At 65.2% G+C, this 57671-nt stretch carries 37 protein-coding genes (2 of these 37 running past the window's edge); 19 read left to right on the top strand and 18 right to left on the bottom strand.

Annotated elements, in window-relative coordinates:
* The 4 genes from NX775_RS02095 to NX775_RS02080 all read left to right on the top strand — a co-directional run.
* Nucleotides 1–2226, top strand: the 3' portion of a protein-coding gene (locus NX775_RS02095) for a beta-galactosidase (protein WP_258834493.1). Its footprint begins 162 nt before the window's first position; the window shows 2226 of its 2388 coding nt (coding positions 163–2388); its start codon lies beyond the left edge, outside the window; the stop codon is at nt 2224–2226.
* A 28-nt stretch (nt 2227–2254) separates the two neighbouring features.
* On the top strand, nt 2255–3517 hold the full coding sequence (locus NX775_RS02090) for a DUF2264 domain-containing protein (RefSeq protein ID WP_258834492.1): 1263 nt from the start codon (nt 2255–2257) through the stop codon (nt 3515–3517).
* A gap of 222 nt (nt 3518–3739) precedes the next feature.
* Nucleotides 3740–4186: a YbbD-related protein gene (locus tag NX775_RS02085; RefSeq protein WP_258834491.1), complete on the top strand. Its 447-nt coding sequence runs from the start codon at nt 3740–3742 to the stop codon at nt 4184–4186.
* Between the two features lie 196 nt (nt 4187–4382).
* Nucleotides 4383–5765, top strand: a complete 1383-nt coding sequence (locus NX775_RS02080) for a hypothetical protein (RefSeq protein WP_258834490.1) — start codon at nt 4383–4385, stop codon at nt 5763–5765.
* Nucleotides 5766–6854: 1089 nt separating this feature from the next.
* Here the strand turns inward: NX775_RS02080 and NX775_RS02075 are convergent.
* Nucleotides 6855–7934, bottom strand: coding sequence for a glycoside hydrolase family 43 protein (locus NX775_RS02075; protein WP_258834489.1), 1080 nt, complete (start codon nt 7932–7934; stop codon nt 6855–6857).
* The gene (locus NX775_RS02070; protein WP_258834488.1) at nt 7931–8917 is read right to left on the bottom strand and encodes a family 43 glycosylhydrolase; all 987 of its coding nucleotides are present in this window, start codon (nt 8915–8917) and stop codon (nt 7931–7933) included. The genes NX775_RS02075 and NX775_RS02070 overlap by 4 nt, the downstream gene beginning before the upstream one ends.
* A gap of 181 nt (nt 8918–9098) precedes the next feature.
* Between NX775_RS02070 and NX775_RS02065 the strand changes: the two genes are divergently transcribed.
* The 6 genes from NX775_RS02065 to NX775_RS02040 all read left to right on the top strand — a co-directional run bounded on the left by NX775_RS02065 (nt 9099) and on the right by NX775_RS02040 (nt 20265).
* Nucleotides 9099–10622, top strand: coding sequence for a family 43 glycosylhydrolase (locus NX775_RS02065; protein ID WP_258834487.1), 1524 nt, complete (start codon nt 9099–9101; stop codon nt 10620–10622).
* Nucleotides 10623–10760: 138 nt separating this feature from the next.
* Nucleotides 10761–13103 (top strand): glycoside hydrolase family 2 TIM barrel-domain containing protein, encoded by a 2343-nt coding sequence (locus tag NX775_RS02060; protein ID WP_258834486.1) that lies wholly within the window; start codon nt 10761–10763, stop codon nt 13101–13103.
* A gap of 106 nt (nt 13104–13209) precedes the next feature.
* Nucleotides 13210–15459, top strand: a complete 2250-nt coding sequence (locus NX775_RS02055) for a rhamnogalacturonan lyase family protein (protein ID WP_258834485.1) — start codon at nt 13210–13212, stop codon at nt 15457–15459.
* 37 nt (nt 15460–15496) lie between these two features.
* A complete protein-coding gene (locus NX775_RS02050; RefSeq protein WP_258834484.1) occupies nt 15497–16033 on the top strand; it encodes a VPLPA-CTERM sorting domain-containing protein in 537 nt (178 codons plus the stop codon).
* Nucleotides 16034–16159: 126 nt separating this feature from the next.
* Nucleotides 16160–18967, top strand: coding sequence for an exo-rhamnogalacturonan lyase family protein (locus NX775_RS02045; protein WP_258834483.1), 2808 nt, complete (start codon nt 16160–16162; stop codon nt 18965–18967).
* Nucleotides 18967–20265: a glycoside hydrolase family 28 protein gene (locus NX775_RS02040; protein WP_258834482.1), complete on the top strand. Its 1299-nt coding sequence runs from the start codon at nt 18967–18969 to the stop codon at nt 20263–20265. Before NX775_RS02045 ends, NX775_RS02040 begins: the two co-directional genes overlap by 1 nt.
* Here NX775_RS02040 and galK read toward each other — a convergent pair.
* The 4 genes from galK to NX775_RS02020 all read right to left on the bottom strand — a co-directional run bounded on the left by galK (nt 20240) and on the right by NX775_RS02020 (nt 25235).
* On the bottom strand, nt 20240–21439 hold the full coding sequence (gene galK / locus NX775_RS02035) for a galactokinase (RefSeq protein ID WP_258834481.1): 1200 nt from the start codon (nt 21437–21439) through the stop codon (nt 20240–20242). The genes NX775_RS02040 and galK overlap by 26 nt on opposite strands.
* A gap of 7 nt (nt 21440–21446) precedes the next feature.
* Entirely contained in the window at nt 21447–22535 is a 1089-nt protein-coding gene (locus NX775_RS02030) for a UDP-glucose--hexose-1-phosphate uridylyltransferase (protein ID WP_258834480.1), read from the bottom strand.
* 34 nt (nt 22536–22569) lie between these two features.
* Complete coding sequence (locus NX775_RS02025; RefSeq protein ID WP_258834479.1) at nt 22570–24240, bottom strand: sodium:solute symporter family transporter; 1671 nt, start codon at nt 24238–24240, stop codon at nt 22570–22572.
* 185 nt (nt 24241–24425) lie between these two features.
* Nucleotides 24426–25235 (bottom strand): NAD-dependent epimerase/dehydratase family protein, encoded by an 810-nt coding sequence (locus NX775_RS02020; protein WP_258834478.1) that lies wholly within the window; start codon nt 25233–25235, stop codon nt 24426–24428.
* Nucleotides 25236–25477: 242 nt separating this feature from the next.
* On the opposite strand from NX775_RS02020, the gene NX775_RS02015 reads away from it, so the two are divergent.
* From NX775_RS02015 to NX775_RS02005, 3 genes are all read left to right on the top strand, one after another.
* Nucleotides 25478–28633, top strand: a complete 3156-nt coding sequence (locus NX775_RS02015) for a TonB-dependent receptor (RefSeq protein WP_258834477.1) — start codon at nt 25478–25480, stop codon at nt 28631–28633.
* A 65-nt stretch (nt 28634–28698) separates the two neighbouring features.
* The gene (locus NX775_RS02010; RefSeq protein ID WP_258834476.1) at nt 28699–29724 is read left to right on the top strand and encodes a glycoside hydrolase family 43 protein; all 1026 of its coding nucleotides are present in this window, start codon (nt 28699–28701) and stop codon (nt 29722–29724) included.
* A gap of 66 nt (nt 29725–29790) precedes the next feature.
* Nucleotides 29791–33612: a beta-galactosidase gene (locus NX775_RS02005; RefSeq protein WP_258834475.1), complete on the top strand. Its 3822-nt coding sequence runs from the start codon at nt 29791–29793 to the stop codon at nt 33610–33612.
* 268 nt (nt 33613–33880) lie between these two features.
* On the opposite strand, the gene NX775_RS02000 is transcribed toward NX775_RS02005, so the two are convergent.
* From NX775_RS02000 to NX775_RS01975, 6 genes are all read right to left on the bottom strand, one after another.
* Entirely contained in the window at nt 33881–35287 is a 1407-nt protein-coding gene (locus NX775_RS02000) for an FGGY-family carbohydrate kinase (protein WP_258834474.1), read from the bottom strand.
* Nucleotides 35288–35300: 13 nt separating this feature from the next.
* Nucleotides 35301–36353, bottom strand: a complete 1053-nt coding sequence (locus NX775_RS01995) for an ABC transporter permease (protein WP_258834473.1) — start codon at nt 36351–36353, stop codon at nt 35301–35303.
* A complete protein-coding gene (locus tag NX775_RS01990; protein WP_258834472.1) occupies nt 36350–37381 on the bottom strand; it encodes an ABC transporter permease in 1032 nt (343 codons plus the stop codon). Before NX775_RS01990 ends, NX775_RS01995 begins: the two co-directional genes overlap by 4 nt.
* A complete protein-coding gene (locus NX775_RS01985) occupies nt 37378–38964 on the bottom strand; it encodes a sugar ABC transporter ATP-binding protein (protein ID WP_258834471.1) in 1587 nt (528 codons plus the stop codon). The genes NX775_RS01990 and NX775_RS01985 overlap by 4 nt, the downstream gene beginning before the upstream one ends.
* Before the next feature lie 61 nt (nt 38965–39025).
* Entirely contained in the window at nt 39026–40045 is a 1020-nt protein-coding gene (gene rhaS / locus NX775_RS01980; RefSeq protein WP_258834470.1) for a rhamnose ABC transporter substrate-binding protein, read from the bottom strand.
* A complete protein-coding gene (locus tag NX775_RS01975) occupies nt 40042–40902 on the bottom strand; it encodes a DeoR/GlpR family DNA-binding transcription regulator (protein WP_258834469.1) in 861 nt (286 codons plus the stop codon). Before NX775_RS01975 ends, rhaS begins: the two co-directional genes overlap by 4 nt.
* Before the next feature lie 375 nt (nt 40903–41277).
* On the opposite strand from NX775_RS01975, the gene NX775_RS01970 reads away from it, so the two are divergent.
* The 4 genes from NX775_RS01970 (at nt 41278) to NX775_RS01955 (ending at nt 46564) form a co-directional block, all read left to right on the top strand.
* Nucleotides 41278–43386, top strand: a complete 2109-nt coding sequence (locus NX775_RS01970) for a bifunctional rhamnulose-1-phosphate aldolase/short-chain dehydrogenase (protein ID WP_258834468.1) — start codon at nt 41278–41280, stop codon at nt 43384–43386.
* 98 nt (nt 43387–43484) lie between these two features.
* Nucleotides 43485–44780: an L-rhamnose catabolism isomerase gene (gene rhaI / locus NX775_RS01965; protein WP_258834467.1), complete on the top strand. Its 1296-nt coding sequence runs from the start codon at nt 43485–43487 to the stop codon at nt 44778–44780.
* A gap of 65 nt (nt 44781–44845) precedes the next feature.
* Complete coding sequence (locus NX775_RS01960; RefSeq protein WP_258834466.1) at nt 44846–45169, top strand: L-rhamnose mutarotase; 324 nt, start codon at nt 44846–44848, stop codon at nt 45167–45169.
* Between the two features lie 216 nt (nt 45170–45385).
* Complete coding sequence (locus NX775_RS01955) at nt 45386–46564, top strand: GGDEF domain-containing protein (RefSeq protein ID WP_258834465.1); 1179 nt, start codon at nt 45386–45388, stop codon at nt 46562–46564.
* Between the two features lie 193 nt (nt 46565–46757).
* Here the strand turns inward: NX775_RS01955 and NX775_RS01950 are convergent, their stop codons facing one another.
* The 3 genes from NX775_RS01950 to NX775_RS01940 all read right to left on the bottom strand — a co-directional run bounded on the left by NX775_RS01950 (nt 46758) and on the right by NX775_RS01940 (nt 49345).
* Nucleotides 46758–46970 carry a DUF7661 family protein gene (locus tag NX775_RS01950; protein ID WP_258834464.1) on the bottom strand — a complete coding sequence of 71 codons (213 nt, stop codon included), beginning with the start codon at nt 46968–46970 and terminating at the stop codon, nt 46758–46760.
* Nucleotides 46971–47043: 73 nt separating this feature from the next.
* Complete coding sequence (locus NX775_RS01945) at nt 47044–47979, bottom strand: alpha/beta hydrolase (RefSeq protein ID WP_258834463.1); 936 nt, start codon at nt 47977–47979, stop codon at nt 47044–47046.
* A 16-nt stretch (nt 47980–47995) separates the two neighbouring features.
* Nucleotides 47996–49345, bottom strand: coding sequence for a TolB-like translocation protein (locus NX775_RS01940; protein ID WP_258834462.1), 1350 nt, complete (start codon nt 49343–49345; stop codon nt 47996–47998).
* Nucleotides 49346–49499: 154 nt separating this feature from the next.
* On the opposite strand from NX775_RS01940, the gene NX775_RS01935 reads away from it, so the two are divergent.
* Both NX775_RS01935 and NX775_RS01930 read left to right on the top strand, forming a co-directional pair.
* Entirely contained in the window at nt 49500–51818 is a 2319-nt protein-coding gene (locus tag NX775_RS01935) for a DUF6250 domain-containing protein (RefSeq protein ID WP_258834461.1), read from the top strand.
* Between the two features lie 16 nt (nt 51819–51834).
* Nucleotides 51835–53259 (top strand): glycoside hydrolase family 88/105 protein, encoded by a 1425-nt coding sequence (locus tag NX775_RS01930; RefSeq protein ID WP_258834460.1) that lies wholly within the window; start codon nt 51835–51837, stop codon nt 53257–53259.
* A 36-nt stretch (nt 53260–53295) separates the two neighbouring features.
* On the opposite strand, the gene NX775_RS01925 is transcribed toward NX775_RS01930, so the two are convergent.
* The 3 genes in view from NX775_RS01925 to NX775_RS01915 are tightly spaced (at most 15 nt apart) and all read right to left on the bottom strand, a layout consistent with a single transcriptional unit that may run on beyond the window.
* Nucleotides 53296–54270 carry a glycoside hydrolase family 43 protein gene (locus tag NX775_RS01925; protein ID WP_258834459.1) on the bottom strand — a complete coding sequence of 325 codons (975 nt, stop codon included), beginning with the start codon at nt 54268–54270 and terminating at the stop codon, nt 53296–53298.
* Nucleotides 54267–55580, bottom strand: coding sequence for a rhamnogalacturonan acetylesterase (locus tag NX775_RS01920; protein WP_258834458.1), 1314 nt, complete (start codon nt 55578–55580; stop codon nt 54267–54269). The genes NX775_RS01925 and NX775_RS01920 overlap by 4 nt, the downstream gene beginning before the upstream one ends.
* Before the next feature lie 15 nt (nt 55581–55595).
* Nucleotides 55596–57671, bottom strand: partial view of an exo-rhamnogalacturonan lyase family protein gene (locus tag NX775_RS01915; RefSeq protein WP_258834457.1) — the 3' portion only. It continues 615 nt past the right edge of the window; the window shows 2076 of its 2691 coding nt (coding positions 616–2691); its start codon lies beyond the right edge, outside the window — the gene reads right to left on this strand; its stop codon occupies nt 55596–55598.

Below are 57671 nucleotides of genomic sequence, written 5' to 3'. Positions count from 1 at the left end.
GGCGAGATGCACTTCGCCCGCGTCCCGCGCGAGTACTGGGCACATCGCCTGCGCGCCATCCGCGCGATGGGGTTGAATACCGTCTGCGCCTACCTGTTCTGGAATTACCACGAGTGGCGCGAAGGGCGCTACGACTGGGCCGGGCAGCGGGACGCCGTCGAGTTCTGCCGGCTGGCGCAGCAGGAAGGCCTGTGGGTCATCCTGCGGCCCGGCCCGTATGCCTGCGCCGAGTGGGAGATGGGCGGGCTGCCGTGGTGGCTGCTCAAGAAAAGCCCGTCCGACAGCTTCCTGCGTTCGCGCGACCCGGCCTTTGTCGACCCGGCGCGCCGCTACCTGGCCGAAGTCGGGCGCGTGCTCGGGCCGATGCAGGTCACCCGGGGCGGGCCGATCCTGATGGTGCAGGTCGAGAACGAGTACGGCTTCTTCGGCGAGGACAAGGAATACATGCACGTGATGCGCCAGGCGCTGCTGGACGCGACATTCGACGTGCCACTGTTCCAGTGCAATCCAACCAATATGGTTGCCAAGACCCATATCCCCGGGCTGCTGTCGGTGGCCAACTTCGGCAGCGATCCCGAGCGCGGCTTCGCGGCGCTGAAGGCGGTCCAGCAGGGCCCGTTGATGTGCGGCGAATACTATTCCGGCTGGTTCGACACCTGGGGCAATCCGCACCGGCGCGGCGACAATGCGCGCGCCCTGCAGGACATCGCGTACATGTTGAAGAACAACGGCTCGTTCAGCCTGTACATGGCGCACGGCGGCACGACCTTCGGCCTGTGGGCTGGTTGCGACCGGCCATTCCGGCCCGACACCACCAGCTACGACTACGACGCCCCGATCAGCGAGGCCGGCTGGGTCGGCACCAAGTTCGAGACCTACCGCGAGGGCATGCGCCCGTTCCTCGCGCCGGGCGAAACCTTGCCCGAGCCACCGGCAAACAATCCGGTCATCACCATCGACGCCTTCGCGCTGAACGAGACCGCGCCGGTGTTCGCCAACTTGCCCGAGCGCGTCATCAAGACCGCGTCGCCGGAGCCGATCGAGCACTACGACATCAGCCGCGGGCTGGTGGCCTACCGCGTGCGCCTGCCAGCGGGTCCGGCAGGCGTGCTGGCTGCAGCCAAGGTGCGCGACCTGGCCTGGGTGCACGTGGACGGCAAGCTGGTGGGCACCATGGACACGCGCTACCGCCGCTTTTCGGTGGCGCTGCCGGCGCGCTCCAAGCCGGTCACGGTCGACATCCTGCTGTACACCATCGCGCGCGTAAACTTCGGCATGGAGGTGCATGACCGCAAGGGCTTGCATGGGCCGGTGACGTTCACGGCAGGGGAGGGCGCGCCTCAGGCGGTGGAAGGCTGGGAGATCCGCGCTATCGATTTCGATGCCGACGGCGTGCTGCCACCGCTGAAGTTTGCCAGGGGCCGGGCCAAGGGACCGGCGTTCTGGCGCGGCAGCTTCGAGGTCAAGCGCACTGGCGACACGTTCCTCGACATGTCCAGCTGGGGCCAGGGCATCGTGTGGATCAACGGGCGCTGCCTGGGCCGCTACTGGAACATCGGGCCGACCCAGACCATGTACCTGCCGGGCCCGTGGATCAACAAGGGACGCAACGAGATCGTGGTGCTGGACCTGACCGGGCCCTCCGTGGCGCGCATCGCCGGGCGCGCCGAGCCGATTCTCGATGACCTGCACCCCGAGAAAGACCTGCCGCGGCCACCGAGCACCGTCAAGCCCGCGCTGGCCAATGTCAAGCCAGCGCATGAAGGGCAATTCGCGCCCGGCGGCGCCACGCAGGAGGTGCGGTTTGCAGCGCCGGTCAGGGGCCGCCATTTCTGCCTGGAGTCGCTAAGCGCCTTTGACGGCAAGCAGTACGCGGCGGTGGGCGAGATCGCACTGTTCGGCCCTGACGGCAAGCCGCTCAACCAGCAATCCTGGACCATCCTGTATGTCAGCAGCGAAGAGCGCAAGAAAGAGGATGGCTCGGCACTCAACGCCATCAACGGCCAGGCGTCGGATCACTGGCACACGGCGTTCAGCGGTAGCGGCGCCGGCGCGGCGCACCCGCACCAGCTGATCGTGGATATGGGACAAGAGGTGGACGTGGCGGGCGCGCGCTATACCCCGCGCCAGGGCGCCGAGGGCGTGACTGGCCGGATCCGGCAGTACCGGATGTATGTGGCGGAGAAGCTGGTGACCGACAAGCAGGCAATGACATCGTCCCGGTGACAACGACGAATAACGATCAGGAGACACGATGGAACGACGCAATTTTCTCGGCTCGCTGGTAGCCGGTTCGGCCGCCACGCTGGCCGCCGCAGGCGAAGCAGGCGCTGCAAGCAAGCCGGCGGCACAGCCGGCCAGCGACCGCGCCTACATGGCCGGCCTGCTGCAAAGGATGACCGAGCCGGTATTGTCCGCCATGGCCCGGGGTGAACTGGTCAGGAAGTTCGAACTCGAAGTCAGCCCGACCTGGGACGGGCGCGACAAGCGTGTCAGCTACTTCGAATGCTTCGCCCGGCTGATCGCGGGCGCCGCGCCGTGGCTGGCGCTGCCCGATGACGGCACGCCCGAGGGGGCCACGCGCAAGCGCCTGCTGGACATGGCCCGGCAAAGCTATGTGAACTCGGTCGACCCGGCCAGTCCCGATCGGCTGATGTGGGAGGGCCCCGGGCAGGTGCTAGTGGACTCGGCGTACTACACCAACGCCCTGATGCGCGCGCCCGAAGCGCTGTGGGAACCGCTCGACGCCACCACCAAACGCCGCATTGTCGACCACATCAAATCGCTGCGACGCATCGAGCCGCCGTACATCAACTGGATGCTGTTCGCGGCCATGAACGAAGCCTGGCTGATGTCGATCGGCGAAGCCTACGATCCGATGCGCATGAACGTCGCCATCCGCAAGGTCAACGAATGGTACGTGGGCGACGGCTGGATCAAGGACGGCGAAACCTTCCACTTCGACTATTACGGGTCGTACGTGATGCACCCGATGCTGTGCGAGATTCTGGAAGTGCTGGAACAGCACAAGGGATCATTCTGGAACGGCAAGCCGGACGAGATGCGCGCACTGGCCTTCAAGCGCATGCAGCGCTTCTCGGAACACCTGGAGCGCTTCGTGTCGCCCGAAGGCACGTTCCCGATGTTCGGGCGGTCGCTGACCTACCGCACCGCGGCGTTTCAGCCGCTGGCCTTGCTGGCGCTGAGAAAGCAACTGCCAGCCAAGCTGCCGGAAGGGCAGGTCCGCAGCGCCATGCGCGCGGTGCACGAACGGATCTTCTCGGCGCCATCGAATTTCACCAGGAGCGGTTTTCTGACCATCGGTTTCGTTGGCGCCCAGCCGGAACTGGGCGACTGGTATTCGAACAACGGCAGCATGTACATCACGTCAGCCAGCTTCCTGCCGCTTGGATTGCCAGCGACCGATTCGTACTGGACTGCGGCGGCGCAGGATTGGACGCAGAAAAAAGCGTTTGCGGGCGCCAGGTTTCCTAAGGATTATCACGTTGATTATTAAAACCGGGCCGGGTGAAATGCGCGTCCTCGCGTATGTTGCGCTGGCGTGGCTTGGACTACTTATGATGCTCGCCACAGAACAATAAAGGCTGCTACAAGCCGAAGGCGACCGACTCCGCCGGGCTTGTTCCAACCGCAAAAAGCTTATAGGCTGAGGCATACTCGACAGGCCGCTTTCGGACCGTAGCGGTCATCAAACAAATCGGTACATGAGGTAGTCCACGTGATGCAAACATTTGCTAAGTGGCTCGTTCTGCTCGTTCTCAATCTGGTTGCCTTGGTCGTATTGGCCCTACTGATCATCTCCAGCAACAACGTTGACCTCGAATTCGCTACCTATGAACAGGCTATATCAACTGGCGCGATCGACCGACAAGCACCCCCTGACTACTCGCCAAAATCTGCTAAGGACATCCATTCGACTCGGAATTTGGACAATGGAGGCGAAGTGGTGACGTTCCGATATGGCTCTGATTTCGATCAGTTTATTGCCGCTCAAGTGGTAGCACCACCTTGGACAGCGAAATCGCTTGGCATCAGGCTTGGGGACAATGATTTCACTGATCCCAATGAGCTAAGCTACTTTCCAGAGGTGGCTTTGTACCGTGCACACAAAGCAGGCAAGCTCCTGATCAATCGCATTCAAAGAACTGCTTTGTACATCGATTAGCCTGTCTACTAGAACGTCATCGTCAAAACGATAACCGTCTGGTTTGGGTCGATTGCCGACGTTTGTGGCGTGCGCGAGATTTTTCATCTTGCTAGTGAGTCTCGAAAAACTATTTCAAAAACTTCACTAGACAAATGGTTGCTGAAGGAATAATCTCGCGTTTTATCTAATTTTAATAACTTGGAGTAAACAACCAATGGCCGCAACCACGTTTTCCTTGATGAGGGCCCTCACTTATGCACAAGGCTTGCAGCCGCCGCGTGGAGAGGGGATATTGCCCCGGAAAAATAAGTCATCGAAGGCTTTTTCATCGGCACAAGCGAAACCACTCTTGGATTACCTGTTATCCCCGTACGAAAATGGTTACTGGGAATTAAAAGCAAAGTGGAAAAAAGACTCTGATTTTGCCAAGCTTATACTTGATAAGCTTGGTATTTCTGATGTGCTTGCTGCCGAAGGTTTGGGGAAGGAGATGATAGCTGTTAAAAATCTTGCGGAAGAGAGGCGAGATCATCTATTGTCGGTTACTTCTCGAATTAGTTCAGTAAACGCATTATTTCGATCCATAGTTCTCACTCAAATGGGAAAGGAATCGCCTAGGTTGGCGGAATCCGATGAGTGGGTGAAAGAAATCGATGGCGGTTTGATTCAGGAAAAATATGAAGATGCCTATAAAATATTTTCCACTAAGATTTTTTATGATTCTTATCTGCACTCTGTTGGTGAGAAAAAGATTTACGCCATTCAGAGCGGTTTAGTGATTTGCATGGAAGGGCCCAACTCAAACGGGGAAATTAGTTTTGTATCAAATTCCAGGGAGCCACTGGAGAATCTGCGCGAATTTTATAGCGAACTTGGGACAATTTTTGATTCCACACTGGTGCGAGTTTTTGCACCTGATGAGGCGCTAATGAAGCCGTACTTTTCAATGGTTTCTGGTATTTTGCCTCATGTGATTAACGATTCATTCCAGAATTCAGCATTTTTGCAAGCGCTTGATTATTATGAAAATGACGACTATCAGCATTGTATTAGTACGTTAGGGCTTATTGCCGAGGACTATATGCAGCGTATATTCACCTCATTGTTAAGAGAACAGGCACCAGGAAATCTTACTCTTGGACAAATTTTCGATCTAATAAATCGCAGGGTGGATGGGATTTTTGCTCCACCCAAGCCTGTCTTGCGGCCTGCAGATAAAGTGTTTGAATTAATAAAAGAAATTAGTGCCGAGTCTGGCGCCGTTTCGTTGCAACCGGTGTTGCGTGAAATAGTAAATATCATCCAGGAAGATAGAGTTTTCAATGGCAAAAAAATAGAAGAAGTATCAAAAATTACATTTAAACGCACTCCTTTTCCACTGCGTATAAATGACAATATTAACGAACTTTTGAAATGGCGAAATGCCGCTTCTCACAAGAGCCGGGTGCCACTTGGTGCTCACGAAGCAGACAGAACTCTATATTGCTTGATTACTATAGTTACCTGGTGGCAATCCCAGACTTTAAATATAGACTGGTCTAAGTCGAAAACTGAGATACTCGAAATTCTTATCGCTAGCTCCAAGAAGACAAATTGAAGCTGCCAATTAATAAAAACACATTTTTCTTGAAATTCCAGTCGGAAACTGATCATTGGCTTATACTGTCGGCAGAGCATCTTGAAGCAATAAGCCTGCTTTCGGCAGCAGGGTTGTAGGGCATTCATCATCAATCCTTCTTATCTCTGCCCACAACTAGATCGTAAGGGGAAGATGTGTTGCGTTAGCGATTTAAGGTTCATATGCCCTAGCGAGGAGCGGACCGCTTTCAAGCTGAACTGATTTTTCGTGGCAACACATAAATCGATTGGCAAACGATCTGGCTGCAGTGCTTTCGATTGTGAATTGGCCCCTACGGATCATATGCATAAGCTCAATATCGGCATATTGACTGCGGCGTGAAACAGACGGTATCAGCACAACGATGTTGGCTTGTCCCGAAGTTTGGTGACGTAGTTTTTCGGATTGATTTTGCTTGATGGACAAATGTTGCTACATCTGCTTTGGGTCGAAACCGGCCTGACAGCGACCGCCCGATTTCGGCCACAAGCAGACGTCCGGAATCCCCAAAACTGGTCGGCTAAACTTATGGAATGCCATTGATAAGAAAAAAATCCTCACCAGTCGAGTGGGCCGGGCTCATGTATGAACTTGAAGATGCCCAGGATCCCTTGACGGCGCTAATTTCTGGGATAAACGCAGCAGATGACTTTCACGAAGTTGATCTACGCATACAACTGGACCACGTCTTCTCTCATATGAATCGCGCTTGGCATCGCCGAGATAAAGCGCACGGCCTCAATCAACAGGCGTGGCTGGGCGATGGTCGGTTTCCATCCGACCTGGATCCTATCTAGGATCTGGCTACGACAGGTTGATTCCAAGGTCGACTGCAGACTGTCGGGCAATGCACACGGCTGGCAGGCCGGGGCAGAATTTACTGTTGCAAGCTGCCAATCTTGAATGGTTCTTCGCGCAGTCGTGGCAAACCTTATTTGCGCGGACACCAGCCGAAATCGTCCTGCTTCATGGAGGAACGTGTTGCAGACTTTATTGCTCGACAACCCTCGGCGTCTGCACCGGCCTGAGCCAACCGCTCGCGCAACAGCAGATGGCGATGGCATCACGTTACCGCGGACTCGCGTGACTGTTCGAGGCAGCCGCCCACCGTGCCTGCAGACGCCGGTATTCGTCAGTCGTGATATTCAGGATGGACCCGTGGCGCTTCTTGCTCTGCCCATAATCGACGTTCGCGGCAGCGACTCGGCGAAAGCGCTCGGGCCGTGACAGGTCGTCGCTGACCAGGGCCAGGTAGCCGCCCTTTCGGGCATACTGGTCGACCCACATCCCCCATTCACCCGTCTGCGCGATCTTGAAAAGAATCGGACCTTCGACATCCTTCCCGGTCAGGCCCAGCGGTTGCAGGTCGCCCAGGATGTCCCACTTGCCCATCAGCGTCGTTGCGCCTTCGACCGTCAGCTGGCCGTCGCCCGAGGCGCGCATGTAGCGGTAGCGCGCCATGGGATCGTCGACTTTGACGATCTGGGTATCGATCAGCCCCGTTGTGCCGGGCCTGTCGATATAGAGCGCGGCCGGGGTGAAGCTGACGAAGTCGCGCGTGCGGGACGAATAGATGCGTGGCTTGGTGACGCCGTCGGCCGGCGAGATGGTCGCCCAGTAGACGAGGTAGTCGCCGCTGGCCTCATCGTAGATGGCTTCCGGCGCCCAGGCGCAGCCGGCGTCGGGAATAGCGCCGGCGACGTCCACTAGGCGCGGCGCCGACCAGGTGACCAGATCAAACGATTCCCAGATCACCAGTTTGGTGCTGCCTCGGTTCATGGCGGCGGGCCAGCCTTTGCCGTTCGCGATACGCAGGTCGGTGGCCAGAATCCAGAACCTGTCGCCGTTCTGCGAGCGGACGATCGCCGGGTCGCGCACGCCGCCGTCGCCGAGGATGCTGCGCAGCACGGGCTTCGAGCCATTCAGGTCGGTCCAGCGGTAGCCGTCCTGGCTCGTGGCGAAGTAGAGCTGTTCACCGTCGACGGTCTCGCTGGTGAAGTGCACCAGCAGGTAGTTGGGCAGGGCCGCGGCCGTGGCACGGGGGGCTGCAGTGGTACCAGGCGCGCTGCAGGCGGACAGCAAGGCAACGCTGGCGCTGAACAGGGCGCACAGCGCGATCCTGGCGGCGCTCGGGAGCATCGTCATCATGGTTTCGGCACGCCCTTGCCGCCAACGATGGGTTCACCGATGTCACCCGGCTGGAAGGCCGGCTGCATCGGGTCCATCGGCAGGATGTTCCCTTGCGCGTCGAACGTCATCTTCGCCAGCACCGTCTGGCGCCGGTAGCCATTGCCGTCCGGGATGGCATGACGATGGTAGGCGACGTACCAGCGATCCGTGCCCGGAACATTGACGACGCTGTGGTGGGCGGTGCCGACTGCCGGTCCGTTTTTCTGCAGGACGATGAAGTTGGTCTGCGCTGCCCGCACCGGTCCCAGGGGCGAGTCGGCCGTGCCCCAGCCCACCCGGTAGTTCGGGCTGCGCGCATCGTCGATCGACCACATGAAGTAGTAGGTGCCCTGGCGCTTGAACACGACCACGCCTTCGCGGAAGTCCTTCATCGGGATGCGGTGCACGGCTCCGTCGAGTGTGACCATGTCCGGTTTCAGTTTGCTGACGTTGGCTTCGTCGCCGTTGCCCCAGTAGATGTAGGCCTGGCCATCGTCGTCGATGAACGGGTAGGGGTCGATGGTGTTCGTGGTCATCGTGGCGTCGCGCACCAGCAGCGGTTTGCCGAGGGCATTGACGAAGGGCCCGATGGGGGAGGTGGCGGTCGCGACACCAATCTTGTGGTCGGCGCTGAAGTAGAAGTAATAGGTACCGTTGCGTTCGATGGCGTCCGGCGCCCAGGCCTTGATATTGGCCCATGCCAAGCCGCGGCTGACGTCGAGAATCATGCGCTCTTTCTTCCACGTGAGCAGATCCTTCGATGACCATACCGAGAAGTCGGTGGTCATCCAGTTCGGCTTGTCCGAGGTGGGGTAGAGGTAGTAGGTATCGCCGAAGACCCGGATCGCCGGGTCGGCAGTGAAGCCGTCGAGGGCAGGCGCCGGCGCCTGTGCCTGCGCGTGGGAGAACACCAGGGCGGTGGCCACTGCCACGGCGATGGTCGACAGGCGGGAACGATGCATGCGCGGATGGACTCTGCAGGGACGAAAATCCCATTATGGGCGAAGTCGCCGGCTGCATTCCGTGCCAGCGGCGAGTGCTCAGCATCTTGATTGATTCGGCGCCCCGCGTTCGCACGCCGTTCCCCGTCTTATACTGCCCGGCCAGGCACAGCCGCGCCGCCTGTCCCTACCGGAGATGTCGATGACCGAATCGTTCCGCCGTCCGCTTGCCTGCCTGGTCCTGGGCCTCGGCATCGGCCTGGCCAGCAGTCCCCTCCACGCCGCAGGGGCCGACACGACGATCCGCAATGGCGTGTTCTGGAAGGACACCGCCGGCACACCGATCTACTCGCAGGGCGGCGGTATCCTCAAGATCGGCGCCAGGTATTACTGGTATGGCGTGAAGTACGCTGAGGCGGTCGCCTATGCGCGCGCGCCGGGACCGACGACCGACCAGCCGCACTTCAGCGCGGTCACGGCGTATTCGTCGACCGATCTGGTGAACTGGACGTTCGAGGGCGACGTACTGACGCCGGCGGGCCTGGGCCAGCAGTTCGACCCGAATGCCTGGCTCGGTCGCATGGGCGTGGTGTACAACAAACAGACCCGCAAGTATGTGCTGATCACCCAGTACAGCAGCAAGGGCACGGGCGGCGGCGTGCTGTTTGCCACGAGCGACAGTCCGGCCGGCCCGTTCGTCTTCCAGCGGCTGCAGGCGCGCATCGATAACGTGGCCACGCCGACCTCGGGCGACCAGACCGTCTTCATCGACGACGACGGCAAGCCGTACCTCATCTTCAGCAATAACGGCGACCGCCGCCAGCTGTACGTGGCGGCGCTGCGCGCGAGCGACTACCTGGCGATCGAACCCGCGACGCACATCTACAGCGCGCCGGCCGGCGGGCGCGAAGGCAATGCGATGTTCAAGTACAAGGGCCTGTACTACTTCTGCTCATCCGACCTGCATGGCTGGAACGCGTCGCGCAGCTTCTACATGACGTCGCCGAACATCACTGGACCATTCACGCCGGAGAAGATCATCGAGGGCACCGAGGCTGACTTCTCGCACGTGTCGCAGAACGGTTTCTTCATCCCCGTGCACGGCAGCGCCGGCACCACGGTGCTGTATGCGGGCGACCGCTGGAGCAATTTTGCCGGGAACGGCCACGGCTACAACATCTGGGCGCCGCTGTCCTTCGATGGCGCGGCTCCGAGGTTCAATTCGCTCAGCGAATTTGTCCTCGACGCGCCCAGGGGCACGTGGGCGGTCGGCAAGGGCAACAACTATGTGCGCAACCCCGGCTTCGAGGCAGACCGCGTGCGCCAGACAAGCGTGGCCGCGTGGGTCAGCAGCTGGACGAGCCTGAAGGGTGACGCACCGTTCATGAACACCGCGGGCGGCCGCGCCAGCAAGTGGGCCTTGACGCTGCGCCATCCGGGCCAGACGATGGGCAGCGCGATCCAGAACGTGACGCTGCCCGATGGCAGCTACACCCTGAAAGCGTGGATCAGGAGCAGCGGCGGCCAGCGCGTCGCGCGCCTGTACGCGGCCGGTCACGGCGGCGCCACGATCGCGCTGGCCCTGCCGGACCAGCTGGCGCAGTGGACCGAAGTCACGCTGCCGGGCATCCGGGTCACTACCGGCAGCGTTCAAGTCGGCGTCTACTCGGAAGGCAAGGAAGGCGATTGGCTCAGCCTGGACGATGTCAGCTTGACGCGCGACTGAGCACGCCCGGCTTTCAGGCGTCGCGGTCGAAAATATCAAAACCGTGAGTGTTTCAATCGGCGCGACGATATCGCTTGCGACGCCTGCCGGGATCTACATAGACTGGCAATCCGCTCCAGTCGCTTCAACAACACCAACATGACCTTCTTCGATTTCGCCGGCGCAGCGCGCCTGCGCAAGGCCGCCGTGCGCCTGCTGCCGCTGTGGTTCGGATTGCTCGCCCACGCGCATGCCGCCGACATGAACCTAAACGCGGGCTGGCAGTTCTACCGCGTCGATGAGCGCCAGATCGCCAGCGCCGACCAGGTGCCGGCCGGGGCCTGGACCCGGGTCGACCTTCCGCACGCAGCACGGCTCGAGCCGCGCGTGCCGACGTCGCCCTGGCAGGGTACGGCGTTCTACAAGAAGCGGCTCGACGTGACGCTGCGCCCGGGCGAGCGCGCGATCCTGCGCTTCGAGGGCGTCATGAACGTGGCAGACGTCTGGTTGAATGGCACCTACCTGGGCCAGCACCTGGGCGGCTACCTGCCGTTCGCGTTCGACATCACCGCGGCCCTGAATTCCAGTGGCGCCAATGAACTCGTCGTGCGCGCCAATAACGAGGACAACCCGGTCACCGGTCCCAAGCCGCTCAAGGACCTCGACTACATCCAGCACGGCGGCATCTACCGCGACGTGCACCTCGTGATCAAGCCGGCGGTGCACATCACGGACGAAATGCTGTCGAACACCCCGGGCGGTGGCGGCGTGTTCGTCACGTATCCGAAAGCAGGCAAGACGGCGGCCGTGGTGCAGGTCAAGACCGAGGTCGCGAACACGTCCGGCGCTGCGCAGCTGGTCACGCTGCGCCACGCACTGGCGTGGCAAGGTAAGGCGGTGGGCCAGGTGCAGGAACAGGTGCGCCTTGCGGCCGGCGAACGCCGCCACGTCACGCTGTCGATCGCGCTGGACCGGCCGAAACTGTGGTCGCCCAAAGAACCCAATCTGTACGCGCTCGCATCGACGGTCGTCTCGGCCGCCGGCACCCACGCGGTAACGCACCGAATCGGGGTGCGCCGCCTCGCCTTCGAGGGCGCGCGGCTGCTGCTCAATGGCGCGCCGCTGCAGCTGCGCGGCGTCAACCGGCACCAGGAATACCCGTACGTCGGCTATGCGCTTTCGCCCCAGGCCGATGCGCGCGACGCGCTGCTGATCAAGCGCTACGGCTTCGACTTCGTGCGCCTGTCGCACTACCCGCAGTCGCCGGCCTTCATGCGTGCTGCCGACGAACTTGGACTCATGGTACTGCCGGCGATCCCCGGCTGGCAGTTTCACAACCCGGACCCGGCGTTTGCGCGCCAGGTGGTGCAGACCTGCGCCGACATGGTCCGGCGCGACCGCAACCACCCGAGCGTCGTGGCCTGGGAATGTTCGCTCAACGAAACGCAGATGCCGGACCCGTTGATCAAGGCGCTGCACGCGACCGTGCACGAAGAATACCCGGGCGACCAGGCCCACTCGGCCGGCTGGGTGCCGCAGACCTATGACCTGTACCTGCAGGCGCGCCAGCACCGCATTGGCAGCAAGCATCCGCTGCCGGCCAAGCCGCTGATCGTCTCCGAATATGGCGACTGGGAGTACTACGCGATGAACGCGGGCTTCAATCAAACCGCCTGGGCCGACCTGAAGCCGGTCGACCGCTCCAGCCGCCAGGGCCTGGGGCAGGGCGAAACGCGCCTGCTGCAGCAGGCCCGCAACGTGGCCGAGGCCCGCGACGACAATGCCGCCACGCCGGCCTTCGCCGACGGCTACTGGGTCATGTTCGATTACGCGCGCGGCTATGCGCCCGATCTGGAAGAGTCGGGCGCGCTGAGCATCGAGCGCCTGCCCAAATTCGCGGCCCAGTTCTTCCGGTCGCAGCGCAGCGCAATGGAGCGCGGGCCGCAGTGGGGCGGCGGCCCGATGGTCTTCATCGCCAGTTACTGGCAAGCCGGTTCGGCGCCGCGCGTGCGGGTGTTCTCGAATGCCGACGAAGTCGAATTGCTTTTGGACGGCAAGCCGGTGGGCCGCCAGAAGAGCGGGCCTTCGACAGCGCACCCGCACCTGGCGCATCCTCCGCTGGAATTCGAGACGGGCAGCTTCGTCCCAGGCGAACTGGTGGCGCGCGCGTACACCAAAGGGCGACTCGTGGCCGAGCACCGCGTGCGCACGCCGGAAGCACCGGCAGCGCTGGCGCTGGCGCTCGACGACATGGGCGTGCCGGTGGGAGAGGGCGACCTGGTGTTCCTGCGCGCACGCGTGCTCGACGCCTGCGGCACGACGGTGCCCGCGAGCGGCCGCGACGTCGCGTTCTCGGACGTCGAGGGCGCGCAGATCGTCGGCGGCGCCGTCGCGCCGCTCGAAGCAGGCGTCGCCAGTGTGCTGGTGCGCGTGACGGGGCCACGCGCCGGTGTCGCTGCGCAGGCCCAACTGGGCGCGCTGACAGGCAGCCTCGAACGCTGACCAGCGACGCACCCCCTCGACCCCTTGTTTCAACGGGCCGTCCTGACCCGGGCAGTGCAATTCAGGCATACGCAGGCATCACCAATCGTTAGCTAACGGAGACAAAATGATCCATAACAAAGCTAGAGCCTCGTACTTCCTGCTCGCAGTGCTGGCCGCAGCAGCCGGCAGTGCGAGCGCCGTCATCACCACCCCGGGCAAGCAGATCGAACGGCTGGACCGGGGCGCCGTCGCCATCAGCACCGGCGCCGGTGTCGGTGGCGGCGTGTTCATCAGCTGGCGCCAGCTCGCCCTCGACGCGCCCGGCACGCGTTTCAATGTGTATCGCGGGGCCATGCGCCTGAACGCCGCGCCGCTCGATGCGCTGAACTACACCGATCCGACCGGAACGACAGCGCAGGCCTACACGGTACGCGCCGTCGTCGGCGGCGTGGAGCAGGCGGGCGTCGCTGCAGGTGCCACCTGGAACAAGCCCTACCTGGCGATCCCGGTGCAGGCGCCGGCAGCGGGCACCACGCCAGACGGCGTGGCCTACACCTATGAACTCAACGACGGTTCGCCGGCCGATCTCGATGGCGACGGCGCCTACGAAATCATCGTCAAGTGGCAACCGACCAACGCCAAGGACAATTCGCAGTCCGGCTACACGGGCAACACCTACCTGGACGCCTACAAGCTCGATGGCACCCGCATGTGGCGCATCGACCTGGGCAAGAATATCCGTGCCGGCGCCCACTACACCACCTTCGTGGCCTACGACTTCGATGGCGATGGCCAGGCCGAGGTGATGGCCAAGACGGCCGATGGCACCGTCGATGGCAAGGGCGTGGTCATCGGCTCGGCCACGGCCGACCACCGCAGCCCGAATGGCTACATCCTCACGGGGCCGGAATTCCTGACCGTATTCAACGGCCTGAGCGGCGCGGCCATGAAGACGGCAAATTACCTGCCGGCGCGCGGCAGCGTGGCCGCCTGGGGCGACAACTACGGCAACCGGGTCGACCGCTTCCTGGGCGGCGTGGCCAATCTCGACGGCAACCGCCCGAGCGCCGTCTTCTCGCGCGGCTACTATACGCGCGCGGTGATCGCGGCCTGGGACTGGCGCGACGGCGCCTTGACCAGCCGCTGGGTGTTCGATACCGACGTCGCCGGTGCGGCCGCGCGCGGCCAGGGCGCCCACTGGTTCGCAACCGGCGACGCCAATGGCGACGGCCGCGACGACATCGTGTACGGCGCAGCCACCATCGACAGCTACGGCCAGCTGCTCTACACGACGGGCCTCGGCCACGGCGACGCGCTCCACTTCGGCAAGTTCGACCCGAACCGCGCGGGCCAGCAGGTCTACATGATCCACGAAAGCCCGTCATCCTACGGCGCCAGCGGCTCCGGTATGCACGACGCGGCCACGGGTGCGCTGATCTGGGGCGCGAGTGGCGCCAACGCGGACGTGGGCCGCGGCGTGTGCTTCGATATCGACCCGGCCTACGCTGGCGCCGAGTGCTGGGCGTCGCGCGGTGGCCTGCGCAGCGCCACCGGGGAACTGATCCAGGCAACGCCGCCCAATTCCATGAACTTCGGCGCATGGTGGGACGGCGACCTGCTGCGCGAAGTGGTCAGCGGCGCTGCAGTCCAGAAGTGGGACCCGGCCACCCGGACCCTGGCGACGCTCATCGACGGCGCAGCCAACGGCGCCACGACCAACAACGGCACCAAGGCGACGCCGGTGCTGAGCGCAGATCTGTTCGGCGACTGGCGCGAAGAAATCGTGCTGCGCAACAGCAGCAACACGGAACTGCAGATCTACAGCACCACGATCCCGACTAGCACCCGCATCACGACCCTGATGCACGACCCGCAGTACCGCAGCCAGGTGGCGGGCCAGAACGCCGGCTACAACCAGCCGCCACATCCGAGTTTTTACCTGGGACACGGCGCGACGGCGTTCCCGCAGGCGCCGGTACACGTACCGTATGACGGCAGTGGCGCGGTGCAGGCCGAAACCGCGATCGTCGGTGGCAATGTGCAGGTCATGGCCGACCGCCCGGGCTTCCGGCACATCGGCTTTCTCAACTTTCCATTGAACGGCGGCAGCGCGCAGTTCCAGCGCATCCATGGCGGTGCCGGCGGCGTGAAAACCATCACGATCCGCTACGCCAACGGCAATCCGACCCCACGCACGGGCGTGCTACGCGTGAACGGGACAGCGCAGCCGATCACGTTCCGCCCGAGCGGCGCCTGGAACAACTGGATGACGATGAGCGCGAGCGTGAACCTGGCCACTGGCCAGGAGAACACGCTGCGCTTCGAATCGACCGGCCAGGGCCTGGGCAATCTCGATGAACTGACGGTGCCGTAAGCCGTTCTCTTTCCTCTTTTGATGACAAGGTAATCTTATGAAAAAGCTTCACATGCTGTTCGCGATGGTGCTGTACATGCTTGCCCAATCTGCCTGGGCGGCGCCAATTGGCTGGTACGACCTGAAGGCGACCTGGCGCGACGGCGCGTTTGACGGGCAGTTCTACTACGACAGCAGCGCGCCCACGCCCGTCACGGCGGTCCAGGGCACGCTGGTCGATCTGGTGCGCACCGTCGCTATCGACCGTGTCTGGAATCTGGGCCAGGACGAACCCCAGCCATGGATCTTTCTGAGCAATACCAATCCCGCCGATCCGGGTGGCCATGACGCCGGCTTTTACCTGACCCTGATCGACCTGGGCACGTCGCTCACGCTCGACCTGGCCGGGATGAATGGCCTGTACGACTGGAGCGATTGGGATGCCTACAATCCCGGCCAGCTCGATGATTCGCCGCTGGTCTCGTTCAGCATCGCGCAGGCGAACGAAGTGCCGGAGCCGGCCAGTGCGCTGTTGCTGCTGGGTGGGCTGGCGGGGCTGGTGGCACTGCGCCGCCAGCGCGCCGTCAACAGTTGACGCACAGGGCCTCGGTTGGCTCGGGCGCGAATCGATCGGCCGGATGATTATTGTCGACCGGGCGACGACCTGCAGGGGGCAGGGTTGCATAATCCATCGCACTGACAGTGATGATGGAGACACGATTTGCCAACCTTTCTCCCGGCCCGGCGCCGCTTCGTGCAGCTCGCGGCCGCCCTGGCCGCCGTGCCGGGCGCGCCGGCCGTCTCCTCGGCCGCCACCGTCAATCTCCCCGGCAAGGGCAAGCCAGTGGCCGGCACCGCGCTGCACTGGCTCGACGGCCAGCCGCCCGCCCGCTTCGAAGGCGCCACGCTCGGTGTCCCCTGGCCGCGCGGCACGCTGCGCCTGCCGGCCAACAAGCCACTCCAGTTCACGCTTGGCGCGGGGGCGCCGGCGGTTCAATCCTGGCCCCTGGCCTACTGGCCGGACGGTTCGCTCAAGTGGACGGCGCATGCGGTTGCTGCCGGCGCCACCGCCCCCGGCTGGGACCTGAAGGCCGGCGCCGGCACTGCGCTCACGACCGGCGTATCGGTCACGCAGTCGGCGGCGGCGATCGTCGTCAGTGCGGGCGAATTGGCCTGGACCGTGCCGACGAGCGGCGAATACCTGATCGACAGCGCAACGCGCGCCGACCGCGTAACGATGCAGCACCTGCGACTGGTGGCGTTGCGCCAGGACGGCGCCGAGCCCGAAGGGGCGGGCAGCGTGCGGCGCGAGGCCTTCACCAGCAAGGTCACGCGCGTCGCGCTCGAGCAAAGCGGCCCGGTGCGCGCGGTGCTCAAACTCGATGGCGTGCACGCTGCGGGCGCGGGGAGTAGCCGCACCTGGCTGCCGTTCTCGGTACGCCTGTACTTTTATGCCGGCGCGGACAGCGTGCGCATTGTTCACTCGTTCATGTTTGACGGCGACCCGGCCACCGATTTCATCGGCGCTCTGGGCGTGACGGCGCAGGTACCGATGCGCGACGCAACCTACGACCGCCACATCCGCTTCGCCGGCGAAGGCATTGGCGTGTGGGGCGAAGCCGTGCGGCCCGTCACGGGACTGCGGCGCGATCCCGGCCAGGCATTCAAGGATGCGCAGGTGGCCGGCAAGACGCTGCCGCCGCTGGCCGGCATGGCCAAGCCGGTCCAGGAAGGCATGCGCTGGATCCCCGAGTGGGGCGACTTCACACTGGCGCAGCCCACGCCCGATGGCTTCGCGCTGCGCAAGCGCACCCGCAGTGGCCATGCCTGGATCGATGCGAATGCCGGCACCCGCAGCAAAGGCCTGGTCTATGCGGGCGGCGCGTCGGGCGGGATCGCACTCGGCTTCAAGGATTTCTGGCAGCGCGCGCCGAGCCAGCTGGATGTGCGGGGCGCTGCGACCGACCTTGCCGACGTCACCGCCTGGCTTTGGTCGCCGTCGGCCCCGGCGATGGACATGCGCTCGTACCGTTCGGCCGACGGCATGGACACGTTCGAGAAGCAGATCGCGGGCCTGAACATCACCTATGAGGATTATGAGCCAGGCTGGGACGCGTCGACCGGCGTGGCGCGCACCACCGAGCTGCAGCTATGGGTGCTGGGCGGCACGCCGTCACACCAGGCGTTCTCGGACATGGCCGAACAGGTGGCCAATCCGGCCCGGCTGGTGCTCGACCCGGGCCGGATCCACGCCTGCGGGGTGTTCGGCGACTGGGACCCGGCAGAGCGCAGCACGCCGGCGCGTGCGGTGATCGAGGATCATCTGGCGTTCCGGCTCGACCAGTACCTGCGCGAAGTCGAGCAGCACCGCTGGTATGGCTTCTGGTCGTACGGCGACGTGATGCACAGCTACGACAACGACCGCCACATGTGGCGCTACGATATCGGCGGGTACGCCTGGGACAACTCGGAGCTCTCGACCGACCTGTGGCTCTGGTACAGCTACCTGCGCACCGGGCGCGCCGACATCTTCAGGCTGGCCGAGGCGATGACGCGGCACACGGGCGAGGTTGACGTCTACCATGCGGGCCCGTTCAAGGGCTTCGGTACGCGCCACGGCGTGCAGCACTGGTCCGACTCGTCCAAGCAGCCGCGCGTCTCGAATGCGGCCTACCGGCGCATCTATTATTTTCTGACCGCCGACGAGCGCACGGGTGACCTGATGCGCGAGCTGCTCGAGTCTGACGCCGACCTGCACAAGGTCGACATCGGCCGCAAGTTACGTCCTGGGTCCACTCCCGGTGCGCTGCCCACCAGCGCGCCGTCGCCCAGGCCCTATCCGCCCGTGGAAGCGTCGTTCGGCACCGTCTGGGGTTCACTGGTAGCGGCCTGGCTGGCCGAGTGGGAACGCACGGGCGAGGCGCGCTGGCGCGACAAGATCGTAAATGGCATGCGCACGATCGGCGCGCTCGAGCGGCGCTGGTTTGCCTCCAGCGCGCCGTACGATCCGAACACCGGCACATTCAGTGGACCGGGCGACACCGTGCGTCTCTCGCAGCTCAATGGCGTGTTCGGCGTGGTCGAGATGAGTTCGGAGTTGCTGACCCTCGTCGACGAGCCGGGCTACCGCAAGGCCTGGCTCGAATACTGCCGCAACTACAACGGGTCGACGGAGGAACTGGTTGCGCTGCTGGGCAGCGCGCCACGCGGGCGCGCCCAGCCCGATTCGCATTCGCGCCTGACCGCCTATGCGGCCCACCACGAGCGCGACCGGGCGCTGGCCCTGCGCGCCTGGCGCGAGCTGTTCGCATCGGGCTTCATGAAGTCGCATGCGGGGGCGCGCAAGGTCGGCGGCGTGGCGGTGCTGCGCGCGCTGGACGAACTGCCCGATATCAGCACCAACAGTTCGGCGCAGTGGAGTCTGGCGGCGATCCAGAACCTGGCGCTCGTTGGCGACACGTTGGACGAGGCGGCGCGCGCCGCATCCATCATTTTCTACAACACGTCCCCGCAAAAGGAGCCCAAGTGATGCCCACTTCCTGTTTCAGCCGACGCCGCACCACCATGTCGCTCCTCACCGCGCCCTTGTACTTGGGTACTTGGCCAGCCCTGGCCGCGCAGGCCAGACAGGCCGACATCACGGCTCACGGCGCCGTGCCCGACGACAGGACGGTCAACACCGGCGCGATCCAGAAGGCCATCGATACCCTGGCCTCTGGCGGCGGCGGCACGGTCGTCGTGCCGCGCGGCGTGTTCGTCAGCGGCGCCCTGTTCTTCAAGCCGAAGGTCAACCTGCATCTGGCCAAAGGGGCAGTCCTGAAATGCTCGACGGACCTGACGCATTTTCCGGCCGGGCGCACGCGGATCGAGGGCCACTTCGCCCTGCACTTCAATCCGGCCCTGATCAATGCCAATGGTTGTGACGACTTCCATATCAGCGGCGAAGGCACGCTCGATGGCGCCGGACGCCCGATCTGGGACCAGTTCTGGAAGCTGCGCAACGCGGCCAGCGACCCGGGCAACTTCCCGAACATCAGCGTCCCGCGCGCTCGCCTCGCGCTGATCGAGCGCTCGCGCGGCGTCGTCGTCGAAGGCGTGACGTTCAAGGATTCGCAGTTCTGGAACCTGCACCTGTACCGCTGCCAGGATGTACTGGTGAGGAATGCGCGCTTCGTGGTGCCGGACGACTATCAGCAGGCGCCCAGCACCGACGGGATCGACATCGACAGCAGTCAGCACGTGACGATCGACGGCTGCTACTTCTCGGTGACCGACGACTGCATCGCCGCCAAGGGCTCGAAAGGCCCGTTCGCCCTGGACGACAAGGACAGCCCGCCCGTGGTCGGCATCCGCGTGCGCAACTGCGAATTCCGGCGCGGCCACAGCGTCATGACGCTCGGCAGCGAAGCGACGCTGGTGCGCGACGTGCTGGTCGAGGATTGCCGTGTGACCGGCCACGTGCTGAACGTGGCAGTGCTCAAGCTGCGGCCGGACACGCCCCAGCACTACGAGAACATCCACCTGCGCAACCTGACGCTGGACTCGCCACGCGGCGCGATCGTGTCAGTGCAGCCATGGACGCAATATGTCGACCTGAAAGGTGCGCCGCCGCCCAGGTCCATCGTGCGTAATCTCAGCCTGGTGGGGATCAAGGGCCGTTACGGCGGCTTCGGCAAGATCGCCCCGAATCCCGGCCAGACCGCGATCAGCGACATCGTGTTCAGGGATATCGCGCTGACCCTGGCCGACGCGCGGCCGGACATCACCGGCGCGAGCGGGGTGCGCCTGGAGAATGTCGTCGTCAATGGACAGCAGGTGACGCTGTAGATGCCGCTTTGAGCCGGCCCGCGCCCGCAGCGGCGCGGCACACGTGCACGGTGGCCTGCTCGCCATTGGGCGCACGGTAGTCGCGCGCCACGGCCAGGCGGGCCGCCTCCACCAGGCGTTCCGGCACCAGCGCCACGACACAGCCGCCGAAGCCGCCGCCCGTCATGCGCACGCCGCCAGCCTCGCCGATCGCCGACTTGATGATCTCGACCAGCTGGTCGATGGCAGGCACGGTGATTTCGAAGTCGTCGCGCATCGAGACGTGCGACTCGGCCATCAGCACGCCCATGCGCGTCAGGTCGCCGGCGGCGAGCGCCAGCGCTGCCGCTTCCACGCGCGCGTTCTCGCTCACCACATGGCGCGCGCGCTGCAGCACGACCGGATCGAGGCCGGTGCCCAGCGCCTGCAGGGCGGCCAGGTCGACGTCGCGCAGGGCCGGCACGCCGAAGTAGCGCGCGGCTTCTTCGCACTGCGCGCGGCGCGTGTTGTAGGCGCTGTCGACCAGGCCGCGGGTGATGTGCGACTCGACGATCATGATCGCCGCCCCCTCAGGGATCGGCACCGGCCGCACGTCGAGCGAACGGCAGTCGATCATCAACGCATGGTCCGCGACGCCGCAGGCGGAGCTGATCTGGTCCATATTGCCGCATTTGCAGCCGACGAAGTCGTTCTCGGCGCGCTGGGCGAGCAGCGCGCCTTCGATCGGCGTCAGGTCCTGAAACGCCGGCTGGGTGGCGAACAGGGTGCACACGGCCACCGACAGCGAGGCCGACGACGACAGGCCGGCGCCCTGCGGGACGTCGCCCGCGATCACGAGGTCCATCCCGCGCGCAACGCCGTGCGCCGATTCGCGTTCCAGCAGTTCACGCACCACGCCGCGCACGTAGTTGGCCCACATCGGCGCGGCCAGGCGTTCGATCGGCGCGTCCAGCGAATACGTGTCCACGGGGTCGTCGTAGTCGGCCGCCACCACGCGCAGCAGGCGGTCGTCGCGCTCGCGCGCCACGATCACCGTGCGGTAGCCGATCGCGCAGGGCAGCACCAGGCCGTCGTTGTAATCGGTATGCTCGCCGATCAGATTGACGCGGCCCGGTGCCTGGACCTCGATCGTTGGTGGCTGGCCAAACGCGGCCAGGAAGACATCGGCCGCGCGGGCCGTCAGGAAATCGCTCATCGTATTTTCAAATGGTGGGTTCGGCCGCAAGGGCGTCGAGATAGTGCACGTCATCGGACACGGCGCGCAGCATGGCGGCTGCCTGCTCCGGCGTCAGGTCGCGCTGCGCTTCGGCCAGCATCTCGAAGCCCACCATGAACTTGCGCACGGAGGCCGAACGCAGCAGCGGTGGATAGAAATGGGCGTGCAGCTGCCAGCCGTCAGCGTTGTCACCCCGGTCACCCCGGTCATCCTCGTCAGCCTGTCCATACGGCGCGCCGTGCCAGCCCATCGAGTACGGGAACGAGGTCTGGAACAGGTTGTCGTAGCGCGTGGTCAGGCGCTTGAGCGCGAGCGCCAGGTCGGTGCGCTGGGCAGCCGTCAGGTCGTCGAGGCGGCGCACCGCAAAGCGGGGCAGCAGCAGGGTCTCGAACGGCCACGCGGCCCAGTAGGGCACGATGGCCAGCCAGTGTTCGGTGGCGACCACGATCCGTTCCTGCGCTTGGGCTTCGCGCTCGACGACGTCGAGCAGGAGCGTGCGGCCATGCTCGGCCCTGTAGGCGCGCTGCTGCCGGTCTTCGCGCGCCGGCAGGTCGGGCAGGAAGCTTGTCGCCCACACCTGGCCGTGCGGGTGGGGATTGGAGCACCCCATCGCCGCGCCCTTGTTCTCGAAGACCTGGACCCAGCGGTAGCGCTCGCCCAGCTCGGCCGACTGCGCGCACCAGGTATCGATCACTTCGCGCAGCGCCGGCAGCGCCAGCTGCGGCAGTGACTTCGAATGGTCGGGCGAGAAGCAGATCACGCGGCTGGTGCCGCGCGCGCTCATGCTCTGGAACAGCGGGTCGGCAGCAGGCGGCGCGTCGGGCGTGTCGGGCGTCAGTGCGGCGAAGTCATTCTCGAAGACATAGCTGCCCTGGTAGTCGGGATTGCGCTCGCCGTTGACGCGCGTGTTCCCTGCGCACAGGTAGCAGCCGGGGTCGTGGGCCGGCCGCGCGGCGCGGTCGACGGCCTCCTGCTGCCCCTGCCAGGGGCGCTTGGCGCGGTGGGGCGATACCAGCACCCAGTCGCCGCCGAGCGGATCGTAGCGGCGGTGCGGATGGTCGGAAGGATTGAACATGATCGGGCCTTGTCTGGTTCGGATAGGCGGCAGACTACCATCCCAGCCCGTAAATGGCGACCAGCAGCACGCAAATCACGGCCGAACCCAGGGCGAAGCCGCCGTCGACCCGGAACAGCGTGCGGTCGATCTGCATGCGCTTGAGCGAACCGTCCTGCCGGGCCATCGTGCTCATCACGACCATGCCGATGACGACCATGATGAACACGATCAGCATCCGGTCGAGGAACGGGATTTCGTAGACGCCGGCGCTATTCCGGACGGCGAAGCCGATCGGCGCCAGGAAGCCCAGGTCCATCGCGAGCGGCAAGAACTTCAGGAAGATCGAGAACACCAAGCCGCCGATGGTGGCGAACATCGCCGCCGCGGCGGTGGTCTTGCGCCAGTAGAAGCCGAGCAGGAACATGGCCAGGATGCCGGGCGAGACGAAGCCCGTGTATTCCTGGATGTACTGGAAGCCGCCTTTCTTGTCGATGCCCATCAGCGGCGCCAGCATGACCGCCAGCGCCATCGAGACGACCACCGACACGCGGCCGATCCACACCATGCGCTGCTCGCTGGCTTCGCGGTTGAAGTGCTTGTTGTAGACGTCGAGCGTGAAGATCGTGGCGATGCTGTTGGCTTTGCCGGCCAGCGAGGCGACCACCGCCGCCGTCAGGGCCGCGAACGCCAGGCCCTTGATGCCGGCCGGGAGCAGGGCGAGCAGGGTCGGGTAGGCGCGGTCGGGATTGAGTTCGCCATTCACGCGCATCGCGTCGCCCAGCGTACCCGACTTGTCGAGCGCATACGCGGCGATGCCGGGCAGGACGACGATCACCGGCATCAGGAGCTTCAGGAACGCCGCGAACAGCAGGCCCTTGCGGGCGGTGTGCAGGTTGGCGCCGAGCGCGCGCTGGATGATGTACTGGTTGCAGCCCCAGTAGTTCAGATTCACGATCAGCATGCCGCCGATGATGGTCGACATGCCTGGTAGGTCCATGTAGTGCGGATCGTCGCGCGAGAGGATCATGTCGAAGTGCTCGCCCGCACGCAGATACAGTTCGCTCATGCCGCGGATGGCGCCCTGGCCGCCGGCCAGCGCCGCCACCAGGTCGAGCGCGATCCAGGTCGTCACCAGGCCGCCGATCACGAGACACAGCACCTGGATCACGTCGGTGTAGCCGATGACCTTCATGCCGCCGAGGGTAATGATGGTGGCGAACACCGCCAGGAACAGCATGCAGGCCATCACGTCCAGACCCGCGATGCTGCTGATCGCCAGCGCGCCGAGATACAGGATGGCGGTCAGGTTGACCACCACGTACAGGCCGAGCCAGAAGATCGCCATCGTCGTGGCCACCGCCTTGCCGTAGCGCTGCTCGAGGAACTGCGGCATCGTGTAGATGCGGTTCTTCAGGTAGACCGGCATGAAGAAGATGGCGACGATCACCAGCGTCAGCGCCGCCATCAGCTCGTACACGGCGATCGCCATGCCGATGCGGTAACCGGAGCCGCTCATGCCGATGAATTGCTCGGCCGAGATGTTCGAGGCGATCAGCGAAGCGCCGATGGCCCACCAGGTCAGCGATCCTTCCGCCAGAAAGAAGTCGTGCGTGGCCTTGCCGGTGGTGCGCTTCTTGCGCCAGTAGATCCAGATGCCGTAGGCCGAGATGGCCACGAAGTAGACCAGAAAGACGAAGGTGTCGAGGGTGGTAAATGGGGTCATTGAATTCGCTGTCTCTGTGCGGCCGGGTACGAGCGTCCCGCCTGCTGTTATGTGCCTGACGCGGCGCGCGGCCTTCGCCCCCCGGCGCACTGTGTCGGTAGGCCGGCAGACGAATAGTACTCTGCGGCACGGCTACTGCTGCGGGCAGGACTACTCAATCTGGTGATTGATTGACAGCGCAATGATCAAGCCGGATACCTGGGGCCCGTGGTCACGAACATTCCGCCCTGCAGGAAGGTACTCAGGTCGTCCTGCGGCGGGTAGGCAAACGGCTGGCCCGCGTCCACGGTGAACTGGGCCGCGCTGTCCTTCGCCTGGAACGCCAGGTGGCGTGCGGCGCGGTCGTCCCACCAGCTACCGGGATTGTCGGGCACGCCGAAGGCGATCGTGTGGCCCACGCGCGGCGTTACCAGCGCGCGGCGCAGCAGTTCGACCAGGTCGTCGAGGCTCAGCCAGGTCACCATCTGGCGGTGCGTGACCGGCTCCGGGAAGCAGTAGCCGATGCGGATGCACACCGTCTCCACCTTGAACCGGTCCCAGTAATAGCGCGACAGATTCTCGCCCCACACCTTCGACAGGCCGTAATACCCATCGGCGCGCGGCAGCATGCCGGCATCGACACGCTCGCTCGTCTCGTACATGCCCATCGTGTGGTTGCTGCTGGCGAATACGACGCGCCGGATGCCCAGCTTGTGCACCGCTTCATACAGGTTGACCAGTCCCAGGATATTGGCCTGCATGATCGGTGCGAATTCGACCTCGGTCGACACACCGCCGAAGTGCAGGACGGCGTCCACGCCGTCGCACATCTGCAGCACCTGGTCGCGGTTGGCCAGGTCGCATTGCACGACCTCTTCCCCGGGGCCAGCGGGGCCGATGTCGGCCACGTCGGCCAGGCGCACGATGTCGGCAAAGGCGTGCAGGCGTTCGCGCAGGCGGCGGCCCAGGTTGCCGCCTGCGCCGGTGAGGAGGATGCGTCGGAATGGTTTGCTCATGGTGTGGGTCATCAGGAAGAACGTCGGAGCGCCATTACCGGGCGATTTCGCGCGAGCGTCAATGCGGCCCAGGCGATTGCTCAAGATGTTGAGCGAAACCACCCCACGCACGCGCATATCGCTCAGGTACATGATTCTTTCTAGGCTTCATGGAATGTCGCAACGGTCCACACATAGAATGTTTTCAAGGCCGAGCAGTACACCGATAACAGAGCCCATGGAGACGATTGATGAATCATGTAATGACACGCACGCAAGTGCTTCACCCGACCCGCTGCGCGCGAGCGGTAGCCACAGTGATTGCCGTCCTGGCTGCGCACGGCGCGCTGGCACAGGAAGCCGGGCAGGCCGCAGCGGCGGCAGCAGCGCCCGCGGCCAGTACGGCGCCATCCACGATCAGCGACGCGCAGACCGCACCTGCCGTAGTCTATATCGCCGGCACGCGCCGCTCGGTGGCTTCGGCCATCGACCGCAAGCTGCGCGCCAGCACCGTCTCTGACTCGATCGTGGCCGAAGACATTGGCCAGTTCCCGGACAAGAACGTCGGTGAAGCGCTGTCGCGCGTGACCGGTGTGCAGCTCTCGCGCGACTTCGGAGAAGGGTCGCAAGTGTCGATCCGCGGCGTCGAGCCGGACCTGAACCGCATCGAGATCAACGGCATGTCGGTGCTCAGTACCGGTGGCAACGCAGGCCGCGGCGCCGAACTGCGCGAACTGGCCTCGGAGCTGATTGGCTCGATCGACGTCTACAAAGGCATCACCGCCGACATGACCGAAGGTGGCGTGGGCGGCTCGGTATCGATCAAGACGCGCAAGCCGCTCGACTTCAAGGAGCCGACGATCGGCACCAGCATTTCGGCCGAACACTCGACCTCGCGCGGCGGCGTCCAGCCGCGCGCCAACCTGTACATGGCCGACAAATACCTGAACGGCAAACTGGGCCTGATGGCCAACTTCGTCTACGACAAGGTCCACACGCGCAACGACTACGCCCGCAATACGTCGTGGCGCTTCATCCAGGACTGGGACCGCTCGCCGGAGAAAACGGTGGTCAGCCGCGACGCGGCGCTGGCGGCGATTGGCAACCAGGCCAGCTGCTCGACGGCCGGCCTCACCACCGCGCAGCGCACTGCGTGCCTCAGCCAGTGGTATGACTACTCGCCCGGCATCGCGCGCTACGGCATCTGGACGCGCGATCACAAGCGCTCGTCGGGCGAGGTCACTGCGCAGTACGAATTCAGCAAGGACTTCAATGCGTGGGTCAGCTACCAGGCCAATACGCAGCGCCAGAGCCTGAACGACCGCAACTTCGGTACCGACTTCCCGAATGCCTCGCGCCTGGCCAACACCGGCGCGGCGCCGGTCTACAATCCCGCCACCGGCGTGCCGTCGACCGTTGGCCGCTGCGATGCTCCGACCACGACGCCATCGGACATGGTGATCACGAACCACCATGTCACGTCCTACACGGTCGGCAACTGCCTGTTTGCCGCCGGCCAGGGCGGGCAGGGCGCGTTCGGCACCTCGTCGCGCGACTTCCAGCTCGATATCGATTCGCGCTATACCACCTCGGGCTTCAACTTCAAGCGCGACCGCCTGGAGATCGATGGCCTGTTCGGTACCTCGAAGTCGCTGTACGACAGCGACAGCAATAACATCTCGCTGACCCAGAACGCGCCGGGCCTGAAAGTGACGCTGGACGAGCAAGGCTTGCCGCGCTTTACCTTCCCGGCCGGCTACAGCCCGGATGATCCGGCTTCCTACGTCCAGGCGCAGCTGCAATACCGCCCGAGCGAAACGAAGAACAGCGAAGACCAGGCCAAGATCGACCTGCGCTACCGCCTGTCCACGCCATTCTTCACCAGGGTGCACTTCGGCGCGCAGGCACGGCGTGCCGAATCGACGCAGTACAACGGCGGCGGCTACCTGGCCAGCAATGGCGCCAACCTGGCCTCGACGGCGGACGACATCAATGTGCGCGGCGCGAACGTCAACCAGACCGCGATCTACGATCCGCTCTATCGGGGCAGCGCGCAGCGTCCGAACGACGCGCAGTCGTTCATCAATTCGGGCTACGCCACGAGTTATCTGAATGCGGCGCAGATGGCGAACCTGATCAGCGCCGTCAGCGGCCGCTCGCCGGGCACCTTCTTTGGCGGTCTGGGCGACGTCAAGGGCCTGCCGAAGGACTGGATGTCGCCGGTGTACGCGAACGGGGTGCCGTTCTTCGACACCTCGGCCTTCAACCACGACTACCTGTACAACGCGCCGGGCAGCGATGGCAAGACGTATGCGCAGATCCCGGCATTCGGCGTGAAGGAAAAGATCGCCGCGACCTACCTGCGCCTGGATTACGCGACCCAGCTGTTTGGTTATGAGGTCGACGGCAACTTCGGCATGCGCTACACCCGTACCGACAACAGCTCGTCGGGCCTGTCGCGCTATGCCGTGCGCACCGCCACCTCGCCCGGCTCGGCCACCTTCACCGACGTCGTCGTGAGCAATGCGGTGTCGACGGTCGATAACACCTACCACGACTGGCTGCCGAGCTTCAATGGCGCCTTCTGGTTCATCGATAACAAGTTCCTGGCGCGTGTCGGCTGGGCCAAGGCGATGGCGCGGCCGCGCATGGATCTGCTGGCGCCGAACGCCACCTGCGTTTTGAACAGCGGTAATCCGCAGTTCGGCGGCGAAGGCGTCGACACCTGCACGGCCGGCAATCCAGACCTGAAGCCGTACCGTTCGACCAACACCGACTTCAGTCTCGAGTACTACCCGACCCGTGACAGCCAGCTGTCGCTGGCGCTGTTCCAGAAGGACATCTCGAGCTACGTGATCGAGCGCGTGCTGACCCGTGACGTGGACCTGTTTAAAAATGGCCAGCGCTTCAACGTCACCCAGGCCGTCAACGGCGAGGGCGCGACCACCAGGGGCATCGAGCTCGCGGGCCGCACGGCGCTGACCTTCCTGCCAGGCTGGCTGGGCGGCTTCGGCGTGGACGCGAACTACACCCGCATGGACTTCAAGTATGCAGCGGGTGCCGAGCGCCTGAATATCCTCGATGGCACCGTGCTGCCTTACCCGGGCATGTCCAAGAGTGCGTACAACCTCTCGCTGTGGTACGACCAGGGCCCGATCAATGCGCGCCTGGCCTATACCTGGCGTGACCGCTTCTTCACCGGTAGCAACGATGTCTCGGGCAACCCGGTGTTCCAGGAAAAGACCGGCTTCCTCGATGCGAAGATCCAGTACCGCTTCAACGACCGCGTGTCGCTCTCGCTGGAAGGCAAGAACCTGACCGACGAATCGCAGCGCACCGACGCGGGCGACCCGTTCCGGATCAACGAACTGGCCTGGTCGGGACGCCGCTACTTCCTGACCCTGGGCGTCAAGATCTGATTCCTGCCCGTCTGTCTGCAGCCAGTCACCTCAGAGTGACTGGCTTTTTCGTTTGAGAGGACACGATGCATATTGCTTACCTTGCCGTGCCAGGCATGCTGCTGGCGCTGGCCGGCTGCCAGGTGGCGCCCACCGAGCCGGCTGAGATTCGGGTTGAGACTCGTATCGCCAATCCGCTGGTGCAGCAGCGCGCCGATCCCCATGTCACGTTGCAGCCGGATGGCTGGTACTACTTCACGGCCACGGTACCCGAATACGACCGCATCGAGGTGCGCCGCGCGCGCAGCCTGAATGACCTGGGCAAGGCCGGGGCGAACGTCGTCTGGCGCAAGCACGCCAGTGGCGAGATGGGCGCCCATATCTGGGCGCCGGAACTGCACCGCATCGACGGCAAGTGGTACCTGTACTTCAGCGCCGGCCGCGCCGACAAGGTGTGGGAGATCCGCCTGTATGTGCTGGAAAACAGCGCCGACAATCCGCTGGAAGGTGAGTGGATCGAACGCGGCCAGCTCAAGACTGGCTGGGAAAGTTTTGCCCTCGACGCCACCACCTTCGCGCACCGCGGCCAGCGCTACCTGGCCTGGACCCAGGGCGCGCCCGACGGCAGCAAGGGCACCAATATCTATCTGGCGCAGATGGACGGACCGCTGGCGATCCGTCAGCCCGCAGTGCTGCTCACGCGGCCCGATCTGCCCTGGGAGCAGATCGGCCACCACGTCAACGAGGCGCCGGCGGTGCTGGTTAAACATGGCCGCGTGCTGCTGACGTATTCAGCCAGCGCCACTGACGCCAACTACGCGCTGGGCCTCGTCAGCGCGCGCGACGACGCGAACCTGCTCGATGCCGCGGCCTGGACCAAGTCGCAGGTCCCGGTGCTGCGCAGCAGCGAAAAGAACGGCCAGTATGGGCCCGGCCACAACAGCTTCACCACCAGCCCGGACGGCAAGACCGACATCCTGGTCTACCATGCGCGCAACTACCGCGACATCGTCGGCGAGCCGCTGCGCGACCCGAACCGGCATACGCGCGCGCAGCCGATCACGTGGCGCGCCGATGGCATGCCGGACTTCGGCGAGCCGGTTGCGGACTGATGGCTTTTTCGGCGCGGTGAGACAACTCGCCCGTCTTGACGACGATTTGCAGCAAAGGAGTGCGGTATGAAGTGGCTTCACACGATGGACGAATATACGAAGCGCGGCGTGGCCGCAGTGGCCGCAGTGGCCGCCGTGGCCGCATTGGCCACGGCGAGCGCCGCGGCGCAGGAACTGGGTATTCCCCAGGGTTCGGGGCTGGAGGCCGCGGCCGATGCCGCCAAGGCCAGGGAGATGGCAGGCCAGGTCACCCTGATGCCGGCGCTGAGCGCCGGTGCCGCCAACGCCCTGAGCATCCTGGCGTCAAACAACGGCGTCGACTTCACGTCGCTGGCATCGGAAACCTGGACCCCGCCTGGCGGCGTGCTGCGCGACCCGGCGCTGGTGCGCCACGCCGATGGCCGCTACTACCTGGCCTATGCAAACGGCGCCGGTGGCGTCGGCCTGGCGCGTTCAAGCAATTTGCGGCAGTGGGAATTCGTGCGCGACGTGCCCGCGGGCGGCGCGGTCAGGCCGGGCTGGGTGCGCGACCGCGACGGGCGGCTGCACCTGGTGCTGACGTCGGACCGAGGCGCGCAGGTCGTTACGCCCGATGCGGCGTTCAAGGACTGGCCGGCGGCGCAGCCGTTGGAGGGACTGGCCGGCCATGCCGGCGCCATGGTGCTGGCCGATGGTGACGGCTATCTGGGGCTCGCGCGCGCGCCGCAGGGCGGTCAGCTGGTGCTGGCGCGGGCCCCGGCGCTGGCCGGACCGTGGCGCGTCGAGGCGACACTGGCTGGCTTCGGCAAGGACGTGACGCCGTACGCCCTCGTGCGCCATGGATCGGCGCTGCGCCTGTATGGCAGCGACGCGCAGGCGCGTGCCTGGCATGCCGACAGCAGCGATGGCGGGCGCACCTGGGGCGAACGGCGCGCGCTGAAAGGCACGGCGGCGATGGTGGCCGGGTTCGGGGCGATGCAGGACGAGGCCAGGCTGTTCTCGGCCGCCACCGCGCCCACGGGAACACCGAAGCAGGTGGCCTGGGACCAGTACTCGCTCAAGATCGACGGCAAGCGGGTGGTCGTGTGGTCGGGTGAGATCCATCCGTTTCGCCTGCCCAATCCGTCACTGTGGCGCGACGTGATGCAGAAGATGAAGGCGCTGGGCTTCAATGGCGTGGCGTTCTATTTTGACTGGGGCTATCATTCGCCGGCGCCGGGCGTGTACGATTTCTCGGGCGTGCGCAACGTCGAACGCGCGCTGGAAATCGCGAAAGAAGAGAGCATGTACATCATCGCGCGTACCGGCCCGTACATCAATTCCGAGCTGACGGGCGGTGGTTATCCGGGCTGGATGTTCCGCAACCGCGGCGAGGCGCGTACCGACGATCCGGTCTATCTGGCCGCGGTCGACGAGTGGATGACGCAGGTGAACGCGATCATCGCGCGCCACCAGGTGACCGATGGCGGCGGCACCGTGATTGCGTACCAGCTCGAAAATGAGCTGGGCAAGGTCGAGCCGAAGCACGTGCGCCAGATGGCGCACCTGGCGCAGAAGGCCCGTCAGGACGGGATCACGGTCCCGTTCTTCCACAATTCAGCCGGGCGCCTGCCCGACTGGACGCCGAAGAATTCGACGGCGCCCTGGGCCAACCCCGGCCCGACCGACATGTATGCCTTCGACGGCTATCCGGGCGGCAGCTGTGACGTGCACGCCAACCCGGCGGGCGCGAACAAGGCCCCTGACTGGGGCATCTATGCCACGCCAGGCCCGCGCGCCGGCGCGCTGTCCTCGCCCGGCACACCGGGCTTCGCGGCGGAATTGGGTGGCGGCTGGTTCGACTATTGGGGCTCGAACGGCACCTATGCCTGCACGGCCGAGCGCCAGGGCAAGGGCTATCAGCGGGTGTTCTACGGCACCAACCTGATCAACCGGATCACGATCCACAACGTCTACATGACCTTCGGTGGGACGTCCTGGGGCTGGCTGGCCGGGCCGGTCGTGTACACCTCGTACGACTACGGCGCAGCGATCTCGGAAGACCGCGGCCTGCGCGAGAAGGCCTACGCCCTCAAGCAGCAGGGCATGTTCGTCCAGGCCGCCGAAGCCGTGCTGGCCGAGATGGACAAGGGGCCACCGCTGGCTGCCCAGGGTGGCAAGGTCAAAATCTACCACAACATCAACCGGCGCCTGGGCACGCATATCGTGTTCGCGGCCCACAATCCGGCCGACGGCCAGGGCGAGGAGCGCTTCAGCGTCAGGCTGGCCACGCGCGATGGCGACTACACGGTCGCCTCGAGCATACGCGGCCAGGATGCGCGCATGTTGCTGGCGTCCTACGACATGGAGCGCCAGCGCCTGGTGTACTCGACGTCCGAACTGCAGACGCACCTGCGCGACGGCGCGCGCGATATCGCGCTGCTGCACGGGCGCGACGGCATGAACGGCGAGACGGTGCTGCGTTACGCGAGCGCGCCGAAGGTCGAGGTCCTGGCCGGGACCGTGCAGTCACGCTGGGATGCGACCAGGGGCGACCTGGTGCTGAGCTATGTGCACAACGGCCTGGCACGGGTACGCGTCTCGGGCGGTGGCCGCGCGCCGCTGCTGCTTCTGCTGGCCGACGAGAAGACCAGCATGCGCTTCTGGACGCAGGACACCGGCGCCGGCCGCGCGTTGCAGTTCACGCCAGCGCTGGTGCGTTCGGCCACGCTGGCCGGTGGCACACTGGCGCTGCGAGGCGATATCGACGCGGATGCGGGCATCGAGATCTGGGGGCCGGCATTCGAGAGCGCCAGCTTCAATGGCCAGGATCTGGCGTTCACGCGCCAGCCCGATGGCAGCGTGCACGCTGCGGGCCTGAAGGGGCCGGACGCGGTGCGCCTGCCGGACCTGGCCCGTACTGGCTGGACTCGGCGCATGGACAGCGTGGAAGCGGCGCCCCGTTTTGACGACAGCGCCTGGGTGCAGGCTGACCGCCGTCCATCGGCGGCGCAGACCTGGACCATGCCCGAACGGGGCCAGCCGACGCTGGCAATGAGCGACTACGGCTTCCACCACGGCGACGTGTGGTACCGCGGCCGCTTCACGACGACCGATCCGAAAGCCAACCAGCTCGAACTGTTCTATGGCGCGGGCGGCGCCGGCATGATCCAGGTATGGGTCGACGGCCGCTTCGTCGGCCAGCATGAGCTGGACGTGGGCCGCGCCTTCCCGGAAACCACGGACAGCGTCAAGCTGTCACTGGGCGACCTGACGCCGGGCGAACACGTGGTTGCGGTCATGGTGCGTAACAATGCCCATAACTGGAACCTGATGGCGGACGACTTCCACCGCGAAGCGCGCGGGGTGATTTCGGCCTCGCTGACAAGCCGCGGCGGCCAGCGCTTCGCCACCCCGATCGCCTGGCGCATCCAGGGCCGCCAGGGCGGCGAAACGCTGGTCGACCGTGTACGCGGCCCGATGAACAACGGCGGCCTGTACGGCGAACGCACCGGCTGGCACCTGCCATCCACCCCGTCCCAGGGCTGGACCAACGCACGCCCGACCGACGCACCCCCGGCCGCCGGCACCTACTGGCTGCGTACGCAATTCAAGCTCGACCTCCCGCGCAACCACGACATCCAGCTTGGCCTGGCCTTCGGCGACACGACAACCCCTCGCTCCGAGCGCGACAACCGCGCGCTGATCTTCGTCAACGGCTGGAACATGGGCCAGTTCATTGCTCACATCGGCCCCCAGCGCACCTTCGTGATCCCGCCCGGCATCCTGAACCCAAACGGCGACAACACGATCGCACTTGCCGTCACGACAAACGGCCGCCCCGAAAACGCCCTCGAACCCGTGCAACTCATCAACCTGCGCGCCACCCGCGGCGGCGTCCCCCTCGAACTGATGCAAGGAGCCGACTAATAAAACAATGAGGGTCAGCGTCAGATTGTTTGCCAACCTCAGTAAATCAATTGGCCAATAATTCCACTCTGACCCTAATTGGTATTGGGGTGAGTAGTTGAACAATAAGGGTCAGCGTCAGATTGTTTGCCAACTTCTGTAAATCAATTGGCGAATAATTCGACTCTGACCCTCATTGTTGTTGGCGTGAGTAGTTGAACAATCAGGGTCAGAGTCAGATTGTTTGCCAACTTCTGTAAATCAATTGGCAAATAATTCGACTCTGACCCTAATTGCAGGCGAGTTGCGCTGTGGGGACGTGCAGGTTGAGGGTGCTGCGCCAGGTGGTGCGGTAGGCGGAGAGGCCCCCGATGGTGCATGGTGGAGTGGGGTGGTGCTGGCCGGGTGGGGTGGCGGCGCGGTAGCGCAGGAGCCAGCCGCCGCAGGTGGTGCCGCTGGCGTCGTCGGAGTAGCTTACTGCTTGCTGCGGGCGCAGGCTGGCCAGCAAAGGGCCGAACCAGGGGTTGGCGGTGAAGCTGCCTTCGACGGTGATCGGGCCGCGCGCGCCGAGCGCGTCGAGGCAGTAGTCGGTCATCAGCACGCAGTACAGCGTCGCCAGCGCGAAGCGCTCACCGGCGTCGACGGGCGCGGGGCCGTCGATGCGGCCTGCCTTGCCGGCGAAAGGCCCGCCGCCATCGGCGAAGCATGGGATGGCCATCGTGTCGCGGGAGACCATCTGTTCGAGCTGTTCGAAGGAGCAGGTGGCTGGCTGGTCGCCTGCCAGGGCGCCGAATTCTCGGCCGCCCATGAAGCGCATGCAGGCCACCGGCTGGCCGTGGGCGCTGGTGTTGGCCAGCATGTCGGCGTCTTCGCGCAGGCCGGCCAGGTCGGCGCCGAAAGCGGCGGCGATCAGCCAGGTGCCGGTCGAGAGCACCGTGCGCGGCGTGGTGGCGCTGTCGCCGCCGAGGTAGCGCATCAGCGACGCGTTGCTGTCGTGGATGCCGCACAGGACTTCGCAGTCGGCAGGCAATCCCGTGGCCTGGGCCACGTCCGGGCGCAGCACGCCGAGCGTCGCCCAGGGCGGCGCCAGCGGCGGCAGCCGGTCTTCCCAGCCCATGCGCGCAACGAGCGGTGAGTAATCCTGGCGCACCGGGTCCCACAGATCGGTGTGGCAGCCGAGCGAGGTAGCCTCGCCGGCGGCCACGCCGCACAGGCGCCAGGCCCAGTACTGCGGGTACATCAGGATATGGCGTGCGCGCGCGAACGCGTCGGGATGCTCCTGCTGGAGCCAGGCAAGCTGGCGGCCCAGGTTCAGGCCTGCCGGCAGCAGCGGCGAACAGGTCTGCGCATAGGCCGGCCGCAACGCCGCGTAGTCCAAGCCCGGCAGCGCCGCCTCGTAGTCGAGCACCGGCAGCACCAGGCCGTCGTCGTCGACCAGGGCCGCCGTGGCGCCATGGGTCACCGGGACGATGGCCGAGATGCGGGCGCGGCCCGCGAACGCGCGGCAGGTCGCCAGCATCCAGGTCCAGATGCCCTCGGTGTCATGGTGCGGATAAGGGCCGTCGTGCAGGATCGCGTTGGGCCGGCGCTGTTCGGCGACCAGCCGTCCATCGGCGTCGACCAGGGCCAGCTTGACATTGGTCTTGCCGATATCGAGGACGATCAGGGCGTCGCCCGGGTTTGCATGCATGTGCATCCGTTCTTTCCTGCTAGTGGCGCGTTGACTTGCCGCGCATCAGGCGCGACAGCGAGATCGTGGCCAGCAGCAGCACGCCGACCACGATCGTCATGTAGATGCCGGGAACATTGGCCAGTGCCAGGCCGTAGGTCACCGCGCCCATCGTCAGCACCGCCAGCAGCACGCCGCCGATGGTGCCGGCGCCGCCGGCGATGCTGACACCGCCCAGGATCACCATCGTGATGATCTCCAGTTCCCAGCCGGTGGCGATATTCGGCCGCGTGCTGCCGATGCGGCCCGTCAGTAAAAAGGCCGCCAGCCCCGCCATGGCGCCGGTGAGCATGAACAGGCCAAGGCGGTAGCGGTCGACCGCGATGCCCGAGAAGCGCGCCGCGTCCGGGTTGTTCCCGATGGCGAAGATGCGCCGGCCCGGTGTCGTGGCGTGCAGCACCACCGCGAACAGCAGCGCGAAGCCGAGCAGGATCACAAAGGCGCGCGGCACCACGCCGAAGAAGGTGCCCTGGCCCCAGTCGGCCATCAGCTGCGGGTAGTTGGTGAAGGCCTGGTCGCCCAGCGCGACGCTGGCCAGGCCCCGGTACAGCGCGATGGTGCCGATGGTGACGACGATCGAGGGCAGCATGAAGCGCGTGACCAGGAAGCCATTGAGCCAGCCGCAGGCCAGGCCCGTGCCAACCGCCACGAACACCAGGGCCTCGGGCGGCGCGCCGGCCTGGTGCGCCATGCCCATTGCCACCGACGACAGGGCCAGCGTGCCGGCCACCGAGATGTCGATCTCGCGGCAGATGATCAATAGCGCCATCGGCAGCGCGATCAGGGCCTTCTCGCTGAAATTGACGGTCCCGTCGAGCAGGTTGTACGGGTCGAGGAAATGCTCGAGCGAGACGCCGCCGATGACGAATACCGCCAGCAGCAAGAGCGCAAGAAGCGTCTCCCAGCGTGCCAGCACGTGGCGCAGGGTTGGCTTCTGGCGGTCCAGGATCGTATAGCGGGACGTGGTCACGGGCCTGGCGCCAGGCGTTACGGGTGGTGGAACATCGACCGGGACGATGGTTCGCGCATTCATGCGGCGCTCCTTGCGGCAGGAAGTTGGGACTGGTGCAGCGGCAGGATCTGGCGGCTGCGCTTGCGGTTGCCGCGGGCGTTGAGCAGGACGGCGACCAGGATCACGGTGCCGGTCAGCGCGCTTTGCCAGAACGGCGAGACCTGCAGCACTGGCAGCGCGTTGCCGATCACTGACAGGAACAGCGCCCCGAGCAGCGTGCCGAGCACCGAGCCGACGCCGCCGGCGATGCTGGCCCCGCCGATGACGCAGGCAGCGATCACGGTGAACTCGAAACCGTAGGCGATCTCGGTATACGCTACGGCGTAGCGCGCTACCCACAGGTAGCCGCACAGCCCCGCGACGGTGCCCGACAGGCCGTAGGTCCACAGCAGCCGGCGCGCGGTCGGGATGCCGATATAGGCGGCGCATTGCGGTGCGTTGCCGATCGCGTACAGGTCGCGTCCGAAGCGCGTGTAGCGCGCCACGAAGGCCATCGCCAGCACGGCGCCCAGCGCGATCCACACCAGGTGCGGCAGGCCGAGAAGGCGCTGCAGCGGAAAGGCGACGAAGTTCGCAGGCATCTGGTGCGCCGAGACCCAGGCGCCGCCCGAGATCACGAACACCAGCCCGCGATACACGCTCATGGTGCCCAGCGTGACGACGATCGGCGGCAGCGCCAGGTAGCCGACGAGATAGCCGTTGACGAGGCCCAGGGCCAGGCCGGTGGCGGCCGCCGCCAGCATCACGAAGGCCAGCGGCAGGCCGGGATGGGCGGCAGCGAGCATCGCCGCGACCATGCCCGCCAGCGCCAGCGTCGACGCCACCGAGAGGTCGATGCCGCGCGTGACGATCACCAGCATCTGGGTCAGCGCCAGCATCACGAGCAGGGTGCTGTCGGTGAGCAGGTTGGACAGCGAACCGACGCTCAGGAACACGGGGGAGCGCAGGCCAACCAGCAGCACCAGCGCGACCACCATCAGGGCCAGCAGCGCCTCGCGCTGCCGGAACAGTTCCGGGATACTCATGCGCGTTTTCAGATGTTTGTTCATGCTGCTGCCTCCAGCCCCAGGTCGACCCCGGACGCCGCAGCGACCACGGTTTCAGGCGTGGCCTCGGCGCGCGTGAATTCGCGCACCACGCGGCCCTGGCGCATCACGACCACGCGGTCGGCCAGTCCAAGCACTTCGGGCAGTTCGGACGAGACCAGAATCACGGACAGGCCGCGTTCGACCAGTTCGCTCACGAAGCGGTGAACGGCGGCCTTGGAGCCGATGTCGATGCCCTTGGTGGGCTCGTCCAGGATGATGACCTTGGGGTCGGTGGCCAGCCATTTGCCGAGCACCACTTTCTGCTGGTTGCCGCCCGAGAGTTCGGCGACGTGCTGGGTCAGGAAGGCGGCCTTCAGTTCGAGCTGTTCGGCAAAGCGCCGGGCCAGCGCCGCCTCGGCGCGGGCGCGCGGGAAGAAGCCGAATGTCGACAGGATCGGCAGGGTGATGTTATGCATGATCGGCAGCGTCAGATGCGCGCCATGGTGCTGGCGGTCTTCCGGCACATAGGCCAGGCCGCTGGCAATCGCTTCGCCGGGCGTGCGAAACACGGCCGGCTTGCCCTCCAGGCGCACGGCGCCGCTCACCTGCGTGGTCAAGCCGAACAGCGCCTGCATCACTTCCGAGCGGCCGGCGCCCACCAGACCATAGAAGCCCAGGATCTCGCCCTTGCGCAAGGTGAAGCCCACGTCGCGAAATTCGGTCGGATGGCACAGGCCTTCCACTTCCAGCAGCGGCGCGCCGATGGCCACGTCGGCCTTCGGATACGCCTGGTGCACGGCGCGGCCTACCATCAGCGCCACCAGTTCGGGTTCGCTGATGTCGGCAAGGCGCCCTTCGGCGACGAACTGGCCGTCGCGCAGCACCGTATAGCAGTCGGCCACTTCGAAGATCTCGTCGAACTTGTGCGAGATGAAGATGACGGCGGTGCCGCTGGCGCGCAGCTGCCCGATGATGCGGTACAGCTCGCGTATCTCGCGCTGTGACAGCGCAGCGGTCGGCTCGTCCATGATCACCACGCGCGCATCCTGCGACAGCGCGCGCGCGATCTCGACGAAGTGGCGCTGGGCCACCGACAGGTCGCGCACGCGGGCGCGCACCGGCAGCGCTACTTCCAGGCGTGCGAACAGCTGTTCGGCGTCGGCCTCGATGCCGGCCCAGTCGATGCGTCCGCTGATGCCGCGCGTCGGATGGCGCCCGACATAGATGTTCTCGGCGACGGTCAGTTCGTCGAACATGACGGTCTCCTGGTGCACGGCGGTGATCCCGGCCGCCATCGCTTCCTGCGGGCTGCCGAAGGTCACGGCCTTCCCGTCGAGCAGGATGGCGCCTTCGTCGGGCCGGTGGATGCCGGTCAGCGTCTTGACCAGGGTCGACTTGCCGGCCCCGTTCTCGCCGATCAGGGCCATGACTTCGCCGGGCCGGATGGACAGGCGCACGCCATTGAGCGCGCACACGCCGTTAAAGCGCTTGGTGATGCCGGTCAGTTGCAGGACCGGCGTGGTGGACGCGCCAGGGCGTGCTGCTGCATCGTGTGCGCCGTCAGTCGGGCGCAGGGGAGGGCTTGTCAGTTGGGTCACTGGCATTCGGTGTCGCAAAACAGATGAGGGGCGCCGCGCGCGATATGCGCGCGGCGGACGGGCCGGGTCAGAACAGCTTGGCGAACTTGTCGACGTTGCCGGCGTTGTACGTGAACGGCGGGCCGAGAGCGGCTTCGCCATTGGCGTCCAGCGTCACGCTGCCAAGGCGGCCAACCGACACGCTGGCGCCCGCGCCGGACGTGGCCTTGCCCGTCACGAACTGGTGCGCCGCATACGTGGCGGCATATCCGAGGTCGATCGGATTCCAGATCGCGAACTCGCGCACCGCGCCGCTCTTGACGTGGCCGGCCATCTCGGACGGCAGGCCCAGGCCCGTGACGAACACCTTGCCGACCATGCCTTCATCGGCGACGGCCTTGCTGGCCGCGACAATGCCGACCGTGGTCGGGGCGATGATCGCCTTCAGGTTTGGGTGGCTGCGCAGCAGGCCGATGGCTTCGCGGTAGCTCTTGTCCGACTGGTCGTCGCCATACACGGTGGCCACGAGCTTCAGGCCGGCGTACTCGGGCTTGCCGAGCGTTTTCTTCATCACGCCGATCCAGATGTTCTGGTTGGTCGCCTGGGCCGACGCCGACAGGATCGCGAGCTCGCCCTTGCCTTGCAGTTCGGCCGAGGCCATCTCGATCTGCTTCTCGCCGATCAGCTGCGCGTTGGACGGGTTCAGCTGCATCTGGCGGCCGCCCGCGGCCACCGCGCTGTCGAACGAGATCACCTTGATCCCGCGCTGCATCGCCTTTTTGGTGATCGGCATCAGGGCGTTCGGGTCGTTGGCCGAAATCACGATCGCGTCGACTTTCTGGCTGATGAGCGAATTGATGATCTCGATCTGGCCTTCGGCGCTGGGCGTCGTCGGGCCGGTGTAGATGATTTCGACGCCGCCAATTTCGGTGGCGGCGTCCTTCGCGCCCTGGTGGGCGGCGTCGAAGAAGCCATTGCCGAGACTCTTCACGACCATCGCGATGCGGGTCTTTTCAGGCTGCTTGTCGGTTTTCTTGTCGGCGCAGCCGGCCAGGCCGGCAAACACGCCGACCGCTGCCGCGGCGAGCAGGAGCTGTTTGATCTTCAATGGGAAATCTCCATCAGGGCGGCGGACTGCATGTCGTATTGGGGATTGAAGCGCGAGGCGCGCAGCGCCAGCGATTCGCCGTCCGGTTCGACCGTGACCACCTTCACGCCATACTGCTCGAGCAGCTGCACGGCCTTGTCGGAAGCATCGGTATCGGTGATGACGGTGGACACGCGGTCCAGTCCGCACAGGATCAGGCCGGCCTTGCGCGCGAACTTCGAGCTGTCTGCCAGCACGATCAGTTCCTCGGTCTGGCTGATCAGGCGCTTCTCGGCCTGGATCAGCATCGGGTCGGCTTCCATCAGGCCCAGCAGCGACAGGCCATACACGCTCATGAACATCTTGCCGGCGTAGTGGTGCTGGGTGATGTCATTGTCGAACGGCGAGAGGATGACGTTCTGTTCGCGGTACACACGCCCGCCGGGGACGATGATCTCGTTCTCGCTGGACACCAGCAGGCGCTCGGCCATCAGGAACGAGTTGGTGAGGATCTTGAGCTGCTTATCGGTGAGGAACTCGGCCATCATAAAGGTGGTGGTGCCACCGTTGATGATGATCGTCTCGCCATCGGTGCACATGCCGGCCGCATGGCGGGCGATGGCGCGCTTGCGCGATGCGAAGCACTGGATATTGTTCTGGAACGTTTCGCTCGTGAGCGGGAACTGGCGTGTCCTGGGCAGCAGGTTCTCGGCCCCGCCGCGACTGCGCGTGAGCAGATTGCGGCCAGCCAGCCAGCTGATATCGCGCCGGACCGTTGCCGGGGACGCATTGAGCCATTCAACAAGCTGCTGGACCGTTACCGTCTGATGCTCGGCAAGCAGTTTCAGCAAACGCTTGCGGCGTTTGTGATTCACCATATTTGTCTCCTCCTTATGCCGTCTGTATTTTTGCGGCGTGGAATCCGTCGTTCGGGCCTCTTTTTCAGCCCGAATCGCGGTTTGTTGGAAAAGAGTAATTTCAAGATGCAATAAGGTCAATCACCCAATGATCAATTGGTTGATTATTTGCGCACGTTGCGTTGCACAAACGCGCAATCCAATCACGTTAATGATTGATTGGAACTTGCTCAGCAAGTTGATTGCTTCCTCGTTGACACCCCGGTGGCCGCTGATTTCTACTGTCTGCCGACGCCGTATTGCGCAAGGCAGGCCGGCCGCAGTACTGGAATGCAGGACATGGAAGAGACGCATCGATCATCGGTCGATGACAAAACAATCAACTAGGAGAAATTGATGGGCGCTTTGAGCGAAATGAACCAGCGTGAACCGATCACCTCGCGCTGGGATGCCAGCGTCGCTGCTACGCTGAGCGAGCCGGAACTATTGCTGTACCGGTCCAACCTGCTGGGTTCCGACCTGCGGATTACCAATTTTGGCGGCGGCAACACGTCGGCCAAGATCGACATGGTCGATCCGCTGTCGGGCGAGCAGGTCGAGGTGCTGTGGGTGAAGGGCTCGGGAGGCGACCTGGGCAGCATCAAGCTCGACGGCTTCTCGACGCTCTACATGAGCAAGCTGCACGCGCTCAAGAACCGTTATCGGGGTCTCGAGAACGAAGATGAAATGGTCGCCTACCTGCCGCACTGCACGTTCAACCTGAACCCGCGCGCAGCCAGCATCGACACCCCGCTGCACGCCTATATCGCGCACCGCCACGTCGATCACATGCACCCGGACGCGTGCATCGCCATCGCCGCCTGCAAGAACAGCAAGGAGCTGACCGCCAAAATCTTCGAAGGTGAACTGGGCTGGCTGCCATGGCAGCGCCCGGGTTACGACCTGGGCCTCAAGCTCGAAGCCGTGTCGCAGGCAAACCCGCAGTTGAAGGGCCTGATCCTGGAAGGCCACGGCCTGTTCACCTGGGGCGATACTTCCGAATCGTGCTACGAGACGACCCTTGCGGTCATCAAGCGTGCCGAGGACTGGCTGGCGGCGAACATCCAGCAGCCGGTGTTCGGCGGCCAGGCCAAGCAGGTCTTGCCGCCAGCCGAGCGCGCTGCACTGGCCGCCCGCCTGATGCCGCTCCTGCGCGGCAAGATCAGCAAGGACGAATTCAAGCTCGGCCATTTCGACGACAGCGACGCGGTGCTCGAATTCGTCACCAGTGCCGACCTGGCGCCACTGGCGGCCCTGGGCACCTCATGCCCCGACCACTTCCTGCGCACCAAGATCCGCCCACTGGTGCTGGACTTCGATCCGGCCGCGCCCGACTTCGACCGCCTGGCAGCGAGCCTGGACCAGGCGCTGGTCGACTACCGCGCCGACTACACCGCCTATTACGAGCGCTGCAAGCGCAGCACCAGCCCGAAGGTCCGCGATGCCAACCCGATCATCTACCTGATCCCGGGCGTGGGCATGCTGGCCTTCGCGAAGGACAAGGCCACCGCGCGCATCGCCGGCGAATTCTATGTCAACGCGATCAACGTAATGCGCGGCGCGAATGGCGTCGACACCTACGTCGGCCTGCCGGAACAGGAAGCGTTCGACATCGAATACTGGCTGCTCGAGGAAGCCAAGCTGCAGCGCATGCCCAAGCCGAAAAGCCTGGCCGGGCGCATCGCGCTGGTCACCGGTGGCGCCGGTGGCATCGGCCAGGCGGTCGCCCGCCAGCTGCTGCAGGAAGGCGCTTGCGTGATGCTGACCGATATCGATCCGGAGGCGCTCGAGCAGGCGGGCCGCGACCTGGTCAAGGTCGGCGGCAAGGACAGCGTCGGCATCGTGCGCGCCAACATCACGAGTGAAGACGACGTGGCCGGCATCCTCGAAGCAGCGTCGCTGCGCTTCGGCGGCGTCGACCTTCTGGTCTCGAACGCCGGCATCGCCTCGGCCGCGCCACTGGACGAAACGACGCTCGAGATCTGGAAGCGCAACCAGGACATCCTCGTCACCGGTTATTTCCTGGCCAGCCGCGCCGCCTTCCGCATCATGAAGCAGCAGGGCCTGGGTGGCAGCATGGTCTTCGTCGGCAGCAAGAACGGCCTGGTGGCATCGGCCGGCGCCTCGGCCTATTGCACCGCCAAGGCCGCCGAGCTGCATCTGGCGCGCTGCGTGGCGCTGGAAGGCGCCGAATACGGCATCCGCGTCAACGTGGTCAATCCGGATGCCGTGATCCGCGGCTCGCGCATCTGGGACGGCAAGTGGAAGGAAGAACGCGCCGCCTCCAACAAGATCGACGCTGACGACGTCGAGGAGTTCTACCGCAAGCGCAGCATGCTGAAACTGGCCGTGCTGCCGGAGGATATCGCGGAAGCCGTCTACTTCTTCGCCAGCGACAAATCGGGCAAGAGCACCGGCAACATCCTGAATGTGGACGCCGGAAACGCCGCTGCGTTTACCCGATAAGTTAAGATAGATAAAATCACAACATGCCGGGGTGCGGCCCTTGACGGGCACATCACCGGCAATCGGCGGGTTCGCCCGCCGGCCTCAAGGAGACAAGTATGACGAGCGTAATCGACGCCGGCCTGGTCGCGGACCAGAATGCGAAACACCACGCACAACTGCAGGCCGACTATGACGCATTGGGCGGCATGCTGGATCGCCGCGGCCTGGACATCGAACAACTGACGGCGCTGGCGCAGACCTTCGCCGTGGCGGTGCCCAGCTGGGGCGCCGGCACCGGCGGCACGCGCTTTGCCCGCTTCCCGGGCCGGGGCGAGCCACGCAACGTGTTCGAAAAGCTCGAAGACTGCGCCGTGATCCACCAGTTGACCCGCGCCACGCCGAGCGTGTCGCCGCACTTCCCATGGGACAAGCCGACCGACACCGCCGAACTGCGCGAGACGGCTCGCGCGCTGGGCCTCGTGTTCGACGCGGTCAATTCCAACACCTTCCAGGACCAGCAGGGCCAGGACCAGACCTATAAATTCGGCAGCCTGACGTCCAACAGCGCCGCCGTGCGCGCCCAGGCCATTGCCCACAATATCGACTGCATCGAGGTCGGCCAGGCCATCGGCTCGAAGGCGCTGACCGTCTGGGTCGGCGACGGCGCCAACTTCCCGGGCCAGCACAATCTGCGCGGCGCGCTCGAGCGCTACCTGGACAGCATGCGCGAGATCTACGCCGCGCTGCCATCGGACTGGAACGTCTTCATCGAGCACAAGCTGTTCGAGCCGGCGTTCTATGCGACCACCATCGCCGACTGGGGCACGAGCTTCGCCTGCGCCACCGAGCTGGGGCCAAAAGCCAAGTGCCTGGTCGACCTGGGCCATCACGCGCCGAACACGAACATCGAGATGATCGTGGCGCGCCTGGCGCAATTCGGCAAGCTGGGGGGCTTCCACTTCAACGACAGCAAGTACGGCGACGACGACCTCGATTCCGGTTCGATCAACCCGTTCCAGCTGTTCCTGGTGTTTAACGAGCTGGCTGACGCTGCCAAACGCGAGGGCGACGCCTTCAATCCGGCCTATATGCTGGACCAGTCGCACAACGTGACCGATCCGATCGAAAGCCTGATGAGCAGCGCGGTCGAAGTGCAGCGCGCCTTCGTGCAGTCAGCCCTGGTCGACCGCGTGGCACTGGCCGGCCTGCAGGAGCAGAACGACGTGCTCGAAGCAGCGCAGACGCTCAAGCGCGCGTTCCGCACCGACGTCAGCCCGATCCTGGCGATGGCACGCGTGCGCCTGGGCGCCGCCGCCGACCCGGTGGCGTGCTACCGCGCCAGCGGCTACCGCGACCGCGTCGCGGGCCTGCGGCCCGTCAAGCCGGGCGCCAGCAGCAGCGGCATCGTCTGATCCACCCATCGGCGCCTGCGGGCGCCGATAACCATTTCGACCTACCAGCAGGAGCAGCAAGACCCATGAGCAGCCACGCCACGCGCGCCTTCCGCATGAAACTCAAGGCCGGCAACGAAGCCGAATACCGCCGCCGGCACGATGCGATCTGGCCCGAGTTGGCCGAACTGCTGGGCGGCGCAGGTATTCACGACTATGCGATCTTCCTCGACGAGGCGACGCTCGACCTGTTCGCCGTGATGAAGCTGCACCCGGGCCACGACCTGGGCCCGCTGGCGCAGCATCCGGTGATGCGCAAATGGTGGGACTACATGGCCGACCTGATGGAAGTCGAGCCGGGCAACCGGCCGAAGGAATGGCCACTGACCCAAGTGTTTCATCTGGCGTGAATTTCTGAAACAGATCGGTCGGGATGTCACGCCATCGACGGCGTCGGGCTTCTTGAACGAACCGGCTGCTTCCGACCCAACGCTGGTATTCGCCACTGCCGTAAAATTTTCTCAAGTAACTTGCTTTACTTGCAAGAAAGATTCGGCTACATTATCGGACTCCTAATACAGCGACAGTCACCATGACGTTCCGTCTGCGCATTTCGGACACCCGTCATGTCCTTTGATATCGCTTCAATACTGGTCGCCATGACGCTCACGATGGTGACCATGGCGTTAGCGCTGTTTGCCGTTATGGATGGGGCTGACAGGGCGGCCAGGTTTGCGCAAGTCAGCGCAGGCTCCCAAGCTTGCGGATGGTCGCTATTGCTTGCATCAGGCTCGGCTACGCCGTACAGCATTCCCGACGTCTTATTGTCGACCCTGTCGATGGCATGCATTTCCGGTAGTTTCGCCTGTAGCGCTGCCGCGTTCGAACTGTGGGCGGGTCGTAAGGCCATCGACAAAACCCCTGCGGTTCTGGCGATATTTTTGACAGTCGGCTATGCAGTCGGATTTGCCGACTATGCCTTCCGGGTAGGTTGGGCCAACGGACTGCTCGCCCTGCAGATGGGATTCATCGTTGTCACCTTGCTGAAAAAGCCGCATGGCACCAGTGCGCGCTGGCGCTGGCTCCCGATCGTTGGACTTACTGTCCAGGGCTTGGTCACCGCTTGCCGCGCGGTGCTCGGAGCGTTTTATCCTGCTGATTTTCCGGCTTTCCTGACACCGCATCCCATCAACGTCGCGTTCGCGTTCGCGGGCAACTGCACGGTCGTGTTGCTCATGATCGGCATGCTGCTGGCCTATCGCGAGCAGGCGGCGCAGGCACTTGAGCGGCTGGCGACGACGGATGGTTTGACTGGTGTTCTCAACAGGCGAGCGTGGCTTGCATTGGCGAACGCGAAGCTCGCAAGTACCGATGTCGACAATCGACCACTCAGTGTTTTGATCATGGATATTGATCACTTCAAGCAAATCAACGACACGCGCGGACATGATGCCGGCGATCGCGCACTTCAGTTGTTTGCGAAACTGATGCAGGAGGTTAGCCTTTCCGGTGACCTCGTCTGCCGGTACGGTGGAGAAGAGTTCTGCGTGCTCATGGCAGGAGAGCACAACGCCGTGCCGAACTTCGATCAACGACTGCGAGCTCGTCTGGCTGATACGGTATTCGAGGCGCTCGGGCATCCGATGACGTACAGCGCCGGCATGGTAACGCGCATTTCGGCCGACAAGCAGATTTCGGAGTTGCTGTTACGTGCTGACCAGGCGCTTTACCATGCTAAAACGACCGGAAGAAACCGCACCATTGACGCTGTGGATTTGCGTTGTCTGGGTGACGTGGCGGCTTAGACGGCGGTCGCGCAGCGGGCGTTGTGATCCGCACGCTGCGAGCACGAGACATGCTGTCGGTTGAGCTAGGATCCTCATGTGCTCACATTAGCGGGGTCACGCATTTGCGGGGTCAGATACCGTCTGACCTCATCAGGTGCTTTGCGACCAGCAGACGTCGACCCATTGCAGACAGACCAGCACTGCTTGACGCTTAGTCAGGCATGACCTCTACGTGTTCCCCGATTTTGGCGAACTCATGAAAGACGTCATCCAGGTAGGTAGCCAGGTCTTGCGCTGCCAGGTTCGGCGGGATCACCACATCGTTCAGCCGTGTTCGCTTTCCAAGCTCTGAGCGATACACAACCCAAGAGTCGTTCTCACGTCGGACGTCTACCTGAAAGCGACCGTAAATGTTGAACTTCATTGTGCGATTCCTCGTGGTGATAGATGGCAACGCGTTACGAAAACGATCGAACGTTTTTGGCCGGAAGCGCCAGTCACCCGGCGCGATCCAACAACCCCCGCGCCCGCAGCCATTCCTCGGCCCGGCGCGGCCACAGCGAGGCGGTGCCCAGTCCATCGCGCATGCCCATCCCGTGCGAACCTTGCTCGAACAGCAGCATCTCGGCCGGCACCTTCGCGCGCGTGAGCGCCTGGTAGAACAGGATGCTGTTCTCGACCGGCACCGCCTGGTCGGCCTGGGTGTGGATCAGCAGGGTGGGCGGGGTGCGCGCCGTCACCTGGCGTTCGAGCGACATCAGCGCGATGTCGGCAGGGCTGGGCGTGGCGCCCAGCAGCGCCTTGCGCGAGCCCGCGTGTACGGCGGGGCCGTCCATCGTGATCACCGGATACATCAGCATCAGAAAATCGGGCCGCGCGCTGACGCCGTCGAGCACCGCGCCGGTGCGGCCCAGTCGATGGTCGAACAGCGTGCCGGCGCTCGCGGCCAGGTGGCCGCCAGCCGAACTGCCCATCACGCCGATCCGGTCCGGCCGCACGCCGAAGCGCGTCGCTTCCGAGCGCACCAGGCGCACGGCGCGCAGTACGTCCTGCAGCGGCGCCGGGTGGCCGAAGTCGCGCATGCGGTACTTGAGCACGAAGGCGGTGACGCCGAGCGTGGTGAGCCAGCGCGCGGTCTGCTCGCCCTCGCGGTCCATCGACAGGCGCTCGTAGCCGCCGCCTGGGCACACGATCACGGCCGTGCCGTTCGGGCGGTCGACTGCCGGCAGGTAGACCGTGAGGTCCGGATCGACCACCTGGCTGACACGGCCGTTCTCTGTCTGTTCGGGCCCGAGGCCGGCGCGCATGCCCGGCACGCCCTCGGGCCACAGGGGCAGCACGGTGGACGCGGCCGCGCGGCCGTGCAGCGGGATGGCGGCCGCCAGCATGCCGGCGCCGATTGCGTGCAGGGTGGTTCTTCTGGATGCATGCATCGCGTCGTCCTTTCGATCAGCGCGCCAGCGCGCCGCGTTTGAGCCAAGCATCCGGTACCGGCACCACCACGATGTTCATCGAGCGGCCGTCTTCGGCCAGCATGGCGGACTGGATCTGGATGCGGGTGCCGTCGGCATTGAAGGTCGGGTGCGGATGGTCGGCAGCCGTCGTCTTGTGGCCGGTGGTCAGCATCATCATCTCGCGGGTGCGGCGGTCGATCAGGTAGACGCTGCGGCTGAAATCGTCGCCGACGGCAAAGCGCCCATCGCTCGAGCCATGCACGTGCCACAGGCCGCTGCCCGATTCGGTCTGGCCGACGATCTGCATCTGGCGCGTGCGCAGGTTGACGATCGCCAGGCCCGTCGGCTTCTCGCGGGTACCGGTGACGCCCCAGCCATCGTCCTGGCCGGGGTTGGCGCCGCCGACGCTGGTGGCGGGGCCGGCGACCGCGGCCGCCGCGCCGGGAATGGCGCGGTGGCCCATGATCGCCATCGCCGCTTCGTCCTTCGAGATCACTGCTTCGTGCGTGACCCATTCATACGACGCTTCCGGGTACAGCGGACGCAGGCCGGTGCCGTCGGCGCGCACGGTCCAGGTGCGCTGCGGCGACTTGCCGCCGGTCTCCCAGCAGAACACGATCTCGCCCGGGTTCCACAGGTTGGCCTGGATGTGGCCAACCTGGAACGGCACCGAGACCACGTGTTTGACTTCGCCGGTGCGCACGTTCAGGCGCGCGATGCCCTGCGGGCCGGCGCCCATCTGGCGCGGGCCGAACGCTGCTTCGATCTTCGTGCCCGGCGCGAGGTGCTTGGCGGCCTGGCCGGGGCCAACCTTGAAGTAGACCCACTCTTCGTCGGCGTCGAGCGCGAGGTCGCCGCCTGCTTCCAGTTCGGCTGGCAGATTCGAGACCACGCGCTGGTACGTGCCCGCCGGCTGCATGCGCTTGGCGGCGCTGTCGGCCAGCACCCGCGCCAGGTCGGTCTCGACGATCTGCAGGCCGGTATCGGCCTTGCGCATGTAATACAGCTTCATCGATTTGCGCGCCAGGTTCAGCATGCCGGTGTAGCCGCCTTCGGTCACCTGGACCAGGTCGCCCGTCTGCTCATTGACCGCCAGCGCCTCGCTGCCGGCCAGGGTCGAGCGGAACACGAGCCACTTGCCGTCCGACGTCCATTGCGGGTGGGTCGGGTAGATCTTCGAGTCGCCGTGCGGTTTGCTGGTCAGGAAGGTGAGCATCGTGCCGGTGACCGGGTCCTTGACGAGCTTGCGCTCGGACGGGAAGCGTTTGCCGATATGGGCCGACGCATCGGTGCACAGCAGCAGCGCGACGGCCAGGCCGATCGCGGACGTGAAAAGAGGGCGCATGGGAGTGTCTCCGTATTGTGGATGTTGTCCGCTCATTGTTGCAGTACGTATTGCTCAATTCCAATCAGTTTGTTGATTCTTTCTGCGGTTTGACTGCTGCTGCCAGCAGCGCCGCATAAAATCTGCCTACAACAAGACCATGGAGACCCTGACGATGACATCCGTGCGCGCCCCGCATCGCATACTGGCCCCGGTGCTTGCCTTCGTGCTTGCCTGGCTCCTGCTGGCCGGCGCCGCGGCGCGTGTGCAGGCGCCGGCGGCGGCCGCGGCCGTCAATACGGACCCTGCGCGCGCCCAGGTCGTGCTGCCCGAGCCGGCCAATCCGGCGCTGCCATCGATCATCCTGATTGGCGACTCCACCGCGCGCAACGGCCACGACGACGGCCAGGGCAAGGGCGCGCAAGGGCAGTGGGGGTGGGGCAATCCGCTGGCGGCCCATGTCGATGCGTCGAAGGTCAACCTGGTCAACCGCGCGGTGGGCGGGCTGTCGAGCCGCACCTACATCAGCAGCGGGCACTGGGCGCGCACGCTGGCCCTGGTCAAGCCGGGCGACATCGTGATCATGCAGTTCGGGCACAACGACGCGTCGCCCGTCAACGACGACAAGCGCGCGCGGGGCTCGATCCGCGGCGTGGGCGACGATGTGCAGGAGATCGACAACCTCCTGACCGGCAAGCGCGAAACGGTGCACAGCTACGGCTGGTACCTGCGCAAGTTCATCGCCGATACGCGCGCGAAGGGCGCAACGCCGGTCGTTGCCTCGCTCATCCCGCGCAAGGCCTGGATCGACGAAGGCCCGGAGCAGGGCACCGTGCGCCGCAACCGCGCCGACTATGCCGGCTGGGCGAGGGAAGTGGCGCGCAGCGAACAGGTCGGCTTCATCGACCTGAACGAACTGGTGGCGCGGCGCTACGACGCGCTGGGCCGCGAGGGCGTGATGGCGATGTTCCCGGCCACCGTGCCCGAGGAGCGCATCCACACCAACTGGGCCGGCGCGTCGCTCAATGCGCAGGTGGTGGCTTCCGAACTGAAAGCCCTGGGCGATGCGCGCATGGCGGTGTTCCTCAAGCCCGTGGACGACGTACGGCCTGTGGTCGACGCGCGCACCGTGCGCGACGAGGCAGCGCGCGACCCGGCGCTGCCAACCCTGTTTTTGGTGGGCGACTCCACCGTCAAGAGCGGCGGCCAGAATGGCGCGATCGGCTGGGGTGAGCGCATCACGCCGTGGTTTGACACGCGCCGGATCAATGTGGTCAATGCCGCCATCGGCGGGCGCAGCAGCCGTACATTCTTTACCGAAGGGCGCTGGGACCGGGTCGTGGCTCAGCTCAAGCGCGGAGACGTGGTGCTGATCCAGTTCGGCCACAATGACGGCGGGCGCATTGGCGACCCGGCCTCGAAGAATCGCGCATCGGCGCCCGGCACCGGGCCCGACACGGTCGAGGACACCCGTCCCGACGGCAGCAAGGAACAGGTGCACAGCTTCGGCTGGTACCTGGCGCGCTACGTGGCCGACGCCAAAGCAAAAGGCGCGACCGTTGTCATTGCCTCGCCGATCCCGCACCGCGACAAGTGGCAGGACGAGCGCGACTTCGCCAATTTTGCCGACTGGGGCCGGGAGGTCGCGCGCAGCAGCGGCGCCCATTTCATGGACCTGACGCTGCTGGTGTCGGACGCCTACCGCGCCATTGGGGCGGCAAAGGTCGATACCTTCTTTTCCGACGCGCGCACCCACACGAACGCCGCCGGCGCCGAATTCAATGCGCGCCAGGTTGTCGCCGGCCTGGCCGCACTGCCGGGCGAACCGCTGCGCCCGTACTTCGCGGCGCAGGGGGTTGGCCAGCAGTGCGACACCTGGGGCGAGCGCGGCGCGCTGCTGCACCGGGACGATTTCGACGGCCCGCTGACGGGCTACATCAGCGAGTACGCACGCAAGCCAGGCAACAAGGTCGCCAACGTCGACGGCCGCCTGCTGCTCGACGTCGATTCGGGCGCCACCGTCTGGCTCGACAAACCGCTGTCGGGCAATCTGTTGATCGCCTACACGCGCAGGGTGGTGGTGGAGGGCGGGCCGAACGACCGGCTGTCGGACCTGAACCACTTCTGGATGGCGCAGGATCCCCATCGCGCCAGCCTGTTTACCCGGTCCGGCGTATTCGAGGAGTACGACGACCTGGACCTGTACTACGCCGGCATCGGCGGCAACGACAACACGACCACCCGCATGCGCCGCTACGGCGCCGGCAAGCGCGAACTGGTCGGCGAGCGCCTGGCGCCGACCGACCTGCTCGAGGCGAACCGCGACTACCGGATCGAGATCCTCGTGCGCGACGGCTGTACGCGCATGCGCGTGGACGGCCGTGACCTGTTCACCTATCACGACCCGCGGCCCCTCACGCGCGGGTATTTCGGTTTTCGTACCACATGGTCGCGCCAGACGATCGACGGACTGACCATCCATCACATCAAATAACAAGGAGACTTCACCCATGCATTTCCTCAAGCCGCGCCAGACCCTGATGGCCATTCTCGTCGCGGGCCTGTTCCCGTTGTCCCTGAACGCGAGCGCGCAGCACGCGCCGCCACCGCAGGAAAAGGGACCGGCACCAGCCGACGCCATGCTGCATGCGCTGGAGGTGAAGTATCCGACGCCGTACCGCGCGATGGACGCGGCCGAGATCAAGACCGTGCTGGACCGCGTGTTCACGTACCTCGAGCGCACCACGCCCGCTGAACTGATCGACAAGACCACGGGCGCCGCCATTACCGATGCCGCGACGGCCAATCCGAACGCGGTGCTCAAGCCGGGCGACTTCCGCCTGAACAGCTATGAGTGGGGCGTGACCTATATCGGCATGCTGGCCGCGGCCCAGGCCACGGGCGACGCGCGTTACCAGGACTACGTCACCAGACGCCACACGCTGTTGTCGCAGCTGACCAAGGCCTACCTGCCGGTCGTACGCGCCGATACGGCGAACTCGCATGCACCGATCAAGGGCTTTTTGAATCCGCACGCGCTGGACGATGTCGGCGCGCTGTGCCACAGCTTCATGAAGTCGAAGGTCGCCGGATCAAAGGTCGACTACAGCCAGATGATCGGCATCTGCGGCGACTTCGTGACCAACAAGGAGTATCGCCTGAAGGATGGCACGCTCGCGCGCGGTGGGCCGGATGGCAAGGGTGGCCGCAAGATGCGACCGCTGCCCGACACCCTTTGGCTGGACGACATGTTCATGGGCGTGCCGACCATGGCGTATCTGGGCAAGACGACGGGCGACACCAAGTACTACGATGACGCAGTGCGCCAGGTGCAGCAGTTCTCAAAACGCATGTTCAATCCGAAGCTCGGTATCTACATGCATGGCTACGTCGAAGGCATGCGCGATCATCCCGAACTGCGCTGGGCGCGCGCAAATGGCTGGGCCGTGATGTCGATGGTCGAGGTGCTGGAAGTGCTGCCGAAGACCCACAAGGGCTACAACGTCGTGCTCGAGCAGCTGCGCGCGCACATCCGTGGCCTGGCCAGCTACCAGAGCCGCGACGGATTCTGGCACCAGCTGATCGACCGCAACGACACCTACCAGGAGACCTCGGCCACCGCGATCTATTCATACGCCATCGCGCGCGCGGTCAACCGCGGCTACGTCGATGCGGCGATGTACGGGCCGATGGCCAACCTGGCCTGGAATGCGGTGGCCAGCAAGGTCAAGCAGAATGGCGAGATCGAGGGGATCTGCGTTGGCACCGGCATGGCGTTCGATCCGGCCTTCTATGCCTACCGCCCGACCAGCGTGAAGGCAGCGCACGGCTATGGCCCGACGCTGCTGGCAGGCGCCGAGATCATCGAGATGAACAAGAAGTTCAAGTTCGGGCTGAACGACAGCGGCCTGATGTTCCAGGGCGGCCGCGACTGATTTCGCGAGGGCTGCGCGCTTTCGCAGCTTTCGTATTCAGGGCGCCAGCGCCCTGAGGCGTTCGACCAGGCTGACCGGCGCCGCGAACGCGGTCCCGTGCCGCATCTTGTGCGGAAAGCGCATGCGCGCGCTGACGTCTTCCCACTGGCGCATGTCGCGCGAACGCAGCGCGCCGTAATGCCCGGCGGTGTAGGCGTCGAAATACAGGATCACTTCGTCGCCCACCTGCAAGCCGCTTGGCCCTTCGGCCCACAGCCCCGGCGGCGTGATCGGCGCGCCCAGCAGGCCGAATGGCCCCTGCAGGCTGTCGGCGGCGGCGACCTGCAGGTACTTCTTTGGCGGATACCGCGTCTCGTCCTTCACCACCAGCCAGTCGCGGCCCAGTGCCTGCACGAAGGTGGCATCGATGACCGAGAAGCCCGGTTCGTAGAACAGCGTCGTTGGCGTGAAGCTGATGAAGTCCTTCGTGGTGGTAGCGTAGATGCGGTGGTTGTACTTCTTGTCGCCGGCGGCGTCGCCTTCGGCCTCGGTCTGCGGGAAGCGGCCGGGAATCGTCGACGCCCACAGGATCAAAAAGTGGCCGCGCGCCGCGTCGTGAATGATCTCGGGCGCCCAGGCGTTGAGCGCCTGCGGCTCGTGCCCCATCACCGGCAGGTCGCGCTGGGTCGACCACTGCACGAGGTCCGGCGAGGACGCGTAGCCGATGCCGGTATCGTTCCAGCCGCTGGTCCACACCATGTGGAACATGCCGTCCGGGCCGCGCGCGATGCACGGGTCGCGCATCAGCCGGGTCTTGCCGACGGTCGGCGTCAGAAAGCTGGCGCCGCCGCGCAGCGCGTCCCATTGATAACCATCGCGGCTGGCGGCAAAGTGCAGGCCATCGGCGCCGTTGCCCAGGAAGTAGGAGAACAGATAGGCCTGCTCTTCGCCCGGACGGGCACTGCCCTGCATCGCGCTGCAACCGCCGAGCAGGCCGCCGGCCAGCAGGCCCAGTGCACGACGGCGCTTCATTGCGTGCTCCCGTTGGCTGCCGTGCCGCCGACGAGCGGATTGCCCTCGTCGCCGAGGGGCCGCTGCTCCGTGCGGCGCGGGCTGGGTGGCACTGTGAAACGGGCCACCGGATCGGGATGGGCCGGGTCAAAGCGGAACTCCGGCACCAGGTGAACCGCGAGTGGGATGCCAGCCTGGCGCATGCCCAGCGCAATCGCCTTGGCCATCAGGTAACTGCCGTAGCTGTTGTGGTGAGTGTTGTCCAGGTTGCCTGGTGCCGGCGACGCGAAGGCCGCTGTCGATCCTTCGACGCCCAGCGCCCCATAGATCGTCTTGCTGTACGTGTTCAGGTCGATGAACGGCACGCCCAGTTCACGTGCGCTCTGGCGCGCCGCTTCGGCGTAGTCGGTCAGCGAGGGCTTGACCTGGCCGGCCTCGTCGAAGGCGCGCCGTTCCACCGGCGAGACCAGCACCGGCAGGCCGCCGCGCGCCCGCACCGCGTCGATGTGGGTCTTGATTTCCGCCTTATAGGTGGTGAACGGGCCGCTGCGGCCATCCTTGATCTGCTTCTGGTCGTTGTGGCCGAACTGCATCAGCAGCGTGTCGCCCGGCTGCATCATGCTCAGGATCTTGTCGATGCGGCGGCGCGCCAGCGAATCGCGGTAGGTTTCGCCCGATTGCGCATGGTTCGAGATGGCGACGCCTGGCCCGAAAAAGCGCGGCAGCATCTGGCCCCAGCTGTTGAACGGTTCGCCCGGCTGGTCGCTGACGGTGGAGTCGCCCAGCAGGAACAGCGTCGGTACGGTAACTGGCACGATCTCCAGGTGCTGCACGGCGGTTGGGCTGCCATTGAATTCAAGGGTGAGACGGCCGTCCCAGTTCCAGGCTTCGGTCTCGGTCTCGCGTGGGGCCTTCAGGTCGACGACGCCTGCGGCGACACCCGGCACTGCGGCGATGCGCGGCGTGCGCACGTTCACGACAAAGGTGCGCACGACGCTCTGGCCGGGGGCAGTAAACACGTTCTCGAGCATCAGGCGGCGCAGTTCCGACTTGACGGTCGTCGCCGTTGCGCGTCCATCGTCGCCCAGCACGACGGTGACGGCGTAGTTGCCCTCGGGGAGGTCCACTGAAAAATAGCGGGCGTTGCCCTCGGCGCCGGGCTCGAAGCCGTAGCCGCGCGCGGCGTCGTAGAGCGTGCCGGGGGCGACCCGGGTGTGGCCCGCGGGTGCGGCCGCGGCGCCGAACACGAACCGGGTCGGCGCGGCAGCATGCGCCTGCGTGGCCAGCAGCGTGGCCACAGTGAGAGCGAGAGCAAGTGAACGGATGGTCATGGCGGTGACATCGGATCAGGTGGGTGGCAGCGCGTCGCCGATCAGCGCCAGGTTCTGGATCGCCGCCAGGCCCCATTGCGCGGTGTCGTTGGTCGTGACCCACGGTACCTCGGTGATGGGATTGAGCGTGGCGGGGCCATCGACCTTGCGCGCCACGAATGGCGGGTAGGGCCGTGCGGCACTGGCAAATTCGCTCCAGGCGCGGCGCGCCAGTGCCGGGTCGTTGCGCTTCCAGGCGGCGTACGCCGTCAGGCGCGAGTGGCCGATCACGAGGACGTCCGACCCGCCATGCGGCTTGCCCAGGCGGCGCGCCTGTTCTTCTTTCGGCGCGCTGTACAGGGCGCAGTAGTCGACCCAGGCGCGCTCGAAGTCCTTGTCGCCCGTGAGGGCAATCAGCTCGTCGAACACTTCGACCGCTCCGAACACGGCATTGAGGTGCGACGCCTTGACGTTCTCGCCCGCCATATTGTGCAGGCGGCCGGTCTCCGGTTCGTAGCCCATGCGCTCGGCGCTGAAGAAGCCGTGCGGCATGGCGGCGATGTCGCGCATGCCGGTCACGATTTTGTCGCGGTAGCGGGTGTCGCCGCTGCGTTCCCATTCAGTGAGCCAGTTGGCGGCCAGCGACGCCCAGTCGGTACCGAAGCTGGCGCGCACGGGATACGGTCCCTTGGGTGGCTGGTTGGCGAGCTTGCGTACCGGGTCGACTGCGTCGAGCCGGCGGTCGGCGTCGAGCACCTCGCGCATCACGTCGCCCGTGCGCTCGTCGGCCGTCAGGTAATAGTACATGCGGCGGTAGACCGCGGTGCTGATGCGTACCTGCTTGGCGCTGCAGCCCCAGTGCTGGACATTGTGGCGGGTGCCCAGGCCCGCGAACCGGCCCAAGTGGTAGGTGTCGACGTCGCTCGTGTGGCGCACCATCGCTTCGCCCATCCGGAAAATGTCGGCGCGGCCGGTGCGTAAAAACGCGTACCACAGCCACAGGTCGGGCGAGAGTTCCGAGTTGGCCCAGGCATAGCCGCCGACGTCGTAGCGCCACTCGTGGCGGTCGGTGTCGTAGGTGTGGCGCACGTCGCCGTGGTCCCAGAAGCCATACCAGCTGCGCTGCTCGACCTCGTCGCGGTAGAACGCGAAATGGGCGTCCAGCCGGTCTTCGATGTGCGCCCTGGCGGGTGTGGAGCGGTCAGGGAGCGCGATCAGGTTGCCGAACACGCGCGTGGCCAGGATGTGGGCGGGCGCCGCGACCAGCTGCGGCGGGGTCTGGACGGCGGCGGCCATGCGTACCATCGTCTCGCGCGCCGGCGTGGCATCCAGCGCCCACAGGGTAAATTCGCTGCTGCGCGCCACGCCCACCGGCGTGCCGAAGCCTTTTTCGTAATCCTCGTAGGTCACGTCCAGCGCCTGCAGCTCGTCGGCGTGCGACTGCATGCCCATGCCGTCGTGGTAGAAGCGCAGGTCCATCGCCGGCGCGTCGGGTGACCAGATCCACAAGGTCACCTGCGCCGCCTCGGTGTGGGCGTTGCGCACGTCGAGCTGGGTCGGATGGCGCTGCCAAAAGTCACGCATGCCGAAGGCCAGGCCGCCGCTGGCGCCGCCGATGTAGCCCAGCCCTGGCGCGCGCCGGCCCCAGGCCGCATCGATCCAGCCGTGGCCGGCCTTGGTCCGTTTGCGGATGCGGAAGCTGTCCGGCGAGAGCTGCGCCAGGCTGTAGTCGCCCCAGGCCGGGATCAGGTGCAGCGATTTGCTGACGCGCTCAGCCATCGGCGGCGTGGCCAGGCCCGCAAGCTGCGCCTTGCGCACCGCGTCGCCCGGATCGCGCCGCAGACCCGTAAGGTTGCGCACGCCCTCGGCCCACAGGCCGCCCGCGTCGCCGGCGAAGCGCACGTGGCGGTCGTGTGGCGCATCCGTGAGCGGCACGTCGAAACGCAGCCCCAGGCCGCGCACGAAGTCCTTCTGTTCGTCGCCATCGAACACGAAGGTGTGCATGATGCGCACCGATTCGGCGCCGGCGTAAAAGTACAGGCGCACCGTGAATGGCAGCCAGGCCCGCTTGCCATCAACGGCGCGGTGCATGCCTTCGAGCTTGACCACGCT

Origin of the sequence: Massilia aurea, assembly GCF_024753205.1 — a bacterium.
Lineage (GTDB): Bacteria > Pseudomonadota > Gammaproteobacteria > Burkholderiales > Burkholderiaceae_D > Telluria > Telluria aurea.
This window is presented reverse-complemented; position numbering and strand designations above follow the sequence as displayed.

What these genes read in the sequence shown, in the direction of transcription:
- NX775_RS01920 (WP_258834458.1), bottom strand. Translation starts at nt 55,580, where the DNA reads ATGACCATCCGTTCACTTGCTCTCGCTCTCACTGTGGCCACGCTGCTG.
- NX775_RS01940 (WP_258834462.1), bottom strand. Translation starts at nt 49,345, where the DNA reads ATGCGCCCTCTTTTCACGTCCGCGATCGGCCTGGCCGTCGCGCTGCTG.
- NX775_RS02025 (WP_258834479.1), bottom strand. Translation starts at nt 24,240, where the DNA reads ATGACCCCATTTACCACCCTCGACACCTTCGTCTTTCTGGTCTACTTC.
- NX775_RS02000 (WP_258834474.1), bottom strand. Translation starts at nt 35,287, where the DNA reads ATGCACATGCATGCAAACCCGGGCGACGCCCTGATCGTCCTCGATATC.
- NX775_RS01930 (WP_258834460.1), top strand. Translation starts at nt 51,835, where the DNA reads ATGCATTTCCTCAAGCCGCGCCAGACCCTGATGGCCATTCTCGTCGCG.
- NX775_RS02030 (WP_258834480.1), bottom strand. Translation starts at nt 22,535, where the DNA reads ATGTTCAATCCTTCCGACCATCCGCACCGCCGCTACGATCCGCTCGGC.
- NX775_RS01960 (WP_258834466.1), top strand. Translation starts at nt 44,846, where the DNA reads ATGAGCAGCCACGCCACGCGCGCCTTCCGCATGAAACTCAAGGCCGGC.
- NX775_RS01945 (WP_258834463.1), bottom strand. Translation starts at nt 47,979, where the DNA reads ATGCATGCATCCAGAAGAACCACCCTGCACGCAATCGGCGCCGGCATG.
- NX775_RS01990 (WP_258834472.1), bottom strand. Translation starts at nt 37,381, where the DNA reads ATGAACAAACATCTGAAAACGCGCATGAGTATCCCGGAACTGTTCCGG.
- NX775_RS02040 (WP_258834482.1), top strand. Translation starts at nt 18,967, where the DNA reads ATGCCCACTTCCTGTTTCAGCCGACGCCGCACCACCATGTCGCTCCTC.
- NX775_RS01970 (WP_258834468.1), top strand. Translation starts at nt 41,278, where the DNA reads ATGGGCGCTTTGAGCGAAATGAACCAGCGTGAACCGATCACCTCGCGC.
- NX775_RS01950 (WP_258834464.1), bottom strand. Translation starts at nt 46,970, where the DNA reads ATGAAGTTCAACATTTACGGTCGCTTTCAGGTAGACGTCCGACGTGAG.
- NX775_RS01985 (WP_258834471.1), bottom strand. Translation starts at nt 38,964, where the DNA reads ATGCCAGTGACCCAACTGACAAGCCCTCCCCTGCGCCCGACTGACGGC.
- NX775_RS01955 (WP_258834465.1), top strand. Translation starts at nt 45,386, where the DNA reads ATGTCCTTTGATATCGCTTCAATACTGGTCGCCATGACGCTCACGATG.
- NX775_RS02050 (WP_258834484.1), top strand. Translation starts at nt 15,497, where the DNA reads ATGAAAAAGCTTCACATGCTGTTCGCGATGGTGCTGTACATGCTTGCC.
- NX775_RS01975 (WP_258834469.1), bottom strand. Translation starts at nt 40,902, where the DNA reads ATGGTGAATCACAAACGCCGCAAGCGTTTGCTGAAACTGCTTGCCGAG.
- NX775_RS02090 (WP_258834492.1), top strand. Translation starts at nt 2,255, where the DNA reads ATGGAACGACGCAATTTTCTCGGCTCGCTGGTAGCCGGTTCGGCCGCC.
- galK (WP_258834481.1), bottom strand. Translation starts at nt 21,439, where the DNA reads ATGAGCGATTTCCTGACGGCCCGCGCGGCCGATGTCTTCCTGGCCGCG.
- NX775_RS02055 (WP_258834485.1), top strand. Translation starts at nt 13,210, where the DNA reads ATGATCCATAACAAAGCTAGAGCCTCGTACTTCCTGCTCGCAGTGCTG.
- NX775_RS02060 (WP_258834486.1), top strand. Translation starts at nt 10,761, where the DNA reads ATGACCTTCTTCGATTTCGCCGGCGCAGCGCGCCTGCGCAAGGCCGCC.
- NX775_RS02020 (WP_258834478.1), bottom strand. Translation starts at nt 25,235, where the DNA reads ATGAGCAAACCATTCCGACGCATCCTCCTCACCGGCGCAGGCGGCAAC.
- NX775_RS01995 (WP_258834473.1), bottom strand. Translation starts at nt 36,353, where the DNA reads ATGAATGCGCGAACCATCGTCCCGGTCGATGTTCCACCACCCGTAACG.
- NX775_RS01925 (WP_258834459.1), bottom strand. Translation starts at nt 54,270, where the DNA reads ATGAAGCGCCGTCGTGCACTGGGCCTGCTGGCCGGCGGCCTGCTCGGC.
- NX775_RS02080 (WP_258834490.1), top strand. Translation starts at nt 4,383, where the DNA reads ATGGCCGCAACCACGTTTTCCTTGATGAGGGCCCTCACTTATGCACAA.
- rhaI (WP_258834467.1), top strand. Translation starts at nt 43,485, where the DNA reads ATGACGAGCGTAATCGACGCCGGCCTGGTCGCGGACCAGAATGCGAAA.
- NX775_RS02070 (WP_258834488.1), bottom strand. Translation starts at nt 8,917, where the DNA reads ATGCATCGTTCCCGCCTGTCGACCATCGCCGTGGCAGTGGCCACCGCC.
- NX775_RS02065 (WP_258834487.1), top strand. Translation starts at nt 9,099, where the DNA reads ATGACCGAATCGTTCCGCCGTCCGCTTGCCTGCCTGGTCCTGGGCCTC.
- NX775_RS02005 (WP_258834475.1), top strand. Translation starts at nt 29,791, where the DNA reads ATGAAGTGGCTTCACACGATGGACGAATATACGAAGCGCGGCGTGGCC.
- NX775_RS02010 (WP_258834476.1), top strand. Translation starts at nt 28,699, where the DNA reads ATGCATATTGCTTACCTTGCCGTGCCAGGCATGCTGCTGGCGCTGGCC.
- NX775_RS02075 (WP_258834489.1), bottom strand. Translation starts at nt 7,934, where the DNA reads ATGATGACGATGCTCCCGAGCGCCGCCAGGATCGCGCTGTGCGCCCTG.
- NX775_RS01935 (WP_258834461.1), top strand. Translation starts at nt 49,500, where the DNA reads ATGACATCCGTGCGCGCCCCGCATCGCATACTGGCCCCGGTGCTTGCC.
- NX775_RS02015 (WP_258834477.1), top strand. Translation starts at nt 25,478, where the DNA reads ATGACACGCACGCAAGTGCTTCACCCGACCCGCTGCGCGCGAGCGGTA.